This window comes from Nakamurella multipartita DSM 44233 (assembly GCF_000024365.1).
Taxonomy (GTDB): domain Bacteria; phylum Actinomycetota; class Actinomycetes; order Mycobacteriales; family Nakamurellaceae; genus Nakamurella; species Nakamurella multipartita.
Window position 1 is genome coordinate 456,244 of record NC_013235.1, and the last position, 57,671, is coordinate 513,914.

General features: G+C 68.2%; 43 protein-coding genes and 3 pseudogenes (2 of these 46 only partly in view). 20 read left to right on the plus strand and 26 right to left on the minus strand.

The features are described 5' to 3' along the window. The 6 genes and pseudogenes from NAMU_RS26905 to istA form a co-directional block, all read right to left on the minus strand. Positions 1-154, minus strand: partial view of a hypothetical protein gene (locus NAMU_RS26905; protein WP_015745761.1) — the 5' end (the start) only. It extends 185 nt beyond the left edge of the window; the window shows 154 of its 339 coding nt (coding positions 1-154); it begins with the start codon at positions 152-154; its stop codon lies off the left edge, out of view. Between the two features lie 219 nt (positions 155-373). Next, on the minus strand, positions 374-3,397 hold the full coding sequence (locus tag NAMU_RS02105; protein WP_052307753.1) for a LuxR C-terminal-related transcriptional regulator: 3,024 nt from the start codon (positions 3,395-3,397) through the stop codon (positions 374-376). Positions 3,398-3,658: 261 nt separating this feature from the next. After that, positions 3,659-4,450: an IS21-like element helper ATPase IstB gene (istB, locus tag NAMU_RS02110; protein ID WP_015745763.1), complete on the minus strand. Its 792-nt coding sequence runs from the start codon at positions 4,448-4,450 to the stop codon at positions 3,659-3,661. Further along, a pseudogene (locus tag NAMU_RS02115) lies at positions 4,447-4,911 on the minus strand (IS21 family transposase); the annotation flags it as partial. The pseudogene NAMU_RS02115 and the gene istB, both read right to left, overlap by 4 nt. 53 nt (positions 4,912-4,964) lie before the next feature. Then, positions 4,965-6,347, minus strand: a complete 1,383-nt coding sequence (locus NAMU_RS02120; protein ID WP_407669224.1) for an IS256 family transposase — start codon at positions 6,345-6,347, stop codon at positions 4,965-4,967. Between the two features lie 77 nt (positions 6,348-6,424). Next, positions 6,425-7,636, minus strand: a pseudogene (gene istA / locus NAMU_RS02125) (IS21 family transposase); the annotation flags it as partial. Between the two features lie 277 nt (positions 7,637-7,913). Between istA and NAMU_RS02130 the strand changes: the two are divergent. Then, entirely contained in the window at positions 7,914-9,086 is a 1,173-nt protein-coding gene (locus NAMU_RS02130) for an MFS transporter (protein WP_217180723.1), read from the plus strand. Between the two features lie 167 nt (positions 9,087-9,253). On the opposite strand, the gene NAMU_RS02135 is transcribed toward NAMU_RS02130, so the two are convergent. After that, positions 9,254-9,847 (minus strand): helix-turn-helix domain-containing protein, encoded by a 594-nt coding sequence (locus NAMU_RS02135; RefSeq protein WP_015745766.1) that lies wholly within the window; start codon positions 9,845-9,847, stop codon positions 9,254-9,256. Positions 9,848-9,927: 80 nt separating this feature from the next. Between NAMU_RS02135 and NAMU_RS02140 the strand changes: the two genes are divergently transcribed. From NAMU_RS02140 to NAMU_RS02150, 3 genes are read left to right on the plus strand one after another with little or no spacing between them, the layout of a single operon-like run. Then, the gene (locus NAMU_RS02140) at positions 9,928-10,863 is read left to right on the plus strand and encodes an NAD(P)/FAD-dependent oxidoreductase (RefSeq protein WP_015745767.1); all 936 of its coding nucleotides are present in this window, start codon (positions 9,928-9,930) and stop codon (positions 10,861-10,863) included. A gap of 46 nt (positions 10,864-10,909) precedes the next feature. Beyond that, the gene (locus NAMU_RS02145; protein WP_015745768.1) at positions 10,910-11,173 is read left to right on the plus strand and encodes a hypothetical protein; all 264 of its coding nucleotides are present in this window, start codon (positions 10,910-10,912) and stop codon (positions 11,171-11,173) included. A gap of 23 nt (positions 11,174-11,196) precedes the next feature. Next, positions 11,197-11,415, plus strand: a complete 219-nt coding sequence (locus tag NAMU_RS02150) for a hypothetical protein (protein WP_015745769.1) — start codon at positions 11,197-11,199, stop codon at positions 11,413-11,415. Between the two features lie 443 nt (positions 11,416-11,858). On the opposite strand, the gene NAMU_RS02155 is transcribed toward NAMU_RS02150, so the two are convergent. Further along, positions 11,859-13,037 carry a tyrosine-type recombinase/integrase gene (locus NAMU_RS02155; protein ID WP_015745770.1) on the minus strand — a complete coding sequence of 393 codons (1,179 nt, stop codon included), beginning with the start codon at positions 13,035-13,037 and terminating at the stop codon, positions 11,859-11,861. Positions 13,038-13,437: 400 nt separating this feature from the next. Between NAMU_RS02155 and NAMU_RS02160 the strand changes: the two genes are divergently transcribed. Next, positions 13,438-14,250, plus strand: a complete 813-nt coding sequence (locus NAMU_RS02160; RefSeq protein WP_015745771.1) for a hypothetical protein — start codon at positions 13,438-13,440, stop codon at positions 14,248-14,250. Continuing rightward, the gene (locus NAMU_RS02165) at positions 14,250-15,176 is read left to right on the plus strand and encodes a helix-turn-helix domain-containing protein (RefSeq protein ID WP_015745772.1); all 927 of its coding nucleotides are present in this window, start codon (positions 14,250-14,252) and stop codon (positions 15,174-15,176) included. The genes NAMU_RS02160 and NAMU_RS02165 overlap by 1 nt, the downstream gene beginning before the upstream one ends. 431 nt (positions 15,177-15,607) lie before the next feature. Here NAMU_RS02165 and NAMU_RS28020 read toward each other — a convergent pair whose 3' ends face one another. Together NAMU_RS28020 and NAMU_RS28025 are read right to left on the minus strand one after the other, a co-directional pair. Continuing rightward, the gene (locus NAMU_RS28020) at positions 15,608-17,128 is read right to left on the minus strand and encodes an SIR2 family NAD-dependent protein deacylase (RefSeq protein WP_015745773.1); all 1,521 of its coding nucleotides are present in this window, start codon (positions 17,126-17,128) and stop codon (positions 15,608-15,610) included. Between the two features lie 602 nt (positions 17,129-17,730). Then, entirely contained in the window at positions 17,731-18,528 is a 798-nt protein-coding gene (locus NAMU_RS28025; RefSeq protein ID WP_015745774.1) for an FRG domain-containing protein, read from the minus strand. Positions 18,529-19,071: 543 nt separating this feature from the next. Here NAMU_RS28025 and NAMU_RS02170 point away from each other — a divergent pair. The 9 genes from NAMU_RS02170 to NAMU_RS26920 all read left to right on the plus strand — a co-directional run bounded on the left by NAMU_RS02170 (position 19,072) and on the right by NAMU_RS26920 (position 28,906). Further along, positions 19,072-19,392 carry a DUF6112 family protein gene (locus NAMU_RS02170; RefSeq protein ID WP_245544853.1) on the plus strand — a complete coding sequence of 107 codons (321 nt, stop codon included), beginning with the start codon at positions 19,072-19,074 and terminating at the stop codon, positions 19,390-19,392. A gap of 120 nt (positions 19,393-19,512) precedes the next feature. Then, the gene (locus NAMU_RS02175; RefSeq protein WP_015745776.1) at positions 19,513-20,883 is read left to right on the plus strand and encodes an IS1380-like element ISNml1 family transposase; all 1,371 of its coding nucleotides are present in this window, start codon (positions 19,513-19,515) and stop codon (positions 20,881-20,883) included. Positions 20,884-21,237: 354 nt separating this feature from the next. Then, positions 21,238-21,750, plus strand: coding sequence for a hypothetical protein (locus NAMU_RS02180; RefSeq protein WP_245544854.1), 513 nt, complete (start codon positions 21,238-21,240; stop codon positions 21,748-21,750). A gap of 17 nt (positions 21,751-21,767) precedes the next feature. After that, entirely contained in the window at positions 21,768-22,925 is a 1,158-nt protein-coding gene (locus NAMU_RS26910) for a M15 family metallopeptidase (RefSeq protein WP_052307754.1), read from the plus strand. Next, positions 22,922-23,665 carry a DUF6112 family protein gene (locus tag NAMU_RS26915; RefSeq protein WP_015745779.1) on the plus strand — a complete coding sequence of 248 codons (744 nt, stop codon included), beginning with the start codon at positions 22,922-22,924 and terminating at the stop codon, positions 23,663-23,665. Before NAMU_RS26910 ends, NAMU_RS26915 begins: the two co-directional genes overlap by 4 nt. 34 nt (positions 23,666-23,699) lie before the next feature. Next, positions 23,700-25,157, plus strand: coding sequence for a hypothetical protein (locus NAMU_RS02195; RefSeq protein WP_015745780.1), 1,458 nt, complete (start codon positions 23,700-23,702; stop codon positions 25,155-25,157). Beyond that, positions 25,154-26,617: an SCO6880 family protein gene (locus tag NAMU_RS02200; RefSeq protein ID WP_015745781.1), complete on the plus strand. Its 1,464-nt coding sequence runs from the start codon at positions 25,154-25,156 to the stop codon at positions 26,615-26,617. The genes NAMU_RS02195 and NAMU_RS02200 overlap by 4 nt, the downstream gene beginning before the upstream one ends. A gap of 2 nt (positions 26,618-26,619) precedes the next feature. Continuing rightward, positions 26,620-28,149 (plus strand): hypothetical protein, encoded by a 1,530-nt coding sequence (locus tag NAMU_RS02205; RefSeq protein ID WP_015745782.1) that lies wholly within the window; start codon positions 26,620-26,622, stop codon positions 28,147-28,149. Positions 28,150-28,156: 7 nt separating this feature from the next. Continuing rightward, positions 28,157-28,906 carry an LbetaH domain-containing protein gene (locus NAMU_RS26920; RefSeq protein WP_015745783.1) on the plus strand — a complete coding sequence of 250 codons (750 nt, stop codon included), beginning with the start codon at positions 28,157-28,159 and terminating at the stop codon, positions 28,904-28,906. An 8-nt stretch (positions 28,907-28,914) separates the two neighbouring features. Here the strand turns inward: NAMU_RS26920 and NAMU_RS02215 are convergent, their stop codons facing one another. From NAMU_RS02215 to NAMU_RS02240, 6 genes are all read right to left on the minus strand, one after another. Beyond that, the gene (locus NAMU_RS02215; RefSeq protein ID WP_015745784.1) at positions 28,915-29,115 is read right to left on the minus strand and encodes a hypothetical protein; all 201 of its coding nucleotides are present in this window, start codon (positions 29,113-29,115) and stop codon (positions 28,915-28,917) included. Continuing rightward, positions 29,099-29,383, minus strand: coding sequence for a hypothetical protein (locus NAMU_RS02220; protein ID WP_015745785.1), 285 nt, complete (start codon positions 29,381-29,383; stop codon positions 29,099-29,101). Before NAMU_RS02220 ends, NAMU_RS02215 begins: the two co-directional genes overlap by 17 nt. A gap of 109 nt (positions 29,384-29,492) precedes the next feature. After that, positions 29,493-30,089, minus strand: coding sequence for a hypothetical protein (locus NAMU_RS02225; protein ID WP_015745786.1), 597 nt, complete (start codon positions 30,087-30,089; stop codon positions 29,493-29,495). Further along, the gene (locus NAMU_RS02230; protein WP_015745787.1) at positions 30,086-30,556 is read right to left on the minus strand and encodes a hypothetical protein; all 471 of its coding nucleotides are present in this window, start codon (positions 30,554-30,556) and stop codon (positions 30,086-30,088) included. Before NAMU_RS02230 ends, NAMU_RS02225 begins: the two co-directional genes overlap by 4 nt. Then, positions 30,556-30,792, minus strand: coding sequence for a hypothetical protein (locus tag NAMU_RS02235; RefSeq protein ID WP_015745788.1), 237 nt, complete (start codon positions 30,790-30,792; stop codon positions 30,556-30,558). The genes NAMU_RS02230 and NAMU_RS02235 overlap by 1 nt, the downstream gene beginning before the upstream one ends. Positions 30,793-30,880: 88 nt before the next feature. After that, positions 30,881-31,132 (minus strand): hypothetical protein, encoded by a 252-nt coding sequence (locus NAMU_RS02240; protein WP_015745789.1) that lies wholly within the window; start codon positions 31,130-31,132, stop codon positions 30,881-30,883. 402 nt (positions 31,133-31,534) lie between these two features. On the opposite strand from NAMU_RS02240, the gene NAMU_RS02245 reads away from it, so the two are divergent. Next, positions 31,535-33,400, plus strand: coding sequence for a type IV secretory system conjugative DNA transfer family protein (locus tag NAMU_RS02245; RefSeq protein ID WP_015745790.1), 1,866 nt, complete (start codon positions 31,535-31,537; stop codon positions 33,398-33,400). A 498-nt stretch (positions 33,401-33,898) separates the two neighbouring features. On the opposite strand, the gene NAMU_RS02250 is transcribed toward NAMU_RS02245, so the two are convergent. The 6 genes from NAMU_RS02250 to mobF form a co-directional block, all read right to left on the minus strand. Continuing rightward, positions 33,899-34,366: a VOC family protein gene (locus NAMU_RS02250; RefSeq protein WP_015745792.1), complete on the minus strand. Its 468-nt coding sequence runs from the start codon at positions 34,364-34,366 to the stop codon at positions 33,899-33,901. A gap of 161 nt (positions 34,367-34,527) precedes the next feature. Beyond that, positions 34,528-35,475 (minus strand): hypothetical protein, encoded by a 948-nt coding sequence (locus NAMU_RS26925; protein WP_138179900.1) that lies wholly within the window; start codon positions 35,473-35,475, stop codon positions 34,528-34,530. Beyond that, entirely contained in the window at positions 35,472-36,419 is a 948-nt protein-coding gene (locus tag NAMU_RS26930; RefSeq protein ID WP_015745794.1) for a hypothetical protein, read from the minus strand. The genes NAMU_RS26925 and NAMU_RS26930 overlap by 4 nt, the downstream gene beginning before the upstream one ends. Next, entirely contained in the window at positions 36,416-37,108 is a 693-nt protein-coding gene (locus NAMU_RS26935; protein ID WP_015745795.1) for a single-stranded DNA-binding protein, read from the minus strand. The genes NAMU_RS26930 and NAMU_RS26935 overlap by 4 nt, the downstream gene beginning before the upstream one ends. 178 nt (positions 37,109-37,286) lie before the next feature. Beyond that, complete coding sequence (locus tag NAMU_RS02265) at positions 37,287-39,737, minus strand: ATP-dependent DNA helicase (protein WP_052307757.1); 2,451 nt, start codon at positions 39,735-39,737, stop codon at positions 37,287-37,289. 11 nt (positions 39,738-39,748) lie between these two features. Further along, positions 39,749-40,981, minus strand: coding sequence for a MobF family relaxase (mobF, locus tag NAMU_RS26940; RefSeq protein ID WP_169312463.1), 1,233 nt, complete (start codon positions 40,979-40,981; stop codon positions 39,749-39,751). 579 nt (positions 40,982-41,560) lie between these two features. Between mobF and NAMU_RS02270 the strand changes: the two genes are divergently transcribed. Further along, the gene (locus NAMU_RS02270) at positions 41,561-42,076 is read left to right on the plus strand and encodes a hypothetical protein (RefSeq protein ID WP_015745796.1); all 516 of its coding nucleotides are present in this window, start codon (positions 41,561-41,563) and stop codon (positions 42,074-42,076) included. A gap of 579 nt (positions 42,077-42,655) precedes the next feature. Here the strand turns inward: NAMU_RS02270 and NAMU_RS02275 are convergent. The 4 genes and pseudogenes from NAMU_RS02275 to NAMU_RS02290 form a co-directional block, all read right to left on the minus strand. Further along, a complete protein-coding gene (locus NAMU_RS02275) occupies positions 42,656-43,249 on the minus strand; it encodes a hypothetical protein (RefSeq protein ID WP_015745797.1) in 594 nt (197 codons plus the stop codon). Between the two features lie 437 nt (positions 43,250-43,686). Next, positions 43,687-45,068 (minus strand): annotated as a pseudogene (locus NAMU_RS02280) (ISL3 family transposase). Between the two features lies 1 nt (position 45,069). Next, positions 45,070-46,872 carry a hypothetical protein gene (locus NAMU_RS26945; RefSeq protein ID WP_138179904.1) on the minus strand — a complete coding sequence of 601 codons (1,803 nt, stop codon included), beginning with the start codon at positions 46,870-46,872 and terminating at the stop codon, positions 45,070-45,072. Continuing rightward, entirely contained in the window at positions 46,856-48,109 is a 1,254-nt protein-coding gene (locus tag NAMU_RS02290) for a hypothetical protein (RefSeq protein WP_138179906.1), read from the minus strand. Before NAMU_RS02290 ends, NAMU_RS26945 begins: the two co-directional genes overlap by 17 nt. Before the next feature lie 1,101 nt (positions 48,110-49,210). Between NAMU_RS02290 and drmD the strand changes: the two genes are divergently transcribed. The 3 genes in view from drmD to drmA are tightly spaced (each overlapping or abutting the next) and all read left to right on the plus strand, a layout consistent with a single transcriptional unit that may run on beyond the window. Then, on the plus strand, positions 49,211-52,345 hold the full coding sequence (drmD, locus tag NAMU_RS02295; protein ID WP_015745801.1) for a DISARM system SNF2-like helicase DrmD: 3,135 nt from the start codon (positions 49,211-49,213) through the stop codon (positions 52,343-52,345). Further along, positions 52,342-56,385, plus strand: coding sequence for an Eco57I restriction-modification methylase domain-containing protein (locus NAMU_RS02300; RefSeq protein ID WP_015745802.1), 4,044 nt, complete (start codon positions 52,342-52,344; stop codon positions 56,383-56,385). The genes drmD and NAMU_RS02300 overlap by 4 nt, the downstream gene beginning before the upstream one ends. Then, positions 56,382-57,671: the start of a DISARM system helicase DrmA gene (gene drmA, locus NAMU_RS02305; RefSeq protein ID WP_015745803.1), read on the plus strand. Its footprint extends 2,391 nt past the window's final position; the window shows 1,290 of its 3,681 coding nt (coding positions 1-1,290); its start codon is at positions 56,382-56,384; the stop codon falls past the right edge of the window. The genes NAMU_RS02300 and drmA overlap by 4 nt, the downstream gene beginning before the upstream one ends.

Here is a 57,671-nt window from a genome sequence, read left to right on the forward strand (position 1 = left end):
CGATGAGCGGGCCGCGCAGGGTGCTGCTGCCATCCTGGTTGGCGGTGAGGTTCATGCCGTCGAACCAGGCGGCCCACCGTTGCTCCAGCACCCCGTGGAGGCGGATCTCGTACCAGTTGCCTTCGGGCGGCCGGGTGGCGGGCGGGGTGTTCACCGGAGGCTCCTTGGACGACGGCTTGGTGACCATGGAGGGCGCTTGGTTGGCCCTGACGGTCGTTTGTTGATGCCGTGAACCTAGAAGCGGATGTGATGAGCTGACTTCACATCATGTGGTGAATTCGGTGGTGAACCGCCGGCCGGAACGGCGCCGCTTCGACCCACCACGCGGATTCGCGGGACCGAGCGGGAGCCACTGCGGCTCAACGGGACTCGGTCAGGCTCGGCGGGGTACCGTTCCCTGCAGCAGGTGGAGTTCTTCCGCGCGGCGGACTGCGGCGCGCCGGTTGGTGACGCCAAGCTTGGCGTAGAGATTCTTGGTGTGGGTCCTGATCGTGTTGAGGGACACGACGAGGTGGCGAGCGATGTCGGGACCGCTCAGGTCCGTGGCGAGCAGTCGTAGGACGTCGAGCTCCCGCTGACTGAGTCGTTCGACGACCACCTCCATTCGCCTATCAGTCTGCGGACCGGCGTCGGTGGGGGCGACGGTGCCGGTGAGGTCGGGCGTTGTGCTGTGTGGTTGCTGGTTCAGGAGCGCGGTGACGTACTCGCTGTTCAGACCGGCCCGCAGCGCGTCACGCAGCAGGTCCGTGACGACCGAGCCCTCGTCCAGGAACGTTCGGGCGTACCCCTGCGGCTCGGCCAGGTCGAGGGCACGGTGGAAGGTTCGCAGGGACTCGTCGGTGCCCTGACCGGGACGGTTGCCGCGGCTACCTGCGGCGAGCCGCAGCGCGATGGCTCGCTGGATGAGGGCGTCGATGACGGTGCCTGTTCGTCCCCCAGCTTCGGCATGGGTCAGTAGCCGGTCGAGGAAGCCGAGTACCTGATCGACGCCGGGTGCGCGGTTCGGGTCTCCGGCGGGATGGCCATCGGCTGCGTGGTGGTGACGGAGGTGGGCACTGAGGTCGGCGCTGAGGTGAGCAAGGTGGGCGCGGACGAGGGTGAGGTGTTCATACTCCGTGGTGAAGGCCGGTTCGTCGCTCAGGGCCAATGCGCGGCCTCTGGCCCACGCGAAGACGCCGTCGAGTCTGCCCTGGGCCACCCAGAGGCGAGCGCGTGTCGCGGCGACGGGGATGACGTCGGGGTGGAAGTCGGCGACGTAGAGCCGTTGGGCGTTCTGGAGCAGCTGGTCGGCGGTTTCCAGGTCGCCGTCGGCGCGTGCGATCTGTGCCTGGACGACGTGTCGCCGGTACTGGGCTTGGGGCAGGCCGGCGGACTCGCCTGCGCTCTCGGCCAGTCTGAGCAGCCGTGTCGCTTCGGTCGGGTTTCCACGTTCGCGGTGGATGTCGGCGATGCCGATGTAGGTGTCGACGATGCCCCGCAGCCCGGTCAGCTCCGCTGCGCCGGTGTCGGCTGGTCCTTGCCTGGGCGGCGTCTGCGTGGGCTCGGCAGCATGCAGCTTGGTGGTGACGTATTGAAGAGCCTCCAGGTGCGTGTCGAGGGCGGATTGCAGGCGGCCTTGGGTCTTGCGGATGTCGGCCAGAACGACTGCGCAGCCCAGGACGTCGGTGAGGTAACCGGTCGCTTTGAACGCGCTCTGGGCGGCGGTATAGGCCTCGTGGGCGCCCTGCAGGTTGCCGGTGGCCCAGGAGGCGAGCCCGACCAGTGCGGAGGCGGCGGCCCGACCGGTGCTGTCCCCGGCGTCGAGTCGTTGCAGTGCCAGGCGGGCGTGGGTGAGGGTGCCGCGGGTGTCATGCTGGGCTTGCGCCAGGCCGGAGCGGTAGACCTCGACCCAGCCGGGTAGCCGTCCGGTGGTGTCTGCGTGGGCGTCGCCGGGTGCGTTCAGTCGCTGTTCGGCCTGGTTGAGCAGCTGCGCCACGCCGGCGGTCTCACCGGTGGCCAGTGTTGCCCCGGCCAGGGCGATGCCCAGGGCTGGGCGCGCGGCAACCACGTCCGGGGGCAGCTGCTTGAGCCAGCCGCGCATGGTGGCCTCGGTCCGTTCCCGCAGCGATTGCTCGATGGCCTGTTCGATGAGGTCTGCGGCGAGGTCCATGTGGCTGCCGGCGAGGGCATGCCGGATGGCGTCCTCGGGCTGCTGATCATCGGCGTACCAGCGGCTGGCGGCCAGGTGCAGCTGGGGGATGAGGGTCGGTTGCTGGTCCAGCAGGCGAGCACGGAGAACGTCGGCGAACAGATGGTGGTAGCGGTACCAGCGCCGCTGGTTGTCCAGGGCGACGAGGAACATGTTGGCGCGTTCGAGCTGCTCGAGGGTGCGTCGGCCGTCGTCGCGGCCGGTGAGTGCGTCACACAGCGCACCGGTGAGCCGGTCCAGGACGGCGGTGTGCAGCAGGAACCGTCGAGTCTGCTCGGGCTGGCGGGCGAGGACCTCTTCGGCGAGGTAGTCGACGATGTAACGGTCGTCGCCGGTGAAGTCAGCGATGAAGGCGGCGACGTCGTCGCGGCCTTGCATCGACAGGGCGGCGAGCTGCAGGGCGGCAATCCATCCTTCGGCGCGCGAGCCGAGCGCGGTGACCTGTGGTTGGGTCAGGCCAAGCTGCATGAGGCCGTTGAGGTAGGTGTCGGCTTCGGCTGCGGTGAAACGCAGGTCGGCGGCGCGGATCTCGGTCAGCTCACCGCGGACCCGCATACGTGCCAGCGGCAGCGGCGGGTCGACGCGCGTGCTGACGGCGACATGGAGCTGCGGCGGGGCATGCTCGAGCAGGTAGGCGAGCTGGTCGTGCACGTCGGGGGACTCGACGAGGTGGTAGTCCTCCAGGACCAGCACGACGTCGTGGGGCAGGTCCGCGATGTCGTTGAGCAGCTCGGCGATCATGGGTGTCGCGTCGGCCGCGGTGGTCGCGGGGGCCTGCTGTTCCAGTCGGTGCAGTTGGTCGGCACCCAAGCCGGGGGACGCGTGCTGGAACGCGGTGAGCACGTAGGCGCAGAACCTGCCCGGCTCGTTGTCCGCGGGGTCAAGCGAGAGCCACGCGACGACCGCGGGCGGGTTGGTGGTCTGGGCGACGGCCGGGTCACCCGGCCCACGGCTGCCGGTGTCTTGGCCGGGCGCGGGTCCGGTGCCAGTCCTGTCGCCGGTGGCGGCGTCGGCCGAGAGCGTCTGGACCCACTGCGCCAGGGTCGTGGTCTTTCCGAACCCGGCGGGGGCGGAGATGAGGAGTAGCCGGCCGCCGCTCAGAAAGTCCGTCAGGTGCTCGGTGAGCCGGGGGCGCGGCACGGTCCGGCCGCGTACCCGGGCCGCGTACAGCTTCGTGTGCAGTATCGGGCTGCGCATCGCCGACTCCACCTGACGCCGAGCTGGCGAACCAACCCCTGGAAGGCCGCCCGGCGCGGACTTGTCCCGTCCGGGTCGGCGTCAGAGTCCCACACTTCCGCTGGCTGGTGTAGAGGCATCACGTCAAGCGACGATTCACCTGACCGGTCCTTGTGGGGGTTGCGGATGGGTTTGTCAACGTTGGTTGGCCCCACCATGTCAGGTTTGGTTGGCTCCACCCGTGGGCGAGGTTGGTTTAGCGGATCCCCGCCTGGAGCTTGACGTTGATGGGTCTTAGCTGGCGGCTTGTTGGGCCTTGGTCCGGGCCAGCCGGTAGGAGTCGGTTCCGGTCTCGATGATGTTCCCGCCGAAGGTGAGCCGGTCGACGATCGCGGCGCAGAGGCGGGCGTCGGTGAACGTTTTTGTCCAGCCGGAGAAGGAATCGTTGGAGGCGATGGCCACGGAGTTCTTCTCTTCCCGTTCGGTGAGAACCTGGAAAAGTAGCTCCGCGCCGCGTTTGTCGAGTTCCATATAGCCGAGTTCATCGATGCAGAGAAGATCAACCCGTCCGTATCGGGCAATGGTCTTGGCCAGGATCTTGTCGTCGGCGGCCTCCACGAGTTCGTTCACCAGCTTGGTGGCCAGGGTGTATTTCACCCGGAACCCGTTCTCCGCGGCGGCGGTGCCCAACCCGATCAGCAGATGCGACTTGCCGGTGCCGGAGTCTCCGATCAGGCATAACGGTTGCCCGGCGCGGATCCAGCCGCATCCGGCCAGGGTGTGGATGGTCGCCGAGTTGATGTTCGGGTTCGCGTCGAAGTCGAAATCGGCCAGCCACTTCTCTCGTGGAAAGCCGGCCGCCTTGACCCGGCGGACAGAGCGGCGACGGGCCCGGTCGTCGCATTCGGCCAGGAGTAGCTCGGCGAGGAATCCCTGGTAGGTGAGTTGTTCCTTCTCCGCGACGGTGACCATGTCGGTGACCAGCCCGCGGACGGTCGGCAGGCGTAGTTGCCGGCAGGCCGTGTCGATCGCCGCGGACGCGGCCTGCTCGGTCAGGCCGCGGCGGCGGCGAATCGGTGCGGTCATGACACGTTGCCTTTCGACAGGTCCGCCGCCGGCGGCGCGGTCTTGCGGCGGGTGAGCAGCTCGTCGTAACGGTCGACCGACGGCAACGGCCGGGAATCCGGCGGCAGCCCGGCGATCACCGCGGTCGGGTCGGACAGCCGCCGCTCGGTCAGACTGACCACCCGCTGCCCGGCACTGTCGTCCTGACCGACGGGATGCTCGGGTTGCGTGGCCCCACGCTGCTGTTTGCGGGCTTCCACGGCCACCACATCGGCCTGGGTCGCGCCGACTCGCAGGGCGGCGGTCAACCCGGCGACGACGTCGACCGCCGGCATGTGCCGATGCAGCAGCAGCACGTCGATCAGTTCCCGGGTGCCGGCGGCGTCGCCGTGAGCCTTGCGGGCCGCCGCCCAGAACGCCTCGTGCGCACTGGTGAACGCCCCGCAGGCGCGAGCCTGGACCAGGGCGGTCGCCCCGGGCAGAGGCTGTCAAGTTTTCTGTGTAAGTCGCGATGTTGATCTTGGGTTGGGGTTGGTCAGCTGATCCTGGGGGTGATGCGGTCGGGGTATTGGATGGCCAGTGCACCGAGCGCGGGTTTCCAACCGGTGGTGACCTGGCCCTCGACGAGCCGGCCCTCGGCGGTGCGTCCGACTCGTTTGCCCTTCTCCGCGGCCCGGTCCCGGGCGCGTTTGTCCTCGATATCGCGGATGGCCAGCCACAGCAGCTTGACCACTGCGTCGTCGTTGGGGAAGTGCCCGCGGTTCTTGATGATCTTGCGGAGCTGGTAGTTCAACGACTCGATCGCGTTCGTGGTGTAGATGATCTTGCGGACCGGCCATGGGAACGCCAGGAACGGGATGAACCGGTCCCAGGCGTCCTGCCAGGTCCGCAGGCAGGCCGGGTAGCGGCGGGCCAGATCGGTCTCGGCGAACGTCAACAGCGCCGTCTCGGCGGCGTCCACGGTCGGGGCGGTGTAGATCGTCTTGAGCTGGGCCACGACAGCCCGCCGGTCGGTGTAGGACACGAACCGCATCGAGGCCCGGATCAGGTGGACCACACACGTTTGGACGGTCGTCCGCGGCCAGGTCGCCTCGATCGCCTCGGGTAGCCCGGTCAGCCCGTCGCAACACACGATCAGCACGTCCTTGACGCCCCGGTTGGCCAGCTCGGCGCAGACCCCGGCCCAGAACTTGGCGCCCTCGGTGGACTGCACCCAGATCCCCAGCACGTGCTTGATCCCGGCCATATCGACGCCGACGGCGATGTACGCGCTCTTGTTCCGAACCTGGTGCCCGTCGCGGACCTTCACCACGATCGCGTCCAGGTACATGATCGGGTAGAGCTCTTCCAACGGCCGGGACTGCCAGGCCTTGACCTCTTCCAGGACCGCGTCGGTGATCTTGCTGATCGTGTCGTGGGACAGCTCGGTGCCCAGTGTCCGGGCCAGATGGGCCTGGATATCGCGGACGGTCATGCCGCCGGCGTAGAGGCTGATGATCTGCTCGTCCAACCCGCCCAGGCGGCGTTGGCCCTTGGGCACCAGCCGCGGCTCGAACGTCGACTTGCGGTCCCGCGGCACGCTCAACGGAACCGGACCGACCTCGGTCGAGAGCGTTTTCGGGGTGTGCCCGTTCCGACTGTTCGGCGAGCCCCGACCAGCCGGGTCGCCCGCTTCGTAGCCCAGGTGCCCGGTCAATTCCGCGGCCAGGCCTCGTTCGAGCACAGCCTTGATCATCTCCGGCAAGAACCCGCCCTCGCCGGTCAACCTGACCCCGCCGGCCTCGGCGCGGTCGATCAACTCATCCAGCCACACGTCGTCGGCCAGCAACTCCCGCAGCTGCCGACCAGTCGACCGGGCCGGACCCGGCACCTCATCATCGACCGGCGACGACGGCACCGATGAGGACTGCTCGGTCATGGTCATGATCTGCTCCTTCGCGAGGCACCCGCCTCAGCATCCGATCGCGGTTCCTACACAGACCATCTGACACGCCCCCCGGGCAGGGCGCCGGGTTTGTACTTGAGCACCTCCAGGTAGTGATCCAGGTCCAACACCTGGGCGCCCTTACGGCCCGACCGCTCGTGGGTGGCGATGACGGTCCGGCCATCCAACACGATCACCTCACCCGCCCGGAGGTGGACCCGGACCCGGCGTCCGATGAACTTGGCTGGCACCGAATACTGACAGTTACGCACCATGATCCGGGCGTGCCGGTCGACCCGCGGGTTCAACGACAGGCCCGGTTCGAACACCTCGGTCGGCAACGGCCGGAGCAGGGGCTGCTCGATGGCGAACATCTCGCCCACGGTGCGCACCCGGCCGTTGATCCGCCGGTGGTCATCGGCCCGGTCCGCCTTGGCCAGCCGAACATTCAGCTCGGCCAACGATTTCACCTTCGGCACCGGGACCAGATGGTTGCGCCGGAACCGGCCGCCTTCGCCCTCCACACCGCCCTTTTCGTGGGCTCCGTGGACGCCGGGCAGGCAATAGAACCCATCGAATTGGTAGTGCGAACGGAACAGCACCCACCGCTCGTTCTCGGTCCGCCGCCGGTCGGTGCCGAACAGCACGGCCGAGACCGCGGACTTGAGGTTGTCGTACTTCACGTGCACCGTTGGAACACCACCCAGCTCGGTGAACGCGGCGATATGACCCTCGAGGAACGCCTCCTGCGACTGAGTCGGGAACACCCGATGCACCGACCGACCCGAGAAGCACAACCACATCGTGAACAGGTAGCACTTCGTCCGACCGGCGGGCAGATCCACCCACAGTTCGGCGAAGTCGACCTCACCCTCGGCGGCCGGCTGATGCGTCTGCGGGACGAACACCTCCGCCAACGGCCGGCCCGCCTCAGCCCAGATCTCCCGCCGCCGCTGGGCGACATAGGCCCGCAGCGTCGAATACGACAACCCGGTCGCCTGATGCTCCTCGACCAACCGGTCCAGGATCCGCACCGTGGTGTGTCGCTGCTTGCGCGGGGCCGTCAGATCCGACCGCAACATTGCGTCGATCGCGGTCACGAACGGGTCGATCTTGCGGGACTGCCACCTGCGCCGGGCCGGCTCCGGCGGCGCCGCCGACGCCAACGCTTGCCGCACCGTTCGACGGTGCACATGGTGGCGCTTGGCCAACGCCCGCACCGACAAGCCCTCCACCCGGGAATCCCGCCGGATCTGTTCGAACAGCATGACCTTGGACCTCACGTCTCCTCCTGACGTCGTCGCCTCCGACGACGATCAGGTGGGGCCACCCAAACCTGACAGAACCTGCCCGGAGAGTCGCAGGTGGGGCCACTCAAACCTGCGATTCCCTGCTCCGGCGGGGCCACTCAAACCTGACACAACCATGCGGAGGCGGGCGGACGCTCAGGTCATGCGACGCGGCCCCGCGGAACCCCGTCTTCCTGCCGAGACCAACACGTCAGGGCAGGCGTCAGGGCGAGTCGGTGCCGGAGTCATCGCGCTGTACGCGCTGGCGTTCATGGCCAGCTGCTTGATGCTCATTGCCCCGTTGCTGGTCACGTTGGCGTTGAAGGTCGGGGATCTGGTCGGCGCGGAGGCGGCGCCGGGCCGGCTGGCGTTGACGTTGGCGGCCGGCTCGTTCCTGGCCCTGTTCGCCAACCCGTTGTTCGGCAAGCTCAGCGACCGGACCACGTCGCGGTTCGGGATGCGACGACCCTGGATGCTGCTGGGCCTGGCTGGAGGGACCGTGGGTATCGCCACCATCGCGTACGCCCAGACGCTCATCGTGGTGGTGGTCGGGTGGTGTGTGGCGCAGGTGTTCTTCAACGCGCTGCTGGCGGTGCAGGTGGCGGTGTTGCCGGACCAGGTGCCGGCGGAGCAGCGGGGCATGGTCTCCGGCGTGCTCGGAGTCTGCGTACCGGTGGCGTCCGTGTGCGGCACCTATCTCGTCAACGTCTTCTCGCCGAACACCGCGGCGATGTTCCTGGGCCCGGTCGCGGTGGGTGCCGTGTTCATCGTGCTGTTCGCAGCGGTGCTGCCGGATCGCCGGCTCACGGCCGGAACACTTCCGCGGTGGTCGTGGCGGGAGTTCGCCGGGACCTTCTACGTCTCCCCGCGCCGCCACCGCGACTTCTCCTGGGTGTTCCTGAGCCGGTTCCTGTTCGTGATGGCGTTCGCGTTCCTCACCAGCTACCAGGTGTACTACCTGCTCGCCCACCTTGGCAGCAGCCAGGAGCGCGTCCCTCATCAGGTGTTCGTCGGGACCCTGGTCTCCTCGGCCGGTGTCGTGGTCGCGTCGCTGCTCGGCGGGAAGCTGTCGGATCGGTGCGGCCGGCGCCGGGTGTTCGTCCTGGCTGCCGCCGTGGTGTACGGCGTCGCGATGTTCATCGTGGGCCTGGCCGGCGACTTCTCAGCATTCCTCGTCGGGGTGGCTGTCAGTGGTGTCGGGCTCGGTGTGTACGTGGCCGTCGACCTGGCGCTGGTGACCCAGGTGCTGCCCAGTGCCGCGGAAACGGCCAAGGACATGGGCGTGTTCAACATCGCCAACGCGCTGCCGTACTCCGTTGCCCCCATGGTTGCCCCGGCCATCCTCGCCGTGAGCGGCGGCCAGTACTCGGCGCTGTTCGCGTTCGCGGGTGCGTGCGCGCTGGCGTCGGCGTTGGCAGTGAGCCGGGTACGTGCGGTGCGCTGACTCGCCCCGCCCATCGTGGCCGGCCTCGGTCACGGTGGGCCCGGGTGCCTCACAGATCGGCGGCCGCGACACCCACTGCGCCGGATCTGCCGGCGAAACGGCAATAGCTGGGAACTACCGACAGGTGGACCGGAGGTGCTGTGGGTGGGGCTGGGTGGCGGTTCCGGTCAGGGCGGGTTGCTGTCACCGGTCACTCGGGTGTGCATTTCCTCGCCGTGACGGCCGAACAGGCTGAGCACCTCGGCCGGCTCGTGCCCGGTGCTGCCGAACCAGTGCGGGATGTTGGTATCGAACTCGACGACCTCACCCGGTTGCAGGACCAGGTCGCGGTCGCCCAAGACCAGTCGCATCCGTCCGGAAAGCACGTACAGCCATTCGTGCCCCTCGTGGCTGCGGGGTTCCGGGGTCGACTTCGTCGTGGGGATGACGATCTTCCAGGCCTGGGTGCTGCCCGGCTGTTGGGTCAGCGGAATGACGGTGCGGCCCTTCACCCGCCTCGGCTTGAGCCGCACCCGGGGGTCACCGATATCGGGTCCGCCGACCAGGTCGTCCAGCGGCACGTTGTAGGCCATGGCCAGCGGGAGCAGCAGTTCCAGACTGGCCTTACGTTGCCCGGTCTCCAGCCGGGACAGCGTGCTCTTGGAGATCCCGGTGGCCGCGGCGAGGGCGGTCAGGGTGACCTGCCGCTGCGTGCGGAGCCGCTTCAACCGCGGCCCGACCTGCTCGAGCGCTGCCGCGATCATCGCCGCACGGTCGTCCATGCTCCTCATCCCACCCCGTCGATCCCGGAAACAGCAACGATCATTGTGGATTCGGGGATGCTCGGACCACGCTGAACGGCATGGACGAATTCGATGTGGTGGTCATCGGCGGTGGGGCGGCGGGGTTGTCGGCCGCCTTGGTGTTGTCCCGGGCGCGGCGGACGGTCCTGGTGGTTGATTCCGGGGCGCCGCGCAACGCACCGGCCAGCCACATGCACGGGTTCTTGTCCCGGGACGGGCTGCCCCCCGCCGACCTCCTGGCTGCCGGCCGACGGGAGGTCACCGGTTACGGGGGCCGGGTGGTGGCCGGCACCGTCACCGACGTGACCGCCTGCGGATCGGACCGATTCCATCTTCTGCTGGCCGACGGCTCCCGGGTCTCCGCCCGGCGGCTGCTGCTGGCCACCGGCCTGCGCGACGAACTCCCGGACATCCCGGGGCTCGCCGACCGGTGGGGCCGCGACGTCCTGCACTGCCCCTACTGCCACGGCTACGAGGTCCGTGACCAACGGCTGGCCGTCCTCGGCTGGATCCCGGGCGCGGTCCGCTACGCGCAGATCGTCCGGCAATGGAGCGGCGACGTCGCCTACGTCACTGCCGGTGAGCCGCTCACCGCAGCCGACCGGGGGCAGCTGGTCGCCCGGAATATCGAGGTGGTCGACGATTCCGTCAGCCGGCTGTTGGTCGATGGCGACCGGCTCACCGGCCTCCTCACCGATGGCGGCCGCACCGTGCCGTGTGACGCCCTGTTCGTGCCGCCCAGGTTCCGACCGCACGATGCCCTGCTCGGCCGGCTCGCCGCCCACACCGACCAGGACGGCTGGGTCACCACCGGGCCCACCGGCCGCACCAACATCCCCGGGTTGTGGGTGGCCGGCAACGTCACCAACCCCCGCGCTCAGGTGATCACCGCGGCCGGCGAGGGATCCGCCGCCGCGATCGACATCAACGCCGACCTCGTTGACGACGACGTCAGACAAGCGGTCCGGGAAACCAACCACGGCCTGCTCGCCTGACGGCCACTCCGACACCACAGAACCCCTACCTTCCAAGGAGAAACCGATGAATGCCACTTCGGCCACTGCGGCCTCGACCCGGCCGGCGCCGCCGACCAAGCATCAGCTGGCGCTGATGATCTGGTTGGCGGTCTTCCCGACGCTGACCGTCCTGAACCTCGCCCTCGGCAGCTGGCTCAGTCAACTGTCGCCGGTGCTGCGGACCTTCGTCCTGGCCACGGTCGCCGTCCCCATCGTCATCTACGGCCTCATGCCGCAGCTCCACCGGCTGCGGATGATGTTGATTGCCCGCGCCGGGGGACGCGGGTAACCGGCCGGGGCGCCCAGACGTGGATGGGGTCGGCGGCGACCCAGGGTCTGATCGGCGCGGTCCGTCGCGCCGACGTATTCGCGGTGAGCGCGCTCGACGAGGACTCGCAGATGGTCGACGCTGATGCGTCGGGGCGGTCGGCGGCGCCGGCCTGGATGCGGGCGCTGGCGGCCGTGCTGGCGATGGAGGGCTGGGCCTGGCTGGCTGCGGGTCGTGGTCCGGCGAGCGCATTCGCTAGTTGATCAAGGACCTGCGGCACAGGCCGCGCAGATGGCATCCCTGGTCAATCGACTCGAACGAATCGCTCCGCTTACATGATCTGGCCCCGGAGTGTCCCCAGGCCGTGGCTGGTCGCCCGAGCAGCCGTTGAATGGCGGATGGTCCGCACCCGCTAGTCAGCCTGAAGGTGTTTCCGCCGGCAATCCGTTTCCCTGGCGGTGAACAGGCGATTTCAGGAACCGACAAGGGTCGGGTCGTAGCCGTCCGTCGGCTTCAGGGCGCGCGTTGATCAGGGCCGAACGCTCGAAGCGTGAAGGCGTCTCATGGAGACTCCCTTCGGATTCGTCATTGCAGGATCGGCGTTTCGAGTTCCTCTTTGGTGATGCCGATCTCGCGCTATAGCTCGTCGGGATCACGATGGTGCCGGGCGGCGGCGGCCTTGAGGTATCCCCAGGCGTCGGTGCCCTCACCCACCGGCCGCCAACATGTTCTCGATGGTGGCGGCGGCCTGCGCGTCGGCGGCCGGCAGGGCGTGGCTGTAGATGCGCAGGGTGGTCGAGGCGTCACGGTGGCCGAGTCGGTACTGGGCCTGGAGGACCTGGCCTTGGCCGACGAGGGCGGTGGCCACGGTGTGCCGCAGCCGGTGCAGGGTGATGTCGGGGTGCCCGGCGCGGTCGCAGGCGTCGGAGAACCAGTGGCCGAGGGTGGAGGTTGTCAGCCGGGTGGTGTGCGCGGGATCCCGGGAGAACACCCACGGGCCGAACTCTGCGCCGGCGGGGCAGCGACTCCGCCACCGGTTGGTCAGGTCGGTCCAGAGGTCGACGGTGGTCGGGCCGAGGGTGATCCGCCGGGTGCGGCGGCCCTTCGTGGTGCCGAGGATCTCGTTGGAGGTGGCTCGGGCGATGGTCAGGACGCGGCCGTCCAGGTCGTCGAAACGGAGGGCGGCGAGTTCGGCGCGGCGGGCGCCGGAGTCGGCGACCAGTCGGCTGAGCAGCTGTAGTTGCTCGGCGCGGTGCCGCCGGGCGGTATCGCGGCCGCTGCGCACCAGTCTGGTGCTCAGCTGGTCGGCCTGCTCCTTGGTGCAGGCCAGGAGGTCGCGGACCTGGTCGATGGGGACGTCCTTGCGGCTGTCGCACTGGGGTGGTCCATGGACGCCGTCGAGGGGATGGCGATCGAGGATCCGCATGGTGTAGGCCCAGCCCATCGCGGAGCGCAGGACCCGGAATCGGTTGGACACGGTGGGCTGGTGCCAGCCGGTGTCGCGCCAGTGGTGGCAGATCGCGGTCAGGACGGTCGGGGTGAGGTCGATCGCGCGGCGGGACCCTATGGGGTCGCGGCACAGGAAGCTCACATTCGACCGGTACCCGCTGACCGTCGAGGGCTTCCAGTCGTGGTCGGCGGCCAGCCAACTGCGCAGCAGTTGCGCCACGGTGATCGCGGGCCGGGGCCGGCCCGCGTCGCGGAGCAGTTCGGCGGTGGCCGCCCATTGCTGCCGGGCCTCTTGCGCCGCGGCCCTTTCACCGCGGACGGTGATCGACCGGACCCGGCTGCGGCCGGTCACCGGGTCGGGGCCGAGCGCGACCCTGATCTCCCACACCCCCGGGCGGCGTTGGCGCAGTGACCCGGCACCTCGGATTGTTCCCATTGCGGATATGTACCCAGGTTTTGACAGCTTCGATTCGAACGTTCGTCCGTAGCCGCTGACCTGCGTTGTTGGGACAGTTGTTGGGATGAGATCTTGAAGCAAGATCAACTGCGTCAGCGAGAACTGTTGTGAATGAGTGGATGTGGTGTGTGCGCCCGGAGGGATTCGAACCCCCAACCTTCTGATCCGTATCCCGGCGGGCGTCAGTCAGCTTGTGAGACAGTGTCTCTGACGTGCGGCGACGTGTCTGCCGGTGTTGGGCAGGATGTGTCGAAATCGGCTCCTATTGCTGTCAACTGCTGCTATCAAGGTGGCTTCCGGATCACGTCGATCGCAACTACTTCGGGATCGGTTCGGGAGACCCTCACGGCCCCTTCGAGTATGCCACCGGGCGACCCTGATGTGCGCGGCTGACCGGGCACAGACGGCCGTGGACGAACGCGGCGAGGCTCGCTCGGGTGACGACCTGAGTGGGCTGTTGGCGGCGGTCGCCGCTGAAGGATGGGGCGGCGACGCGGGCCGACGGGCGGTCGGCATCATGCGGTCCGCGTGCCGGCGGGAGGCCACGCACTGGACCCGCAGGGCCGGCTGGCTGACCGACGAGGGATTGTCCGATGTGTGGGAGCAGATGGATCGGCTAGTGCGGGCGGGCCGTTTCGCCGACGCACCCGGGCTGCTGCGGATCGCGGTCCGCAGGGCGTACGCGGCGGAGGCGGCGGCCGCGCAGACGTGCATGGGATCGTCGTCGACCCGGGGTCTGATCGGCGCGGTCCGTCGCGCCGACGTGCATGCCGTCACTGGCCTCGACGAGGAATCGCAGGTGGTCGACACCGGTGGGTCGAGTCGGCCGGCGGCGCCGGCCTGGATGCGGACGCTGGCGGCTGTGCTGGCGATCGAAGGGTGGTCGTGGCCGGTCCCCCCGCTTGATGCGGTGATGGCGTCCGCGGCAGGCGCGGCGAGCACGTCCCGTCGGTGCCGGTCGACGATGGCCGCCCACCGGACGGGCGTGCCGGCGGCGACCTGGTCGGCGCTGGAGCTGTTGACTCTCGGGTCGGGGCCGGGGTGTCGTCCGGAGGCTCGGGCGACCGGGGCCGCCATGCAGATTGATGCCCTCGGCGCCGCCGGCGTCCGCGCCAACCGGGAGCTGGTGCGGGTGGTCCGGGCAGCCGTCGAAGGCCGGGTGGTCCGCACCGGTCGGAAGCGGGCGGCGTGATGGCGCTGCACTCGGTGCGTGGGTCGGACGGCTTCGGCGCCGATGAGGGCGTCGATGTCGATGCGGATGCGGGCTTCTTCGAGATGTCGCCGGCCGGCGCGGAGCAGGTCACGCTGCAGATCCGGTCGATGATGGAACGGGCCTGGGAGTACATCGCCATCGCCTATCAGGGCCGGGCGCACATCGCGCTGGGCTACGAGACGTGGGATGAGTACGTCGACGACCGCCTGGGCGATCTGCGGCTGACCGTTCCCCGGCAGGAGCGGGGTGCGGTGGTCCAGTCGTTGTCGCGTGCGCAGATGTCGTTGCGAGCGATCGCGAAGGTACTGGGTGTTGACGTGGCCACGGTGCATCGGGCGTTGGGTGCGGACGACCCAGCTGGCGCCGCGGGGCGGGAGGGCGTCGATGATGCCTCTCCAATCCGTGGCCGTGATGGGAAGCAGTACCCGCGCCGGTGCCGACCAACGGCCATGGCAGTGACTTGTTCGATCTGCGGCGAGGTCCATGAGGGGGATCCCGACGAGTGCCCGTGGGACCTGTTCGCCCAGGGGCTTGGCCCGCGGCCGGTGCGTCAGGATTGCCGATCTGGTGCGTCGGTGGATTGCCGGGAACGCGAGGAAGTGGTGGAGGTCGCGGTGACGTCGGATCACCCTGAGGAAGCCGGCGCGACTTCGTCTCCGGATTCAACCATCGACGAAGAGGTGCAGGCTGCGACCATCGTCGATTCTGTGACCCGGGCGGTCTTCCTCGTCGGCGAGCTGGCCACGCTGCCCGAACTGATCGAGGAGATCGAGCTCGTCGGTGTGTCAGCGGAGCCGGCTGAGCTTGCGGCCGGCATCCGCGAACTGATCGAGCATCTGCGGGTCCAGGCCGCCGCGATCGTGACATTGGCTGATCGGCTCGAACGGATCGCTCCGCAGCGGTGAGGCTGTCCTGACGACCGCAGAGGCGGGCATCCCCGACGCCGCCGCGCCAGCAACACCTGGCACCAGCGTCGAGGCGGGCAGGGTAGGTGCCATCGAGCACGAGGAGGTGTCAACTTTTGTCGGTGCGGCCATAGCGCCAGAGCCGGCTTTCTTGGGTCCGAGACCTGGCCGATCGGGATGATGGTGCCCGGCACATTCATCTCCCTCTACGTTCCTGGTGGCCTACTTCAAGAGGGGGGAAGACTCCCGAGTCGATTCAGGACGCCTACCCGACCGTGTCCCTGGCCGACGTGTATGCGATCCTCTTGTACTACCTGCGGCCATCGCGCCGACGTGGAGTTGTACCTGGCGAGCAGGAACGCAAGCGGGCCGAGATTCGGTTCAGGATCGAGGCGGACGATCCGCCGCAAGGGTTTCGACGCCAGGCTGCCCTAGTCGCCGAAGATCCTCTCCGCCATCTTGTACAGAGACGCTGCAAAGCCCTCGAGCTCGCGTTGAGTAAGAACAGACAATGCAGATAACTGATTCGGGTTGGGAGAATCGAGACTGGAAGCGTCGACAAAGTGATCGCTATTTACTGCCAATGCCCCGATAGTAAGCCTGTCAAGCGACCAGCCTCTGACCGTTGCAGTGGATCGATAGTCATATATTGATAATGGGATAGCGAACGCCCCTTTCCAGGCTCCGGAGTGGGAATCAGGGTCGATATTGACACCTTGGGCGTGATTAAAGAAGACTGCCTGAACGGCTGCGTGACGCGAGTCGCTGCGAATCGGCTCAACCCTAAATGACGACCAGGACTTCCAGTGAGCGTACGCTGAACTAGCAATCAGGCGCAGCCCATATATGGATTCCGGACGATTGGGGAGGTCCCGGAGCCAGAGGAAGACCCCGAGGTTCTCCGAAACATCGCATTTCCCTCGGTGATGCAGCCGGATCTTGTCAAGGAACTTTACGGGCCCCCCGCGAGAATTCGCGAGTTCATGCATGAAATTGCTCAAGCCAACCGCGTCCCAATCCCGCATGTTGCCGGAGCGAGCGCTAGCCCCCACCGAAGTGTAGGCGTCCTTTAGGGCGGCAGTGAACCTAGTCCCGTACATTAGTGATTGCGAAACTCGAAGACTACCGCTAGGCCGTCGATATAATGCTGGCTCACGAGCCGCCAACCCAAGGTCACTAATCAGCTGAGCGACTTGCCCAAAGCTTTTCAAGATGATGGGCCTGACGTTAAGATACTTGGCTAAGGATTCAGAATGGGCGACTGCGTACTCGGCGCACTCGAGCTGCGTCAGGTTATTATGGCATAGTGGAGGGACTATAACAACGTATCTCTCTCCGTCGGCCCCGTTCAATTGATGGAGAGGCGCCAGCAAGTTGCTGTCGGTTAGGCTCACACCGAGCATGACGACAAGCTTTCCACGCAGCGAATCTAGCAGGCGAGTCCGAATCTCGGGCCCGTGCATCAGGAAGTCGTTTTCTGAAAGAACCAGCGGCTCCCGTTTTCCTACTGATGGCCGCGACAGCATGCCGTGAACGTGCATAACGTTCGACCGGTGGTCGGCGTCATTGAGATGCTCCCATTCATCCCACGAATCAAAGGAATGTGAATCGGATGCCTTGATTCCGAGTCCTTCGATTGCAAGTTCAAGAATCCAGTCGTAATTGGTTGTCAGGATACTTGTCCGCCGTGGGTAAGCTTGAGAGAGCCGCGCTATCCCCTCGGCGAGCTCGCCAGGCGCGAGTTCGTCGGGGTCCTTCAGTAGTGAGTCACGGATCAGCTCGTCGAACTGCTTGGCTGGGCGCGCCTTCTTTGACAGATGCAAGATCGTCTCGGCGCGCCGTTCGAGGCCATCATAGTTCAGGGTCAGAAACACGCGGCGTTCGTTGTCGCCAAGGTTCTCGCTCGCCAGATTGAGAATCAATTGATCCCAAGACGGCAGGCTAGCATCCATCGATACGCCCGCGCCTGCGACGATGACTAGGTCGTATTTTGCAGATCGAACAGAATCAACTAGGTCCCGAAGGTGTGGCTGATTCTGAAAAGAGAAGGCATGATGCTCGACGAGACTAGCCGGCGTGATGCAATGCTCATCGGTACCACTTCGTGACGCCACGAATCACTGCGCAATCACGCAGGAGGCCTCAACCTTGACGCATCTTCTCGATGGCGCGACGACGCTGCGCTCCCTTGCCCATCTTGATGGCTTTGACGCCCAGCCGTGGTGCGACAACGACCGACCCCCCAATCGCACGTCGAGTCGCCTTAGACATCGCTGGCGTTGGCGCCTTCGACGGAACCGCTGCCGTGGTCATGCCTAGCTCCTCGAACCTATGTGCAGTGGTGGACCGCACCCAACGAGCGGTCCCCCCACCGTCTCATGCGGCAAACATACCAGTCCGTCCTTGAAGCGCGATAGGAGATTCTGGTGTGATCAGGGCAGCGTGTCCGGCTGACCACGGCGAGTAAAGGCCAGGCCCCTCACCTGGCGGGGACGACGGGTGCTTAGTGAACATGGTTAATTTCTGGACGGGTGTGCCGCATGACTGTCCAAGGTCAAATCCAGGTTCGTGCCGGTGTCGAATAATAGCGTGTCAGCCATGTTGCTAAACCGTCGAGGCCGGGGTAGATCACTCTTTCATTGATGTTTGCCTTATCAAGCTTCTCACGAATCTCGGCCTTCAGGTGTGGAAGTACTTCGATCTTGAGCGCCACTGGTTCGGAGAAGGTCGCGAGCCAATCTTCTATTGCAACCTTTGTGGAGGAGAATGCCGAAAGTCCCGCATATTGGTTGACAATACGGTCGTCTATCGAAGGTGGTTCAAGTATAACCATATATGCATCAGTCAGTTCCTGCCAATCCTTAGGCCAAACGGGAATCGACGCACGGTCGAGCATGTCGGTCGTGAAGGCAGCCGCATCGCCGCGAATTGCGGATCGCACCATTGTCGGGAGCCTGGAATGCACGCGCACGTAATCTAGGCTCCAGACCACGCTTGATCGGGGGTAGGCAGGATTTGCGATAGCAAAATGCAGCGCGACTAGTGGGCTGTAAGTCCAGTCCATCAGGCGCGTCGGTAGGCCGTGATGCTGGGCAACTGCAAGCCATTCCCAGGTTCGATCAGGGGAAAAGTTGGCGAGCCTGGCGTACTTCTGAAAGTTTCGAAGAAGGTGCTGCTCCATTGTGAAAAGCTTGAGGCGGTCAAGGGACGACATAAGCGGCCAGGAATAGTCTGTCATTCCGCGATGGATCAGTCCCGAATGGAATTCGCCAGCATGAACTGGCCAGGGCTCGTCGAAAAGGACATCGTGTAGCTCGGACCATGAGGCGGGCGTAATCGTGGGAATCGTCACTGGTCTAGCATATGGCCCGGTTCGACTGGGGGGCCCGCCGACTTCTAGCGTGTCGTGGACGATCAGCCTGGACGCTACTCACCGTCGCAGTCACGGTCGCCGGCCTGACGCGAATAGGGCCTAACCAGGCGCGTCGAGTAGTCCCCCGGAAACTGGCCGGCAATCTATTCGCGACTGAGTCGCAGATGGACGAGCCGCGCGGTGAGATTCAACTCTTTGATGGGCGGCGACCCGCTGAAGAGCTTGTAGACATCGCGTCGTGGGTCTGCGCGCTTCTTCGGTTGAAGAGCGATCAACGAGGCCGTGTGAGTTGGTTGGGTTGGCATCGGTCGACATCGAGATGGCGGGGTTGACCTCCGAATGATCGGATCGCGGCGTCGTGCTCACTTACGTCTGTATACGGGTCCGCATGGGTTGGTGACGCATCCGTCGCCCGGGATCACCCGGCCTACCTGTGGGAGTTCGTCCATGTTCCGATTCCTGTCTGCCCCTGACGAGACCACCGCACCGGCTTCGCCGGCCCCGGCAGGCGGGGGCAATCCGTTGACCGGCGCGACCGAGACGACGTTGCCGGGGTTGGCGACGTTCAAGGGCCTGGTGCTGGGGCTGATCCCGTACGCCCTGGTCGCGTGTGTGGCGGCGTTCCTGATCGGCGCGATCCTGTGGGCGGTGGGCGCGTTCGGTCACAATCCGCAGCATTCGTCGCGGGGGAAGACGACGTTGATCGTGGCCCTGGTGGCGGCGCTGCTGGTCGGCGGCGCGGCGTACCTGGTGGGGTGGTTCAACAACGTCGGCAAGTCGGTCTCGGCGCCTGCTCCGGTGACGCAGCTGGTCGAGCCGGCCGCGCCATTCCTGTCGGCCTGAGCCTGGATTCACCGGTGGGGTGGAGCCGGCGCGGCGCGTTTAACGCAAGAGGGTGCTCCTGACCTGCACGATCACGGTTACCACACCAAAGATCACGCAAGCCCAGGGAGCACCCTCTTGGTGACGAAGTCTTGCACACTGGACCGCTTGTCCGTACGCGCTGACGAGGACAGTGTCGTGTCCGATGCCGGGTTGCTGGTCGCGGCAACTTTGGCCCAACGGCTGGATCTGGCCGGTTTGTTGCGTGAGCACGTCACGGTGCCCGGGAGCGTGGGCGCCCACCCGGACCGCAAGTGCCTGACCGTCGTCCATTCGCTGCTGGCCGGCGGTGACTGCATCGATGACGTGAACGCTTTGCGGGCGGGCTCGACCAGCGCAGTGCTGGGACACCGGGTCGCGGCGCCGTCCACGGTCGGCACGTTCCTCCGCGCTTTCGGCTTCGGACACGCCCGCCAACTGGACGTGGTGACCCGCCGCCTGCTGACCCGAGCTGTGACCGCCGGCGCACATCCACAGTTCGGTCGGTCGGTCACCGTCGATATCGACTCGACCCTGTGTGAGACGTTCGGGCTGGCCAAGGACGGTGCCCGGGAAGTCATGCGGACCGGGCGCCGCGGCTACCACCCGCTGCTGGCAGTGATCTCCGGGACCGGCGATATCGCGCATGCCCGGCTCCGGCGGGGCCGTTCCAACGACGCCACCGCGGCACCGCTGTTCATCAACGAAACGATCTCCCGGCTGCGTCAGGCCGGCGCCACCGGGCAGATCGTGCTGCGCGCCGACTCCGGCTTCTATCTGCACGACGTCGTCGCGGCCTGCCGGGCCGCCGATGTGCGGTTCTCGATCGGCGCCCGGATGATCGGGCACCTACGAGGACAGATCGAGGCGATCCCGGACGAGCAATGGCAGCCGATCGAGTACTTCCTGCCCGGCGCCGGGGTCGCCGAGATCCCGTACACCCCGTTCGCCCAGGACACCCACGGCCGCGACCGGACCGACACCGTCCCGCTACGACTGATGGTGCGGCGCACCCCACCCACCCAGGCCCAGGTCCGCAACCGCGGCCAGGACACCGACCAGGCAGCGTTGTTCCCGGTCTACGACTACCACCCGATCATCACCGACCGGGACGGCGACCTGCGCGACCTGGAGGCCGACCATCGCCGGCACGCCGAGGTCGAGCTCACCATCCGGGACCTCAAACACGGCATGGGTCTGGCGCACTTGCCGACCAAAAGCTTCGGCGGGAACGCCGCCTGGCTGATCTTGAACACCATCGCCCACAACCTCACCCGCTGGATCACCCGCCTCGGCTTTGACCAAGGCCACCGGATGACCAAGAACATCCGCCGCCGCGTGTTCAACCTCGCCGGCCGGCTGGTCCGCACCGGCCGACGCACCACCCTGCGGCTACCCAGTCGCTGGCCCTGGGCCCACGCCATCATCACCGCCATCAAACGGCTCCGCGACCTACCCGCGGCGACCGGATAACCCAGCCAGGACCACGACCCCACACTCAGGAACCAGGAGAAGCCGGACCGACCGGCAACTCAACCCTGCCCAACCTCGAAATCGGACACCCCGCCCCAAGATCCACCCGAGCCGACCGACCCACCAACGCAATCGGTGGATTCAGGCTGAGGCCCGGCGATGTTGACCCCTGCACGTTCGGGTGGCCGCCGCCGCTGGGTGCTGGTCGCAGGCGGGCTCGGTCTGGCCGGCCTGATCGTCGTGACCGCGGTGGTGGCGTGGTCCTCGAAGGACCCGGCGGCGAGTCACGCCCTGACCACCCCAGCATCCGGCGCTCCCAGCGCGACGGCAGGTGTTTCGAGGCAGTCAGTGTCGGTGAGCTCGTCGGCACTGTTGCCGGGTGGCCGGCCGGACTCGACGCTGGTCGGTGGTCAGACTGATCATTTGGTGTTCGCCCGGCTGGTGGCGCAGGCGTTGTTGGCGTATGACCCGTCGACGGACTTCACCGCCCGGAACCAGGATCTGCTCAACGCGGCGGCGCCGGCCCCGTACGGGGACGAAGCCCGGTTGGCGCAGGATCTCACGGCGCTGACGCCGTCCGGGCCGGCGCTGGACTCGATGCGCAAGAACCGAACCACGGTGACCCTGGACCTGACCGACGTCGAGGTGTCGGTGTGGGCGGCGAACCGCCTGGCGGGGATCGGCGCGTCGCCCGGGGTGTACGGGATCGATGTCACCGGGCAGCAGACCATCACCACCAAGGGCGGCCCGCCGACGGCGGTGCCGGTGGCGTTGGGGATCACGGTGGCGTGCCCGCCGGCCACGACGTTCTGCACGTTGGACGGGGTGCTGCCGGCGCACCTGCAGGACGCGTTGGGGTCGAAATGATCTCGACGGTTCGCAGGGTGCAGTTGATCGCGCCGGCCACCGTCACCCTGCTGGTGGCGATGGCCGCCGTCGTGACCGTCGCAGCAGTTGCCCAACCGAACCCATCTGTGGCCGTGCCGGGTGGGTCGGGGTGTGTGCCGGTGACGGGCAGCACCGGCGGCGTCCTGGCCGCGGCGCAGGAACGCAACGCGAAGGTCGTCATCGGTGTCGCGTTGGCCCGTGGTTTGGGGTCGACGGGGGCGGCGATCGGGGTGTCTGTCGCGCTGGCGGAGTCGACGCTGTTCAACTACGCCAACGACGGCACCTCGACGCTGGTCGGGTCGGCGGAGGGCCGCCAGCTCACCGACGCTGAGCGGGCGGTGGCCCGGCAATCGTTGGCGTTTCCGCATGATCGGGTCGGGAACAACCTGGACTCGATCGGGCTGTTTCAGCAGCGGCCGATGACCGGCTGGGGTACTCCGGCGGAGTTGATCGACCCGGCCATCGCGGCCGGGAAGTTCTATGACCGGCTCGTCCAGGTCCCGGGGTGGCAGGGCATGCCGCCGTGGAACGCGGCCCAGACGGTGCAGGGGTCGCCGTCTTCGGACGGCGGCATCTACCGCGACATGTACACCCAGGCCACCGGAATCGTCGCCAACCTCACCACCGATACCGGCGGAACATCCGCGACCGTTGCACCGGTCGCGGCGGCGGTGGGTCCGGGATGTGGGTCTGCGGAAGTCGCCCATGTCGCGGTCACCGGCGGTGGTGGGTCGGCGGCGTGGGGCGGGTATCAGAACGGGCGGATCCCGGCGGCGGCGTTGTGCCCGGTGCCGTCCGCCCCCGGATTGTTGTTGGAGTGCCGGGCGGCGGCGGCGTTCGACGAGTTGAATGCGGCGTTCCGGGCGGTGTTCGGGCAGGACATCGGGATCACCGACGGCTACCGCTCCTACCAGGAGCAGGTCGCCTGCCGGGCGGAGAAGGGCAGCCTGTGCGCCGATCCGGGCACGAGCAACCACGGGTGGGCCAAGGCGGTGGACATCGGCGCCTGCTGCGGCGTCAACACCGGCAGCGGGGCGGCGTTCGACTGGCTCACCGCCAACGCGGGCGCGTTCGGCTGGGTCCATCCGCCGTGGGCGCAACCCGGCGGGTCGAAACCGGAACCGTGGCATTGGGAATACGGGGCGATCTCATGAACTGGCAACCACAATCGGGCACCGAGGCGATCACCGGCTGGATCAACCAGGGCGTGCTGTTCGCCCTGGTCCTGGCGGTCGCCGCGGTGGTCGTGTGTGCAGCGACGTGGGCGGTCGGGTCGCTGGCTGCGAACGGCGCGGTCGTGGCGAGGGCGCGGACCGGTGTGGCGGTGAGCCTGGCCGCGGCGCTGCTGCTCGGCGGCGGCGTCACCTGGGTGCACTGGACTGACACCCAAGCGGCCGCGTTCGCCGGCGACCCCAAGGACTACGGCATCGAGGATGCCCCGCAGACACCGGCGCAGTGGGAGGTCCTTGACCTGTCGGAGTGGTGGACCGGGAACATCAACACGATCCGGGCCAGGGATGGCCTGCCGCCGCTGGCGACGGATGGTGGGTTGGCGGAGCGGGCGCGGTCGTGCGCGAGCAGCCGCGCCGGGCAGGGCGGTGATTGCCCCCGCAACTACTTCTCCTGCCGCCAGGACACCGGGATGGTGTACGCGGCGTGGGACTACGGCCCGGGGGATCTGGACAAGCTGAACCAGGACCTGGCCGAGGCGTTCATCCGCAGCCCGAACCCGTGGGGCGGCGACGACACCCACCGCACGTTGGATCCATCGACGGACATGCGGTCGGCGTGGGTGGCGTTGCGGGACAACGCCAACAAGAAGGCCGTGGTCGTCGCCCTGCTGGAAAACAGGGCCGGGCTCGCGGAGTGGAACGAATGCGGCACCTTCCAATGACCCACCCGACACCAACCACGACGAGGAAACGGATATGACGACGATGCTGGCGGTGGATGGGGTGCAGGACTGGTTGTCCGACGCCTCGGACGACGTGCTCAAGCGGATCGCCGCCGGCGCGGTGAACGCGAATCAGTGGATGATGCTCAAGGCGATCGACCAGATCAACTCGGGCCTGCGGATCAATCTGGGCGCGGACTGGTTGCAGGACGTGCTGGGCATGATGCGGTACCTGGTGCTGCCGGTCGTCGGGCTGCTGTTCGTGTTCCAGGTGGTGACCGCGATGCTGGCCCGGTCCCCGTCCGGGTTGTGGCGGGCGGTGTGGGGCAGCGCCCTGGGATTGTTCCTGGGGTCGGCGTGTGCGGTGCTGACCGCCGGCCTGTTGCTGATCGTGGACCAGTTCAGCAACTACCTGCTCGGTGGGGCGCAGGCGGCGGCGCAGGACGGCATCAAGAAGGCGTTCGCGATGCAGGGCGCGATCGAGGGCTCCGGGTGGCTGGTGGTGACCCTGTTGGCCGGGTTCGGGATCCTGGCCTGGGCCACGATCATCATCATCCTGTTCCTGCGGAAAGCGATGATCATCGCGACCCTGGTGTTCGCGCCGTTCGCGATGGCCGGTCTGGCCTACGGGAAGACGAAGTCATGGGCGGTCAAATGGGTCGAGCTGGTCTTCGCATTGGCGCTGTCGAAATTCGTCGTCTGCGTCATCCTGACCCTGGCCTACAGTGCGGTCGCGTCGTCGGTCACCGGGGACATCTCCGATGCCCTGTTGGGGTCGGTGTGGGTGCTGCTGGCCGCGTTCAGCCCGTTGGCGGTGCTGCAGTTCGTGCACTTCGCCTCGGAGCAGATCACCGCGGCGAACACCACCGGCACCGCCGCCGCGCTGCGCAACGCCGGACGCGGCCTGGGCATGACCCGGCACGGCACCGCCGCCCTGGCCGGTGGCGCGGGTGCGGTCGGTGGCTGGCTCGCCGGCAAAGCCGCCAGCGGCGGGAAGGCCAACCAGCCGACCAGTCCCGCATCGGCCGTCGGCGGACGGCCGGCTGTAGCTGCCGGCGCTGGTGCGGGCAAGGCGAACGTGGGCGGAACCGTCTCCGGGACAGGCGGATCCGGATCCGGCACCGGCTCGCCGTTGGCCGGGGGTGATGTGTCGTCGCCGGCCGCTCCGAGTGATGTCGAGCCGGTGGGTTCGTCGCCGGCGGCGGCGACCGGGTCGCCGGTGGGGGAGTCGCCGGACGCGGTGCAGTGGCCCCGGCTGCAGGAGCACTTCAACCAGGTGGCGCAGCAGGGCGGGCACCACCCGTCGGTACACCCGGCCGGCGCGGCGCAGACCTTGGGGATCCCGCGGTCGCAGGCGGAGCGGATGTTCCTGGTCGCCGAAACCCAGGGCCTGCTTGGCCCGCAGCAGGTCGACGGATCCCGCCGGCTGCTGACCACCACCCCTGCGTCGACGCCGATCCTGACCCCGACCCCCGGAGGTTCCCGAGCATGACCATCACCGAAAAGCCCACGAGCACGCCGCGGACCGCCCGGTTGGCGCGGCGGTCCCGCCGCGGCCTGATCCTGAACCTGACCGCGCCGCAGGCGATCACCCTGTTCGCCGCCGTCGTCCTGGTGGCGGCCGCGGTGCCGACGTTCGGGATCGGCGCGGCGTTCTGGGTGGCGTTGTTGGTCGGCGGGCCACTGGCCGCGGTGGCCCTGGTGCGGTGGGACGGGTTCCCGCTGGTCGAGTGGTCGCCGATCCTGTGGCACTTCTGGCGGCGCAAGCGGACCCGGCAGAACGGGTTCCGCGCCACGGCCACCCCCCGCTCGGCGGGGCGGCTCGCCTTGCCCGGGCAGGAGGCCCGGCTGGTCACCCTGACCGCGTCGGATGGGTCGGTGACCGTGCATGACCCGTGGACCGGCGGGTACACCGCGGTGCTGCGGTTGCGGGCGCCGGCGTTCCTGCTGCTGGACCCGGAAACCCAGGACGCCCAGGTCAACGGGTGGGGGCGGGTGCTGGCCGGGATCTGCCAGTCCAACCTGATCAGCCGCATCCAGGTCCTGGAGCAGTGCGTACCGGACTCCGGCGACGGCCTGCGCGACTACCACGCCCAGCATGCTGACGGGCAGGACCTGTCCGTGTGGGCGGCGGAGAACTACCGGGACCTGATGGACATCGCCGGCCCCGCCTCGTCCCGCAGCGACGTCCTCCTCGCCCTCACACTCGACGCCAAGAGATGCCGCGGCCTGATCCGCAAGTCCGGCGGCGGGCACACGGGCGCCGTGAAGGTGCTGGCCGGGCAGCGGCGGGTCGTCGAGGCCGCGCTGGCCGCCTCCAGCCTGGCCGTCGAAGGCTGGCTCACTCCGGCGGAGTTGGCGTATGAGTTGCGGTGCGCGTACGACCCGGCGATCCGCCCGATGCTGGATTACACGCCGACGGTCGGCCGGGACCTGACCGCGGCGGGACCTTTGGCGGTGCAGGAGCATTGGGACTACCTGCGCACCGACACCGCGTACCACTGCGTGTTGTGGTTGATCGAATGGCCGCGGAGCCTGGTGTATCCGACGTTCCTGGCACCGCTGGTGCTGACGCCGGGGATCGACCGGCGGTTGAGTCTGATCTACGAACCGGTCCCGACCGGGAAGGCGATGAAGCAGGTCCAGCACGACAAGACCGAGCTGATCTCCAACGCGCACGACCGGCACCGCCTGGGCCAGGTGGAGAACCTCGCCGACACCGACGAACTGTCCGACACCCTGCAGCGGGAGGCCGAGATCAACGCCGGCCACGGCGACATCGGCTACGCCGGCCTCCTCGTGGTCAGCGCACCCACCCTGGATCAGCTCACCCTCGCGGTGGGGGCGGTGCGGCAGGCCGCGATCCAGGCCGGCTGCGAGGCCCGAGTCCTGGCCGGGCAACAACTGCAGGCCTTCGCCGCCGCTGCCCTCCCATTGACTCGAGGATTCTGACCATGCGCGAAAACAACACCGCCACCGCGCATTCCGGCGGCTACCTGCCCGACGAAGCGAAGCGCAAGGACCGGCGCACCGCCAGACGGGACTGGCGCGCCGCCGCGGACCAGCTTGTCCGGGAGCAGCAGGACCTGGCCGCCGCCGCGAAGGCCGCGGAGGTGTCGATGCGGAGGGCGGAGTACCGGTCCCGGACCCCGAAGGCCGGGGAGAAGCGATCCTGGGCCGGCCGCACCGCCCACGGCCTGAAGTTGCGGAAGCATCGGGCGACGACGGCGAACCTGTCGCACGTGTACCCGTTCCTGGCCGACGGCGGCCTCGGCTCCACCGGTGTGTATGTGGGTCGGGACTCGTATTCGGGGGCGTCGTTCTGCTACTGCGGGTTCGACCTGTACAACCGGCGACCCCGCCTGGTGTCCAACACGAACATCATGATGGTCGGAAACATCGGCTGGGGAAAGACCAACACGGCAATGGCCCTGGCCGTGCGGAACCTGCCGTTCGGCCGACGCATCGTCGTCCCCGGCGACCCCAAGGACGACTGGCTCCGCCTGGCCATCGCCCTGGGCGGCCAGGGCATCCGACTGGGCCGCGGCCTCCCCGCCCGGCTCAATCCCCTGGACGGCGGTGTCAAGCCGGCGGGGAAGGACCCGGCGATGTGGGAGCGCGAGGTGTGGTCCCGCCGGCAGAAGCTCCTCGTCGCCCTGGTCGCCACCGCCGCACCCGCGATCGCACCCCTGGAACCGCTCGCCGTCGCCGCCCTCGACCTCGCGCTGGCCGCCGCCGTCCAGCATTCGGGCACCCCGACCCTGCCGGACGTCGCCCACCACCTCGCCGCGCCCGACCCGGACCGGGCGAAGCTGGCGGGGTATGACGCGGAGTTGCTGCGGCACCGCGGGCAACCGGTCTATGCGGTGTTGTCGTCGCTGATCAACGGTCATCTCGGTGGCCTGTTCGAAGGGCCGTCGACGGTGCGGTTCGACCCGTTGGCGCCGATGATCGCGCTCGGCTCCGCCGCGTTGGGGGATGACGATCTGCTGCAGTCGCTGGTGATGCTGTGCTGCTCGGCGTGGGTCGGGTCGACGATGTCGGATCCGGCGTTCGGGCAACGCCTGTTCGTGTACGACGAGGCGTGGCGGATCATCAGCGGCGAGGCCCAGCTGGACCGGATGAACGCCGACCTGCGGCTGTCCCGGCACTACGGCATCGCGAACATCCTGGCCATGCACGCCCTGTCCGACCCGGACAAGGTCGGCCACGCCGACTCCGCCGCCGTCAAGAAGGCCCAAGGGCTCCTGTCGTTGTGCGACACCAGGGTGGTATTCCGGCAGGCCCCCGGCGAACTCGACCGCGCCACCGCCGATCTCGCGCTGACCCAGGCCGAACGGGAAGTCGTCGCCGGTGCCGGCGTCGGCGAAGCCCTCTGGAAACTCCCCACCAAGTCGTTCCGGGTGCAGACCATCCTGTCCGACCGCGAAAAGCAGATGTTCAATACCGATCAGCGCATGACCAACATCTCGAAAGCCCTGTGAGGGAAACATGTTCAAGACAATCGCGCTGCTCACCCACCGTACTCCGGACCGGGCCGGGACGTCCATCGATGACCGGACTTCTATTGCCGCGACGGCCCGGGTGGCCGCCGGCGCCCTCGTTCAGGGTGAGGCCGTGGTTGGGGGCAGCGCGGTCGCCCTCGGCACGGTCACTGTCACCGACCGGGCGCAGCTGGTCGAGCACGGCATGCTCGGCGGCACAGCCCGTCTGCAGGGCCGCGGGGTGCTGTCCGGGTGGGCCGCCGCCATCGAACAGGCTGTCATCGACGGGGATGCGTGGGTGTTCGGGCGGGCCGTCGTCTCCGGCCGGGCGAGCGTCGCCGGCCACGCCCAGGTCTTCGGCGACGCCACCGTCACAGCGGGTGCGGTCGTCGATGGCCACGCCTGGATCCATGGCCACGCCACGATCACCGGGCAGGCCTGGGTTTCGGGGCGGGCGCAGGTCGGCGGTCACGCCCTGGTCTGCGGGACCGCCAGCATCAGCGGGGCGTTGCGGATCGGCGGGCATACTGTGATCGGCGACGGCGCCGACATCACCCGACCCGCGGACGTCGAGACGCACCGGCTCAGCTGGGGCGAATACGTGACGCTGTACCGGTGCGACGACGGCACCGTCGGCCTCGGTCGCAGCGAGAACAACCATGGCCCGGTGACTCTTGGGCGGACGCACCTGCCGGACGGCCGGCTCACCGCCCTGATCGAGGAACTCACCGAACTCTGGGCGCTGGCCCGGGCATGACCGAAGGGTCAGTACATGCCGGACATCATCCGGGCAGCCACCCGCGCCAGCCACAGGCCCAGGACCAAGCCCAGGATGAGCGATCCGATGACCACCAGGAAGTACAGGACGACCGCCGCGGCGGCGGTGCCCAGCACGATCAGGACGCCGTTCCCGACGTAGCGGGCGATCGTCCACCCGCGGGTGGTGGTGTCAGATGCGTGCGGCATCGGTGGCCTCCTCGGTCAGGACCTGCCGGACGGTCTGCAAGTGCCGGTCCACGTCCCGCACGGTGTTGGCCCCGTCGTAGACGGTGATCTGCCCCGCCGTGACTCGGCCGCTGGGGCAACGGATCTCCCACCGCACCTTGCGTCCCGGTTCGACCCACTGGTCCAGGCCGTCGCGCAGGACCTCAATGGTGGACTGGACGTCTTCCCGGAGGGATGTCTCGGCGTCGGTGCCCAGCACCGTGATGGTGATCGTGTACATGGGGTTCACTGTCGGCTCCTTCGAGCGGTGTGCGGTGAAGGGCGGGAAAGTTGTGGATGGATCTGGGGCGATGTGGACAACTCACGCCGGGTGCCAGGAACTCGAACGGGGCTGGAGGTCACAGGGTGGGTCGGGGTCCGCGGATCTCGGCCCAGGCGGGTCGCTGTTCGTGGTCCTTGGTGGGCCGGGGTTTCGCCGCCTGGTAGCGGTTGACGGGCAGGACCAACGGAGCGAGCGCGGACACTTCCCGCCACTTGCGTTCGGTGGTGGCCCAGGCCGCCTGGTCGTGGATCCGCCAGGTCAGGCCGCCGATGCGGATGATGGCCAGATTCTGGGTGGCGTCGAAGACGTGGTCGACGGTGTCGGTGCCGTGGGCGCGGACCATCATGACCGGTCCGTGATCCGATGGCCCAGTGGTGACGGTCTTGGGCAGCCGGGAGGCGTTGTACCAGGCGTCGATCCAGGCTACGGCGTACTGGCGGGCGGCGAGTTGGTCGTGCAGGTAGATCAGCAGGTTGTCGGTGGAGACGGCGATGTGACCGCCCCAGTCCTTGCGGTTGCCGGATCCGTGGGTGTCCACGCGGAGGTCCTGTTCGCCGGCGATGTCGACGGTGGCCATGATCTGCTGCCCGGCGCTGGGCGGCTTCTCGGCCCGCGTCTGGGTGGCCCGGCGGACCGCCGCGGCGATCGGGTCTCGTCCGTGGTGGACGCTCATCGGCCGATCCCGCCTGGATGGCAGGCAGTCTCGGCTGGTTCGGTCTGGTCCCGCCGGTAGATCGCGCCGGGCCGGGCGAACGCGACCGTGCCGTCGGCCCGCACGGTCAGCTCCTGCTGCTCGTGCGTGCCGGAGGCGTGCGCGACCCCGGCCAGCACCAGATGCAGATGAGTGCGGTCCAGACCGGCCAGCGCGCCGCCCAGGTTGACCTCGGTGTCGTTGCCGGACAGGGAGGCGGCGATCTGCAGGAACCGTTGCTCACCACCGGACAGCGCACCCATCAGGGCCGGGATGGCGTCGAAGTCGATCCAGTGCCCGGACCCGGTGGGGTGCACCCACGGGCATCCCGGGTCGGCGAACCGGCCGTCGAAGCCGCGGATGAGCAGCTCGGTGGCGGCCTCCAGGCCGTAGATCCCCTTGGCCCAGGCGCGCAGCTGGGCGTGATGCCGTTCGACGTCGCCGGTCATCACATGCTCCGCCCGACCGGCAGCGACGTGGTGGCGTCGGGGATCTCGATGAGCAGGGGCATGGTCGGCGGGTAGTAGCTGGTCGCGCCGGGGATCTCGGCGAACTGCACCGCCACGACAGGATGCGCACCCTGCAGCCGGTGCAGGGTGACGTGCCGACGGGGACCCGTGTCGGGGATGACGACGTCCCCCAACTGCAGCTGCATGGCCGTGATGGTGCGGACGAGGTAACCCATGACGCTTCCTCCTGCTCGACGGTTGTCGCTGTGTGGTGCGGGGAATCGGCGGGAGCTGTTGCCCCCGGCCGCCGTTGCGGCGCGCGTTTCAGGGGCCGGCCTCGGCGCGGACGTCGGCGTAGAAATCGACGTGGCCGCACGGGTTGGTCCAGCCGTCAAACGCCAGCCGGCGGGAGCCGTCGTACGAAATCGCCGGCCGCAATTGCCCGCGGGGTCCGCCGCAAGTCGGACACACCCACCGCAGCGTGACGGTGATCAGGTACTGCCCGGCGTGGTCGGTGCTGCCCGGGATCCGGACGGTGCGGTACTCGGTCGGGTCGTGGTGCTGGCTGGTGGCCATGTCTCGTCCCGTCTCGTGGAGTGTTTGTGGCAAGGCTTTTCGGGGCCAGCCGTTCTTCCGGCGGGCCGATCACGGCTGTGATCGGGGGTCGAGGCAAGGGGCCGAAGGCGCGGCGACGGGCGCGACTGGTCCGGCCGGTGTGGATGCGCGGAGGAGCGAAGCGGGGGAGCGGATTCACCCGGGCGGATCAGTGGTGAACGACGCCGCCGAAGCCCTTGACCCGGCCCCGTACGATCGACCGCCAGGTCGGCCCGCCGGAAGGGCGGGGAGCCCCACTGGGCGACCCCAACTGTCAGGCCGCTCCCGCGGCCTGTCCATCAGGCAGTCCGGTCCCCTGCGCCACCACTGGCCGATGGACATCGCAGGTCGGTTGCTCGCCGACGCTCGACGTCACTACCAGGTGTGCTGACCTCGAAGACCAAGACCCCGCACCGCTCCGCCGACATCGACCGGCTGCTCGTCGGAGTCGTCCTGCTGGTCGGCGTCGGTGGCCTGCTGCTCTGGGTGGGTGGGCAGGCCGCGAGCCTGCTCACCGGCAACGGCTTCGCCGCCGGCCCGGTGACCGCCGGCGCCCGGGCGCTGCTCGCGGACCGCGACAACCCTTCTGCGGCCTGGGACTCGCCGATGCCGGACCCGGCGGCCTACTGGTGGATCACCGCCACCGTCACCGGTCTGCTCCTCGCCCTCGGCGCCCTCGGCGCCGTCGGGTTCGCCAAGGTTCGCGGACGGGTGCGGTTGCGGGGCCGGCTCTCGGAGATGGCCACCCGCCCGGGCATGGCGACCTCCCGCGACATCAAGGCTACGGTCGGTCCGAAGCGGTTGCGGCGCAGCGCCCCCGAACTCCGACCCACCCTGGCCGGCCGCATCGGCCCGCGGGAATTGGGGTGGTGCTGGGGCACCGCCCGCGGCGTCGGGGTGTGGACCAGCGTCCGCGACTCCGTCGTCCTCCTCGGCCCATCCGGCGCCGGCAAGGGCGTGTATGTGGTGAACAACCGCATCCTGGACGCGCCCGGCGCGGTCGTCGCCACCTCGACCCGCCCCGATGTCCTGTCCGTCACCATCACCCACCGCCGAAACGCCGGTCCGGTGGCGGTGATCGCGACCGACGGATCGATGGATGGCCTGCCGGAGATCGTGCGCTGGTCCCCGATCCAGGAGTGCCGCGACGGCCGGGTCGCCGCCGCCCGCGCCCAGGTCCTGGCCGCCGGCTCCTCAAGCGGGGTGGAGGACGCCTCGTTCTGGCAGGGCTGGACCGAGAAGGTCATCAAGACCCTGCTGCATGCCGCCGCCTGGTCGGGCACCGGCATCGACGACCTGTGGCGGTGGTCCCAGTCCGCGGTCGCGGCGCGCTCCGCCCTGGCGGTGTTGCAGGACCTGGACGGCCGCGACACCGGCACCGGGCAGCGGGTCGAGCCGGGGTGGGCGGACACCCTGGCGCAGGTCGTTGAGGGCGACGACAAGTTCCGCGGCAACTTGTGGGCCGGCGTCGGCAAGGCTCTGGCCGGGCTCGACCTGTATTCGGTGCGGCGTCGGTTCGACCCCCGACCCGGCGAGAACTTCGACCCCACCGCGTTCCTCGCCGACCGGGGCACCCTGTATCTGCTGGCCGAGGCCGACGACCCCGCGTCCCGGCTGCTGCAGTGCCTGGTCGCCGACATCACCCGCACCGCCAAGGACCTGGCCGACCATTCACCGAAGTCTCGGTTGGATCCGCCGCTGACCCTGGTGTTGGACGAGATCGCCAACTGGGCGCCGCTGCCGGCGTTGCCGACCTACGTGTCGGCGTACGGCGGGTCCGGGGTGGTGACGATCGCGGTGATCCAGTCGCGGGCGCAGATGGCCCGCTCGTGGGGCAGCGATGCGGCGAAGGCGATCTGGGATTCGGCGACCATCACCGGCATCCTCGGCGGCGTCACCGACGCGGAGAACCTGCGCGACTTCGCCGCCATCGCCGGCGACCGGGACGAAACGTCCTGGCAGGCGTCCACCGGCAAAGACGGTGGCCTGCTCGGCCTCGGCTCCGGCCGGTCCTACTCCGAGCAGACCCGCACCCGGGCGGTGCTGACCACCGGGGAGATCCGCGGACTGCCCGAGGGCACGATGCTGATGTTCTACAAGGGCCTGGACCCGATGCTCGTCCGGATGACCGCCTACTACCGCCGCAAGGAACGCAAGACGCTGCTGGCCGGCAGGGCCGCGATCGAAGCCAGGATCAGCGAAACCGCCGCCGCCGGGCCGGTGGTCGCGGAACCGGCCGAGGAGACCTGACATGCGCCCGCCCCGTCCCGGGTCGGCGTGGAGGCCCAGCCGGTGGGCCCGCCGCGGCTGGTACGCCGACTACATGAACAGCCCGGCCTGGGTCGCCCGCAAACGCCAATGGTTCCGGGAACACTGGGAACAGACTCACCAGCCCGCCGCTTGTGTCATCTGCGGCAGACGGCCGGTCGATCTGCACCACATGGACTATGGCCGCCTTGGCAACGAAAAGAACAGTGACATCATCTGTTTGTGTAGAGCACATCATGATCGCATGCACGCGGCTTGGGATGCGACGCCTCACCTGCGGCGGCTCGGTCGGCGCGCCGCCACAGTCATCCTGGTTCAGGCGATGCGACGAGGTCCGGACCGATGACGAAGCCGGCGCCTGAACCATGTGTGTTCCCCCTCGGGTAGCACGGGCGGCGAGGTCGGACGGCGATCCGCCGACCTGGGGACCGACCCCAGGTATGTCAAGGCGCACTTGGACGGATTGCCCGTTGCCGGTGGTCAGTAGTCAAGTCGTGGTTCGCTGTAGAGGGTCGGTCCAGAATCTCCCACGTCCACGCCGACAAAGCCTTTCGGCGCTGTCGGATGGTCGAACGCAAACCGCAAGACCGTGTCGTCAGGGTCGTACAGATCCAACGTGCTGACAAAGGGTGGTAAGTCCTGAATGTCGGCGTGGCGGACATCCAGTCGGTCGCAGCGTGATGCAAGCTCGACCAGGGTGTCTCGCGAGGTCGCCCGGAACGATACGACATCGAAGCCGGCCAAGCGCGGCTGATCCGCGCAGTATCGCCTGTCGCGGAGGGCGATCGTCACGCCACCGGTCGCGTCGACCAGTTGCACGCCTCGCACCTGGCCGTGCTCGGCGAATTCGAACTGTCGGCGCAGGCCCAGCACGTCTCGGTACCAGGCGGCGCTCCGCACGAGATCGGTCACCGGGAGTTTGACGAATCGGAATCTGAAGTCGGACATTCGTATGAGGTTGCCAGGGCCGACGCACCCATTCAACGCCCCCTGATGAGATCTTCCGCGATCGGACGTGACATGCGCGGCCCCTTGTCCGTCCGCGCGCCTGCGGGTGAAGCGTCAGGTGTTGCAGAATGCAACACCTGAACTGGAACCGGTGGACGCGGCTACGGCAGCAGGTCGTCGATGTCGGAGCGGCGACGCCGGGCGACGCGTTGATCGACCGCGGCGGTGCGGGCGTTTGCCGCTGCCGCGGCCCGGTCCGCCGCAATCACGGCGGGCAGAAGCTTCTCGAGGGCGTCGAGCCACCGCTGAGCGAGTTCGTCGGATCCGGCAGGTGCCTGGTCGGTTGGAGTCGCCGTGGCGAACAGGTGGGCCAGGTCATCGCGGGCCTCGGCGACAAGGCCTTCGCGGGCGGAGTGCTGATGCGCGTCGAGCACGGTCCGGACGGCGTCCAGGGCGGACTGGGCGGCGCGCTCGACGGCGTCGTCGGCGAGCTGGCGCAGGCGTTCGGCGACCCGGGCGCGGTCGTCGTCGCCGGCGTTGGCGGGATCGTCAGCGACCGCGGCGAGGACGGCCGGCGCCAGCTCGTGGCGCAGCTCGGCGGCCTGCAGGATCGCGACGGCCTGATCGACGGCGGCCTGCCGGGCGACCGCGTGGACGCGTTGCCGGGTCTGGGTGTCGAGGTGGTTCTGCCACAGTTGCTCGGCGGACGCCGACATCGCGGGTGGGGGTTCTGGTTCGGCCTGGTGGCGGGTGGCGGTGCAGCCGGTGATGGCGGTGGCCTCGCGGAGCCGGCTGATGGCGGCCTCCCGGCGTTGGTCCCAGTCGAGGCCGATCATGCCGACGCCGGCGTCGGGGTGTCGGGTGAGCAGCCACCCGGTCCACAGGTGGCCGATATCTTCGCGGAGGCCGGGGTGGGTGAACCAGCAGGGCGGGAGGACGGTGGCCGGGATCCGGTAGGTGGCGCGGAGCCAGCTGATCCAGTCGGTCAGTTCGGTCAGCTGGTGGGCGTAGGTGCTGGGGTCGAGGTCGTCCCAGCACACCACCATCGGGACGGGTGGTGTGCCGGGCTGACCCCCGAACATGCTCGGGTCGAGCGCAGGTTGGCTCACCGGCTGGTCCCGCGGGCCGGCTGCGGGCGCTGGTAGGCGGCTTCGGCGACGCCGCCGAGGCCGGTCTGGGCGGCGTGCAGCCGCCGACCTTCTTGTTCCTGGCCCTGTTCGCGGGCTTCGGCGACGGCGTCGACCAAGCCGATGAGGTGCCGGCGAACCTGCTGGCCGAGATCGTCGTACTCGGCGGAGCGGGCGGGGTCGGGTTCCCCGTCGCCGGCCGCGATCATGCCGAGCGTGCCGGTGTCGGCGCCCTGCTTGGTGAAGCGGGTGCCTGGGGTGTCGGCAAGGAAGACGTAGCTGAACGGGCCGATCTGCCCGGGCGGCCGCAGGACGGTGACGGTTCGGCCGGCGAACGAGGCGTCCAGGGCGATGATGTCGTCCCAGTCGTCGCCGGGCCGCACGGTCTCCGGCCGCAGGGCCGGTTCGAGGCCGGCCGGGTCGGGTTGGTCGTCCGGGGTGATCGTGTCCCACACGGCCGACTCGTCCAGGACCTGTTTGACGTGGCCGGCGAGTTCGACGTGTTCGCCGGTGAATCCGCGTCGTTGGCCCTGACCCCTGATCAGGGACAGTGCCGCCTCCGCGGCCGCCAGGTCGGTCTCGACGGCATCGGCGCGGGTGACGTCGGCGTCGTCACCGACCGGGACGGATTCCACCGGTCCCGGCTCGGCGCGGTCGGGGACCTGGTCGCCGGCGCTCTGGGCGTGGGCGCGTTGCTCGGCCTCCCGGGCCAGGACCACGGATGGTTCGACGGTGGGCGTCCACCACCGGTACGCGTCGTAGGCGGCCTCGTCCGGGGTGGCCCTTCGGGTCTGCCGTTGCAGGTATCGGTCGAACGCCAGCCGGGCCTCGTCGGCGCGGAGCCGAAAGTCCTCGCGGAGCGACTGCAGGACGTGGGCGGTGAAGTGCTCGTTGTGGTCGACGTCGTCGACGGGTGCGGCGTTCACAGGGACCTCCCGTTCGCCGGCGCCGGATCCAGAACAGGGGAGGGCGCGACCCCGGCCGTCGGAACCGCCATCGCCGGCGCGGCAGCTGGGGCGGGGTCGTTGACGACGGGGATGTCGCGGCCGTTCTCCCGGACGACGGAGACGACGTCGCTGACCCGGGCGGTGCGGGTGTGCACGTCCATGTCGGTGGGCAGGTTCCAGCTCGTGGTCGCCGCGGTCCAGCGGAAGCCGTGGTCCTTCAGGGTGCGGTGCAACGCGGTGGCGGTCCGCCCCACACCGACAACCATCGTCGCCTCGCTGGTGTGGTGGATCGTCGGCGTCGTGTCCGCGGCGACATCCCGTCCGCTGCCGACCGCGGGCGACTCGTCGTTGATGGTGAGGGTGACGGTGCGGGCGTAGACCTTGACGATGGCGCCGGTGGAGCCGTCGCGGCGGTCGAACAGTTCCAGTTCCGGGCGTCCTTCGACGGTGACCCGGTCGCCCTTGTGCAGGGTGTCGCCGGCGTCCTCGGCGGCCCGACCGAACAGGCTGACGTTGAAGAACTCGGGGTCGGTGGAGGTCCATACGCCGTTGCGCTTGACCCGGTCGTGGCTGGCGACCCGCAGGCGGGCCCAGCTGGTGCCGGCGTTGCTGACCCCGAAATCGGGATCGGCGGTGAGGTTGCCCTCGATGGTGATCCGTGCGGACATGACATTCTCCCAACTCTGCCGGGATGGGCGGGTGCGGGGCCGGCGCCGTTGGCCATTCGGCGTCCCGGCCCGCCGGCGTGCATTGACACGCCACCGATGAATGCCGCCCGACCGGATGAGCTATCCCGGCCTACCGCCCGGCCGGGCCGTGTTCTCTGCCGGGCATACTGGCTTGCTTTTACAGCGTCCGGCCCGGCGTCCTGGGGGATTGTTCGAACTCGGCCGGCGCTTGCCGTCGGGAATCAATGGCCAGCCGGCGAAGCATTTCGGTCAAACGTCGGTGGTCCGCATGGTGCGACGGATTCGCTGATTGGCCGGGCTGACGGCCCAATGGTTCGGGACCGAAAATGCCCCAGCGTTCCCGATACGCCGCGAGAATGCGAACCACGGCATATCGCCGATCGTCGGGAATTGACTCCGGAATGGCTCGGGTCCATTGTTCGCCGGAATTGATCGCGTCGCCGGCGAGTTGGTCGGCGCGTTGTTCGATCAATTCGTACCGTTTGCGGATGCCATCGACCAGTTCCGGATCCGACAATCCGGCGGTGGCATCGACAACAATGCCCGCCACTAATACCGGACCGCGGCCACCGGGGCGGGTGCGCAGCTGGGTGCGAATGGCGGTGGTGAGGGTCTGCGCGGTGAGCGTGTCCGGCCGGCGGGCACCGACGATGACCGGCAATTGCCGGTGCAGGTCCATCCCGGTGGAATGGGCGTGGCGGATTGCCAGGACCAGGTCGGGGAAATGGTCGTCGTCGAGGATGCGGCGGACTGCGGGGGTGTCACCCAGGACCGTCAGGAGCAGTTCGGCGGCGGCCTGGTCGTGGGCGTAACCGGCGATGGCGTCGGCCTCGTCGGCGAGCTGCCCGATGGACACGGCCCGCTCCTGCACGGCCTGGATCGTCTCGTGCGCGGACGTCGCGGCGCCCGTGTGCGCGGTGATGGCGTCGGCGACCTGCGCGGTGGTGTAGGCGTCCTGGTCGGCGGGGCCGCCGACGGGATGGCCCAGCCGGTCCCGCAGCGTGGTGGCCGGGTCCAGGACCAGGTAGGCGTGGTTGGCCAGGCGGCCGCGGGTCATCGCGACGTAGAACGGTTCGCGCTGGGTCAGCGCGTCGGCCAGCACGTGGGCGGTGTCGACGGTCAGGCCCTGGGCCCGGTGCGCGGTGGTCGCGTAGCCCAGGTCGACGTGCTCACGGACGTAGCCGGCGGTCAGAGTGACGGGTACCGGGCCGGGATGGTCGCTGCCGAGGAGGCGGACGGTCAGCGACCCGTCCAGGTGGGCGCGGTGTACCTGCCACCGTTGACCGTTGCGAACGAACCCTTCACCCAGCCGGCCGCCGTCACCCGTGGGGGTGGTGGGAGTGGTGCCGTCGGGTTGGGTGCGGTCGATCCGGCGGGTGACGATGACGTCGCCGCGCCCGGCGGACAGGCCGTTGCGGACCGGGACGGTCGCGCTGTCGACGAGGCCGGCGCTGATCAGGTCGGATTGGGCGCGACGGTTCAGCTCGGCGACGGTGTCGTTATCGGCCGCGATGAGGACGCTGCTGCGGCCGGCCCGGACGTCGGCGGACCAGGCGGAGTAGGCGGCGTCGGTCATCTGGTCCTGCTCGCCGGAGTGGATCCGGTCGTGGTCGGCGTAGTCGGCCAGGGCGGTGGGGTCGCCGACGCGGAGCCGGTCGGCCGCGTCTTCTTCCCAGACGCGGCGGGTGCCATCCGGGTCCACGAACCGGCGGACCTGGGTCAGCGTCGGCGGGTCCGGATGCCGGCAGGTGAGCAGGCCGAACGCGCCGCCGGTCTCGACCGCGGACAGTTGGCTGGGGTCGCCGACGAGCAGCAGTTTCGCGTCGGCGTCGGCGGCCTGCTGCGCGAGTCGGGCCAGGGTGAAGGTTCCGGTCATGCCGGCCTCATCGACGATGAGCAGCTGCCCGGGGTGCAGCCGCCACCGGTCGTACTCGGCCCGCACCCGGTCCAGGGCGGCCCGCAGACCGTGGATCCGTGCCGGGTTCTCGGCCCGGGTGATCGCCTCGGTGAGCAGGCGGATCCGGTGTTCCCGCCGGGTCTGCTGGTCCTGCTGGGCGATCCACTGGGCGGTGTTGTCGGTGAGAACGGCCAGGTCGGCGGCCAAGACCTGGGCGGCCATCGCGGACGGGGCCAGCCCCACGACGCTGCGCGGGCCGTGCTGCGCCTCCCAAATGGCGCGGACGCCGGCCATGGTGGTCGTCTTGCCGGTGCCGGCCGACCCGACCAGCACATCCACCACCCGGCCCGAGGTCACGATCTGCAGCGCGGCTGGTCGCTGATCCTCCGCGGCCAGCGGGTGGTCCCGGCCGGGGAGGTCCTGGTCGGCGACCCGGGCGGCGCGGTCGGGGTGGACGGCCGGCCCGGACCGGTCCTGGGCGAGCCTCAGCAGCCGGTCCTCCGCGGCCAGCACCGCAGTCGAGGTGAACACCTCGGGCGGGGTGAACGGGCCGGTGCCGTCGGCTTCACGCAGGACCGACGGGGTTGGGGCGAGTTCGGGTGGGGTCAGCGCGACGGACAGCCGCTGCGCGGCGGCCACCACCCGATCCCGCACCTGGATCGCGTCGCCGGGGGTGGCGAACTGCAGGCCTCGGCCGGCGAGGTGCCGCATCGTCTCCGCGGTCAGGTTCCACCGGGTCCACGTCGGCCGGGACGCTGCGACGGCGTCGACGACGCACAGCGCGACCGCCTCGGTCTCGACGTCGTCCAGGTCGGCCGGGCCAAGCAGCGGGCCCGCCTGACCGGTGGCCGTGGCGGCGGCGGCCCAATCGGTGGGGTCCGGTCAAGGACGTGCTCGGCGGTGGCCCGCCACTGCTGCACCGACTCGGCCAGGTTCGGGGCCTGCTTGCGGTCCCGGGTGGCCAGGGTCAGGTGTTGCCGGATCCGGTTGATCGCGTTGACGTCGGGTCGGCGGCCGGTGCGCAGCACGACCCGGCCGATCGCGGTGTCGACCGCGGCCTCGATGTCCGCGGACCGCTGCGAGTAGGCGGCGATCAACGCGTCCGGCACCGGGGACAGCTCCCGGCCGATCCGGCGGTTGCTGCCCGCCTGCCGTTCCCGGCGGTCCCAGGTCAGCCCGGTGCGGCGGGTGATTTCGTCGGCCAGCAGCAGGTCGTAGGTCTCGGAGTAGGCGACGGTCGCCTGGTGCAGGGTGGCCGAGTCCAGGGTCCGCCACCGGCCGTCCGGGCCCTGGACCCGGTTGGCGACCGTGACGTGGGTGTGCAGCTGCGGGTCGCCCTTGCGGGAGTCCCAGTGATCGAACGCGGCCGCGACCAGACCGGTGGTGCGGACCCGGCGGACGCCGTTGTGGCCGAGGCGGGTGAACACTGCCTCGCCCTCGATCAACTCCAGGGTGGCGGCGAGCGCGGCCCGGTGGGCCAGGTACAGCTGCTCCTGCACCGGGGCGGGTGCGAGCGCCCACAACGCGGACACCGACTTCGGCACGCTGAACGTCAGGTCGAACCCGGCGACCGCGGTCCGGGTCTTGGTCTCCTTCTCCTCCGCGGCGATCTTCTCGACCAGCGCCGTCCGCGCCTCCGCGGTGAGGGTGTCGGGGAGCTTGCCGACGCGGAGGTCGATCCGCTCCTGCCGGGTCGGGTACCTCACGGGTGGCCGGCCCAGCCGCTCACCGGTGAACGGGTTGCGGGCGCCCTCGAACAACTCGCGGAGCTGCGCCTCGCTGACCTCGGAACCCGCCCGGTCGGCCACGCCGAGCGCGGCTATCCCGGACCCCAACCAGGTGCCCGGTGGGTAGCCCTGGGCCGTGTAGTACCGCGTCAACGGCGACGCGGTAGGGTCATCTCCGCGGCCGTCGCCGGCGGCGACGTGATCGATCAAGTAATCGACCGACGCCATCCGCGACAGGCTCATCACCACGCCCGTCCATGCGGTCCGGGCCCGCGAGCTAACGATCTTGGCTCAAGCCGTCAGGCCTGGGATGCCAGAGGTGTGTCTGTGATCTTGATCTTGTTGGGCTCGCTGTGACCGGGCGGCCCTCGTCGTCGGGCGGCCTGGAGCCGCGTGGTGGAGATGGCCGTCGGACGCCGTGCGGGCCTGAGTCAGTGTCTGGCCGTGGTCGATCTGGTGGCTCGGGTTCGCTGGCTCGGCGTGTTGCGTGCGACGGGTTGGATTGTGGTCGCTCATCTGGCCGTGACGAATGCGGGTGCCGACTGGGTTCGCGGATCCGGGGGTCCGACCAGCGCTAGGACGGCATGGTGGGTCGGCCGGTGATTTCAGCAATTTGTCGTCGACTCCCGCGCACCAAGCCGGTGGACGGGGCGGTCGCACTCCCCGGTCACCATCCCGTTGCGCGCAGAATTGGGTCGTGCGGGCTCCCGAATTCCGATCCGAGTTGCAGGGGGCGGTGTACCGCGGCGCCGGTCCCGCGGTCGTCGCCCTGATCGGCGGTGGGCTTCTGCCGGGGATGCTCTCCAGTTGATCGGTGACGGTCTGGTCGTTGCCCTTGCCCTGCAGACCCAGGGTGCGGCCGATCTGGCCGGTGGCTGCGCGCAGGCATTGAGGCAGCGTGGCTGGGACGGCGACGAGGAGCTGGCTGATCAGCTTGGTGCCCTGCTCGGAACCGGCCCGACGCCGCTGCTGCGGCCGTTGCCGGTGGATCTGGAGGAGCTGGCCGGAGTGCTCGAGGGCGACCCGACGTTCGGTGGCGGCCGGGTGGATCGGCTGACGGGTCAGGTGTGGCCGCAGGCGGCGATCGACTACGCCCGGGAGACCGGCGAAGAGGACGAGGACGGGTCCGACGACGCTGAACGGTGGCTGTGGGTGCATTGCGAGGGTTCCCGCGCCGGGTATCACGACATGGTGCAGTTCATCGGCACGATCGACGACACCGGCCGCGCCGATCGGTTGGGCATCGCGATCGAAGGTCGTGGGGCGTTCCGCCGGTTCAAGGACGTGCTGGCCCGTTGGCCGGGCGAACTCGACAGGTGGTAAGGGTACGCCGACGACCGGCAGCGTGGACGGGCCCGGGCGTGGCTCGCGGAGGCGGGCTACCGCCCAGCACGGCCTACCGATCCACCAGCTGGATGACATTCGAAAGCCGGGGGGGCGACACCCAAGCGCGGTCCTCGAGTTTCTCGAATACCGGCGAACCCGCCCGCCCGGACCGCACGGTGCTCGCAGAAGGTCCCGAATCGTCCAATCATCACGGCAGTAGCGGGGTGGTTGCCCCGCCGATGCGTGGCGCAAGAAGAGTCGTCGCAATCTCGCAATCTGGTGGCCCGGCCGCGGTGCGACAAGAAGAGTCGTCGCAATCTCGCAATCTGGTGGCCCGGCCGCGGTGCGACGCCGACCGGTCCGTCCCGCATTCACGTGGTCGCTGTCGAATCAATTGACAACAGCAACCCGACCATTGAACACCAAGCGCTTTCGTCCCGAACATTGGTCTGGACTCCAGGCGATCATCGGAGGATGCTGTTTCGAAAACGATCTGCTCGCCTGGGATCAGTTCGTCACGGCTGCATTGAGCGTGAAGGTGCTCTCTGTTCATTCAGATCATACCGCGGCGGCTCGTTAATAGCGTGCTCCTTTATCGGCAAACTGCCAGTCGCGAAACTCCTGTTCGTCCAGTCGCAATGCGTGAAGAACAGACCGGGCACTCTGAGGAACGACGGTCCAAGGCGGCTCGCTCAGCCGGGCCGCGCGCGCGGTTTCATTGTCGTTCACGATGCCGAGGGCGTTACGCATGCCGGTAAGCCGGTAGGTGCGGTACCAGACGTTGTGGTTGGGCCTGAGCTCGATCCAGAGCAGCACATTTTGGTGCCGGGCGAGTGCGGCAACTCGGTTCTCCCTACCACGCGCCACCACGCAGATCGAGGGGAAGGCCTCGAGCCGTACGAGGGCATCCGCGGCGGCTCGGCTGGGGTTGGAGAATCGACCGCTGAGGTCAAACCGTGTGGGTCCGGCATTGAGCACGTCGATATCAGGAAACGTACGCTCGAGCATAAGGATTGCGTCCCTGACGGGGTCGGGGACAATCAAGCGTGCGGCGTGATCCCAGACTTCGTCGCCGGTGACGGACAGTCGCGGGTCGGTGTTGAGCGCCTCGGTGTTGTCCGTGACGAGCGTGGGATCGGCCGCGCGCAGGAACTCTCGCAACGCGGCCACGGTTCTGGCGTACGTCCTGCCATCTGCCCCTCTGCCGTCGGGAGGTGCGGCGTCTGCGAGTCGAAACAGGCACACTTGCGCCAAGGATGCGAGTTGGGGGACCAGTTTGAGCGGGGCGGCGTCACCTGGCAACGCGACCGCGGCCCGAGCCAATAGGTCGAACCAGCCCTTGGGACCCGTAGCTCCTTCCCACAGGTCGAGCTTGGTGGACAACAGCAGCAGTCCGACACGTGCGGACCTGTCTATAGCGGGCGCCTCGTCGATGTCGCTGACGAGACATGCGAGCCAGGTCCGGTATCGGGTCTTCTCGTGAGCTTCTCGCTTTCGCCTCGCGGCAGACCAGTCGTTGGGGGCGTCCTCTATTTCGGCGATCTCTTCAGCCGAGTGTTCGTCGTCGAAGTCCTCGTCGTCCGCCTCGCTAATCCGGCTCTTCAGAGTTAGCAGGGCTTCGCGTGGCTGGTTGACGCCCGGGATTTCCGGGTGCAGGCGTAGCGTACCCGGCGCTTCTGGTTGTCCTGGTTGCGGAAGCCGAAGGCGATCCGGCCGATGTGTTTGACGATCCGGTTGTAGCCCTCGGTGCGGCCGTTGCTGATCCCGGTGTGCAGCCCGGCGATGATCGAGTTCTGCCAGGCGTGCACCGTCCACGCCAGCCGCCGCAGCTGCGCGACCCCGGAGTCGGCGCAATGCAGATAGAACGCGGTCAGCGCGTTGAAGATCCGTCCGCGGTCCGGGTTCGTGCCAGCCAGCTTGAGCAGCTTGCGGAGCAGTTCCTTGCCCTGCCAGCACTTCTCAAGGCCGCCGGACGGGTCCGCCCGACGCATCGCATCCTGCACCTTGGCCAGCTCGTCGTCGGTCAGGGACTCCGCGGCCCGCAGCAGCCGGTTCCGTTGCGCCCACTCCGGGTCGCTCTTGCGGCCCCGCCGGCCACGCAGCGCCCAGGCCAACTCCCGCCGGTAGTCGGTGACCGCCTTGTTGGCCAGGGCGGACAGATGGAACCGGTCCACGACCACGACAGCATCGGGCAGGGCCAGCCGGGCGGCCCGGGCGTAGGTCGCGCTGGTGTCCATCGAGATGTGGGTGATGTTGGCGAGCCAGTCCGGGTCCTGCGCCTGCAGCCACTCGATGAGGACCTTGCTGGTGCGGCCGTTGACCTGCGCGAACAGCCCGCCGTTGCCGCTCAGATCGACCAGGCCGGTGTCGAAGCGGTCCACCCAGGTCTTCGCCCCGGTGGTGGGGTCGGTCTCGTAGTGGGCCTTGCCGCGGCGGGTCTCGTCGACGCCCAGCACGGTCACCGGCGGCGGCTGCTCGGGCAACACCTGCGCGGCGTGCGCGACGAACGCGTCGTGCGCAACGCGCCAGTCCATGCCGAATTCGGCCGCCACACCGGACACCGGCCGGGTGTGGTCGCCGATCGCCTCGGCCGCCAGTCGGCGGGCCCGGGTGGTGATCCGGGCCCGGGCGGGGATCTGCTCGGGCAGGCACTCGGTGAACACCTTCCGCTCGCAGCCGTCGACCTGGCAGCGCCATTTGCGTTTGCGCCACAACAGGATCGGCCGATCCTCGCCCAGCCGGACGTCCCGCGGGCGGGTCGTCACCCACGCCTTCGGCGACCTCGACTGCTCACCGCACTCCGGGCACCAGCCGGCCAGCTGCGGGTCGGTCGAGCAGTGCACGACCCGTCGGCCGACGTCGTCGCGGACGACCTGGTCGACGACCAGCCCGTCGATGTCCAACAGCAGCGAACTACTCTGGTCCATGCTCGTGGTCCTTCGGCAGGTTGCGTAGAGAACAACCAGTTTCGAAGGCCACGAGCCCTCATCTCACCCGACACGCCGCCGCAGGTCGGAGGCCCGGAGCCCTATCAAGTCCGAAGACCCGCTAATCCGATCATCCCAGATTGGGCGGCCGCCGGGCAGCTCAGCGGTGTCTGCTTTCGCCTTCAGGCGCGGCAGTCCTCCGAGTCCGAGCCGGTACAACGGTTCACCGAGTCGGATAGCGGCGTTTTCTGAGTACCGAGCCCACTCGTCTGGGTCGTCCCACGTTCTCCAACCGGTTGTGGCGGGAATCCTGACCTCAGACTGGTTGACCGACTTCGTGGAGGCTCCCCTCGGGCGGGAGGTCTGGGTGATGCGCTGGCTGGCAAGCAGCTTGTACATGCCGGCCATCCAGCGTTCGGCCTGGCCCGGATCCGCAAAGATGTCGAACGGCTGGAGCGCGGTGTTGGATTGACTGCTTCCGGGTTGCACCCGACGCAACGCCAAAGCGGGGTCGAGCAGGAATACGTCGCGGGGTGACCCGCCGGGCGATCTACCTAGCCGGATCCGGGATCCCGCGGTGAGCCATTCGGGGCGCGCCACGCGCACCTGCTGCTGGTCGGCCGGGATAACGGCCCACCCGCGGTAGTTGTGCGGGAGGTCTTCGTAGGCACTTGCCTCCACCACGAGCGGTTCACGCGCAGCGCGGCTCAATGACAGCCGGACCTGTGCTCCCTCCACGGCCGCCTCGAGCAAGTGGGACGCGCTCGACGACGCGGGTGGTGCTCCCTCGATCGAAGCCGGGCCGATAGTGCGCGGTTCAATCTCGTGGTGGCCCAGCTCGCCCACAGCGGGCGGGTAGAGGGCGGCACTCCTCTCGGTCACCAGGCCGAGTTCGCAGTTCCCGCCCTGACCCACAGCGCCTAGCAACGCGGCCGCGGACAGGTTCGCGCTGCCCGTCAGGGACCAGGCGATGCCATCTTGGTCGGAAGCCTGGATGAGTTTCCCATGGCGGTACGGGACATCCTCGAGCTGATGGAATGTGAGCTTGACGCCGGCGGCTGCCGCAACATCAACGAGTGCAGCAGGGTGGATCACCGTGCTCTTCGGTTGCACGCCGATTCGGACTTCATCAGGGGCGTAGCGTGCGAGAAGGGCGGCCAGCGCCTGACCGCGTGGGTCATGGAATGGGGCGTACAACGCCAGCGTGGAGACCTTTCCCGCGGGTAGCTGATCGATGAGTGGTCGGTCGAGGGTCGATACCAGCCGGGGCCCCGTCGACAGTGGGCGGCCTCGAGATGCCAGCGTGGCCAACTCTGCGCTGGTTCGTCGGGTCGCGATGGCCGCTGACGGCGCCATGTCCACGACTTCGGGGAGTCTGTCCAGGAACCCGGCCAGGGCACCCACAGCCGCCGGAACACCGTCTACGACGCTTGCTCGCAGTACACAGAAAATCTCGTCGTTGCCGTGCCAACCCCCGACGGTCACATTGCCGGACCCGATTCCGATCACTGCCCGCTCCGGGCCAACGAGGATCGCAAGTTTGGGATGGAACGCCCCGCGCATCGACGCCAAGCCGACGATATAGGAGGTGCCCGCACCGTGCACCGCGCGCACGTCCGGAGCGTAGATCGAGGCGTCGGCAACCACGGTGACCGCGGCACCCGCACCCCGGCACAGCCCCAACACTCGCTGCTCGAAGAAACCCAGATCGACATTGAATGTTAGGAACAGGGCCTCACGTGCCTGTCGGTCGTCTTGAATCGACTCAGCGTAAAGAGCTGCGTACAGGTTGGCCCCACCCACATGGGCGCCGACCGCCGCATGCGTCGGGCCGTCAGGCACCAGCCTGTCAGGCAACCAGCTCACCGCGGTCCCCAAGCTGCCATCGCCCATCATTGTCGCGGGCGAACAGGCCGACTTGCTCGCCCATGAACATCAGGCGCTCGATCCGCAACACCGGTGGGCGGGCGCGCTCCGGGAAGACGCTGAAGGCGATGCCGTCGCGTATGTGGATGCGGGCTGGGAAGACGAACCGCCCGGTCTTGGTGTCGAACGTGGATTTGCGCATTGCGACCCGCTGGGAGCGATTCAGCAGCACGTCGAGCAGGTGGCCGTAGAACTCCGTCATGGGCCGGTCGGCCCATGAGTTGAGACTGGCAGCCATCCAGTGCGGTGACAGCTCTTCAACCGCGGCGGCCGCATGTGGTTCGCCTTGGAAGCCGAGGAGTTCGAGACCGTCAAGCTCGCGGAGTCGCCGCGCGCCAAGCGCCAGCACCGACAGGCATTGGATGACAATGTCTTGCGAAACGTTGGTGGCATGACTCTCGGCCGGGAGTGGCTGTCCGTTCGTATTGCTCGTCGCTGGCAGGGAGGCGACGAACGAGTCGACCGATGCATCAGGCGCGGCGTCCATGAACCAGTGCCGCAGTTCGTCCAAGAAGATCGCGCCCTTTGCCTCGATGTGGCCACAGATTTGCTCCCATAGGTATCGCCAGGCCCTCACGGACTGGTGGCGCAGCGTGATGCCTCGCCACCGGCGGGTCGCGTCGTGGCCGACGAGTCGGGGGTGCGTAAGTAGTCGATGGTCGTATCGAATGAAATCGGCGACATCGTCTTCTGAGTTGATGGCGGTAGTCGTGATCGCGCTGGCGATGATGCGCATGGTCTGGCCCAGGACGCCTGCCACACCACCCGCAACGATGTCACCGGCGAACCGGTGCGACAGCCACGCAGCGTCCTGCCCCAAGTTCGTCTGACAAAGGCACAAGTGCTCCAGACCGACAAAGTCTGACCTCGCCAGGGCGGTCGCACTGGCTGCGATCTCGAGTATCGGGCCGAGCACGGCCCTGGTTTCCGCATCGCGATAGGCCGGCCCGGGGGTCAATGAATCCGTGCTCAACACCTGCAGGGTCATCTCGGACCCGCGGTACGGCCCCCAGAACCCCCACTTGGCCCGAGCGTAGGAGGACCCATCGTCACCGGCGGCCGCGGTCAGCTCGACCGGGCCGGTTCTCACGACCCGGCGCAGGTAGTCGCCACCATGCGCATCCGGCGACCACCGCCGATCATGGTCGTCGGCATCTTGATGGGCAATCGTGGCCATTCCAAGGACTACTTCGCACCTTCTGAGCAGGTGCTGTGCCTCAGAATTCGAGAGACCCCGAGTGACCGCCTCGGAGGCGACCAGTCCGTGCAGAGCGTAGTAGCGCGCAGCGTTGGTCACGGTCGTAACCCCTGGGGCGTGGATGGCGACCGCACGGTTGAGGTAGCGCTCCACAGCGAGCGGGAACAAACCCATATTGTCGACCATGGTTCGGTCGACCCACCCGGGTCCTTCCTCCTGAGTTGCATGCACCTTGACCGTCGATTCCCCAGCTTGAGCCCGCCAGGCCCCCAAACGCATATGCGACGACGCGACGCCAACGCGGACATGACAGCGACGGGCCCCAGAGCCACTATAGTGCTTGCTCGCACAGCAGCGCAGATACCTGTCGCCCGAGGACGAGTCCCTGATCAGAACAACTTTGTCTCCACATCTCCAGGGCAGGGAGTTGACCTGTCGGTATGAACGCTGAAGAGCCGATCCCGCCTGGTGACCTAGCAGTCGAAAGCCCAGGTCAAGCCTCTCCCAGCATCAGTTGATAATGCCGGGCACCTTTGCCGGCGATGCCCCGCGATGCCATTGCGGACGAGTCCATTTGCATCGAGGCGCACTGCGCTTGTTGCTGCTGAGCACGTCGTCCAACCCGCCGCTGCCCCAACAAAATCGAGCGGGGGGTGTATGGGGGCGTCGCATCCTCAATGCCCGACCGCCGGTTACCGGTCCGCCATCGACAACAGGTGCGCCGGTTCTGCAGCAACGCAGTACCCCTGGACGCATCACGGTACTGTCAAGAGTAGAGGTCAGCGCTTCCTCGACGCGTTGCGTCGACAGCGGGTTTGTTAACTGGACAATTGGCCGGGACATTTGCGGTGCCTCTGGAACTCCCACCCTCTCTATACTAATTGCAGAGTCGTCAACAGCTGCGATTCCCTACGGCAGGCAGCGAGTGTTCGATTCGGAGACTCCAATGTGACTCGCTTCGAGATCGGATCTTGTCCCGCATTCGCATCTGGAGTGCAATGAATAGCCGGGCCCCGGATGCAGCACCAACGGTCCTGTGATCTGATCAAGCTTGGACGGTGGGAGGCCAATGGGGGTGCGATGACGACGACGACCGACGTCAAGAACGAGCTCGCTTCGGGACGTGTGGTCCAGGTGCGGGGCCTGCGGTGGGTGATCAGCGACGTTGTGCCGTTCTCGTCCGCCGGCAGCGGTGGCCGCCCCACGTCGACCCTGGTGGAGCTGCAGTCCGTCGAGGACGACCGGTTCAACGAGGCGCTCTCGGTGATCTGGGAGGTCGAACCGGACGCCCGGGTGCTGCCGACCAGCTCTCTCCCCGACCCGAACGAGGGATTCGACCAGCCGCAGCGGCTGGCCGCGTTCTTGGACGCTGTCCGCTGGGGCGCAGTGGCCAGCGCCGACGTCAACGCGCTGCAGGCCCCGTTCCGGTCGGGGGTCCGGGTGGAGGACTACCAATTGGAGCCGGTGGCCCGGGCGCTCACCGCCCCCAGGGTGAACCTGCTGCTGGCCGATGACGTCGGCCTCGGCAAGACGATCGAGGCGGGCCTGGTCGCCGTCGAGCTGCTGCTGCGGCAACGGGCCAGGCGCATCATGGTGATCTGCCCGGCCGGCCTGACCGTCAAATGGCGTCAGGAGATGGCCGAGAAGTTCGGCCGTGAGTTCACCGTGGTCAACTCGGAGCAGTGTGCGGTCCTCCGACGCACCCACGGCTCGGCGGCCAACCCGTTCCGGGTCTACCCGTTGACGATCGTCTCTCTTCCGTGGCTGCGGTCGCCGCGCGGACAGCGGTTGCTCGACGAGGTGCTGCCGGTCGAGGGTCCGGCGGACACCCGCGAGTTCGACCTGCTGATCCTCGACGAGGCCCATCACGTCGCGCCGGCCGCACCGAAGCAGCGGTACGCGGTCGACTCCCAGCAGACCAAGCTGATCCGTCGGCTGGCACCCCACTTCGAACACCGGCTGTTCCTGACGGCGACCCCGCACAACGGCTACCCAGAGTCGTTCGAGGCTCTGCTGGAGCTGGTGGACAACCAGCGGTTCGCCCGTGGCGTGCCCCCGGACCGGCAGGCGCAGCGGGAGGTCGTGATCCGCCGCCTGAAGACGGAGATTCTCGAGCCCGACGGTTCCAAACGGTTCCGGCAACGCCGGACCGAGCCGCTCCCAGTGCAGTACCCGGAGGACGAGCGGCAGGGTCACGCGCTGCTCACCGAGTTCGCGGCGGCCCGGGGCATCCGGCTGAAGACCAACCGGCGCGGCCGGCGGGCGGCCGACCTGGTCACCCTGCTGTTCAAGAAGCGGCTGTTCTCCTCCCCGGCGGCCTTCGGCCGCACCGTCGCCGTGTACCGGGAGAACCAACTCGCCGGATCACCGTCCGCCAGCAGCGATGCCGAGCCCGCCTGGATGGACGACTTCCTCGGCGACATCGCCGATCTCGACGACGAGGACATGGCCGACGAGGAGGACGACGCCGTCCGCCGGGCCACCGTCCTGCAGGGCGGACCATCTGACACCGAACTGGAGCTGCTCGAACGGTTGCGACTCTGGGCTGAGGCGCACACGCCGAACCCGGACGCAAAGGCCAGCGAGCTGCTCACGTACCTGCGAGCGGTGTGCCACCCGGACCGGGACTGGACGAACGAGCGCGTCGTCGTCTTCACCGAGTACCGGGACACCCAGGACTGGTTGGTCCGCCTGCTCCAGCAGGACGGGCTCGGCGCCGGCGTGCGCGTCCTGCACGGCGGCATGAACCCCGTCGAGCGGGAGAACCTGCGCCAGGCGTTCCAGGCGGATCCCACCGAGGACCCGGTGCGCATCCTGATCGCCACGGACGCGGCGAGCGAGGGCATCGACCTGCACTGGCAGTGCCACCGGCTGATCAACTATGACATCCCGTTCAACCCGAACAAGCTGGAACAGCGCATCGGACGCATCGACCGGTACGGGCAGAGGTTCGACCCCGAGGTCTTCCACTTCGTCGGCACCGGGTTCGGCCGGGCGGTCGACACCTACGAGGCCGACCTGGAGTTCCTGGCCCGGGTCGCTGAGAAGGTCGCCCGCATGGAGGAGGACCTGGGCGCAGTGAACGCGGTTCTGGCCGACGCCGTCCAGCGCCGGATGCTCGGCCAGCACGTCGACTTGGACCACGCGGTCGAGGAACCGCGCCGCACCCGGAAGGGACGCGTCGCGTCCGACGCCGACATCGCCGGCCAGGTGCAGCGACTGCACGACCAGCTGACCGACAGCGTCGCGGCGCTCAACCTGAACCCGCAGTCGTTGAAACGGGTCGTCGACACCGCCCTCGCACTGTCCCACCAGCAATCGCTGACCCGCGCGAACGACCCGGACCCGGTGTGGGACGTGCCCGCGCTGACCGGCACCTGGGAGATCACCACCCGCGACCTACCCCATCCGCTGCGACCCGACCAGCGCCGACCCGTCACCTTCGACCCCGAGATCGCCGCCCGACGGCGCGAGGACGTCGTGTTCGCCCACCTCGGCCACCCGCTGGTCACCCGGGCCACCCGATTGTTGCGCGCCGCCGTCACCAGCACCGACATCGACCTGCACCGGGTTGCCGCGGTGCTCAGCGACGACCCCGGCCTGGAGGACACCCTGGCCGTTTCCTACGCCCGCTTCCTCGTGGTCGGCGGCGACGGCGCCCGGCTGCACGAGGAGGTGCTGCACGCCGGCGGCTGGGTCCGGCCTGACGGCCGGTTCGCCCGGGTGGAGAGCTTCGCCCGGCTCGACGCCCAGCTCACCGCCGCGCTCGCGCAGGGGCGCTCCGCCCCTCGCCAGTGGACCAACCGGCTCGCCGCCGGGTGGTCCGCCACCCAACGGGGACTGTTCCTGGCTCTCGAACGGCGCGCCGCCAACCGGCGAACCACCGTCGGCAACCTGCTGGACCGGCGTAGCCAGGCCGAGGAGGACCGCATCACCACCAACCTGGACAGCTTCGCCAAGTCCCTGCGTCAGCGACTCTCCGAGGCCGACGACGAGGGGACCGAGGTCGGGCTGTTCGCCCGTCATCTCGCCGACCCGAACGAGGCCGCCCAGTTCCGACGCGATCGGCAGTCCTGGGAGGAGCGGCTGGACCGGCTGCCCGCCGAACGAGACGCCGAGATCAGCCGGATCGCCGCCCGTTACGCGCAGCCGGCCGACCACCTGTTCCCGGTCGCGGTCATCTTCGTCGTGCCCACCCGGCTGGTGACCCGATGACCGGCCGACCGCGCCGCCCCGCCGGCGTTTCGGTCTCCCGCGACGAACATCTGGCCTGGCTCGCGCTCACCGAAATCTCCGGCCCGTTCCTCACCGTCCCCGTGCTCAGTCGCGTCTGGCCCACCCTGGAAGCGCTGGACAAGCCCACCCGGCACGCGCTGAGCCTCGCCCATATAAGCGGCGAGGACGATCCAGCGGTCTGGATCGACTGGGTCCTGACCGGACTGCTGCAGTGGGGTGACGCGCTCGACCGCGCACTGGACATCAGGGTGGCCGTCGCCGAGCACGACGCCGAGGTCGTTGCGAGCTTCGCCCTCCGCGATCCGGCGACCAGCACCGCGGTCCTGCTGGGCATGGTGACCCCACCCGGCCGGTTGCCGACCGCGCGGGTGCCCGACGACAACTGGCCCGCAACTCCTGCCGACCGGCTGGCCCTCCTCTGCCGATCACAGGACGTGCCGCTCGGACTCGTCACCGACGGCCGCTGGTGGGCCCTGGTCTGGGCCCCGCGCGGCGGCGTCACCACCACCGCCGTGTTCGACAGCATCACCTGGCGGGAGGCCGCAGACCGGATCGTCGTCCGCGCATTCAAGTCGATGCTTGAACGCCGACGCTTCTTCGGGGTGCCCGACGACCAGCGGCTGCCCGCCCTGCTGGTCGAGAGCGGGGACAACCAAGAAGAGGTCACCGAACAACTCGGCGTCCAGGTACGGCAGGCCGTCGAACTCCTCGTACAGGCCATCGGCCGCGACGAGCAACGAACGGTCGACGCAGGCGGCACCGGGCTGGAGGCCACCGCTTCCGAGGTCTACACCGGCGCGGTCACGGTGATGATGCGCATCGTCTTCCTGCTCTACGCGGAGGAACGTCGACTCCTTCCGTCCGACAGCCCGGTCTACCAGACCGCTTACTCGGCGGCGCGTCTCGGTGAACAGTTGCAGAAGCGGGCCGACGAGGCGGGGGAGGAGAGCCTGCAGTCCTCGCACACCGGCTGGTACCGGCTGCTGGCCCTGTTCAACGCCGTCTACGCCGGCATCGACCACCCGCAGCTGACCCTGCACGCCTACGACGGGTCGATCTTCGACCCCGCCGCGCACCCCTGGCTCTCCGAGGTGCGGGTCGACGACCAGGCCGTCCTGCACATGCTCGCCGCCGTCCAGCGGGTCACCATCAACCGGGAGACCCGCACCCTGTCCTTCCGGGCCCTGGACGTCGAACAGATCGGCTACGTCTACGAGGGCCTGCTGTCGTTCGACGCCTACCGCGCCGACGACGTCGTGGTCGGACTCGTCGGCAAGGTCGGCCTGGAGGAGGAGGTCCGACTGACCGACCTGGAGGCCATGTGGGACGACAGCGCCGACGACGACGCCTTCGCCGCCGAACTCGCCGCCACCTACAAGTCCAGCGGCATCGGCACCGCCCGGGCGATTGCCAAACGAATTCTCCCACCGAAACCGGCCGAGGAGTCCGCCGGGCGGGGCCGGCTCGCCGCGGTGACCGCCGGCGATACCGACCTCGTCGACCGCCTGCTGGACTTCCAGGGCCTGCTCCGCGACGACCTGCGCGGCCTACCGGTGGTGATCCTCCCGGGTGCGCTGTACGTGACCGCATCCGGCTTACGTGCGTCTACCGGAACTCATTACACACCGAGGTTCCTCGCCGAGCAGGTTGTCCAGGGCGCGCTCGAACCGCTGATCTACTCGCCCGGTCCGCTGCAGACCGCCGACAAGAAGGAGTGGAAACCCCGGTCGAGCACCGAGATCCTCGCGCTCGACGTCGCCGACATAGCCATGGGCTCCGGCGCCTTCCTCGTCGCCGCCTGCCGCTACCTGGCCAACGCGCTGGTCGAGGCGTGGGCCCGGGAGGGCGACACCCGGGCGATCGCCGCCACCGCAAAGGTCAAGGAGCCAGCGACCATCGACACCGAGGTCGACCCGGTCGTCACCGAGGCACGACGCCAGGTCATCGAACACTGCCTGTACGGCGTCGACATCAACCCGATGGCCGTCGAGATGGCCAAACTCTCGCTCTGGCTCGTCTCGATGGACCCGCAGCGACCCTTCACCTTCCTCGACGACCGGCTCCTCACCGGCGACTCCCTCCTCGGGATCACTTCACTGGAACAGGTCGAGACCATGCACCTCGACCCCAAGCGGGGGCGGGAAATCCATCAGGATGGCCTCCTCGACCTCACCTCCGACATCCGCGGCCTTGTGCAGGAGGCCGCCAAGGAACGTCAACGCCTGGCCGAGATGGCTGGCGGTACCCTCGGCGAACTCGGTGCGAAACGTGAACTCCTGAAGGAACTGTCCAAGAGTCTCTGGAACATCTCGACCAACGCCGATCTTCTGGTGGCCGCGACCTTGGCCAACGCTTCGAAGGGGCGTGTCGGACTCGATCTGGCCTCGAAGCTCGCCGTCTCCGCATCGCGGGAATACGCCTCGGGTCGGGAAGCGGCGCAAGACCGCGTCGAACGCGAGCGCGGCGATTGGCTGGATACGGGCCTTCCGTCGGGTGGAATGCCTCGGGAACCCTTTCACTGGCCTATCGCATTCCCAGAGGTCTTCATCGACGGCGGCTTCAGTGCAATTGTCGGAAACCCGCCGTTCCTCGGTGGTCAAAAAATCACTGGGACCCTCGGTGCGGCATATCGCGACCACCTCGTCGAGGTGTTAGCCGACGGGATTCGTGGTAGTGCTGACTTGGTTGCCTATTTCCTTCTCCGAGTTCATCAGCTTGTTTCATCCTCAGGGATCGCTGGCATGATCGCCACGGACACGCTTGCTCAGGGGGCCACGCGAAGAGCGGGACTTGATCAATTAGCTGCGCTTGGTTACGAAATCTTCCGCGCCGTGTCTGGGGAACCTTGGCCGTCAAAATCTGCTGCCCTTCATTACTGTGTCGTAGGCACGACCCGTGTAGAGAACATGTCGGAATCGTCCACTCGATTTCTGGACACTCGTTCCGTAGGGAGGATTTCTTCCAAGCTTGAACAGCAATCGCGGGTGTCTGGACTGCCGAACAGGCTCCGTGAGAATGCTGACCTGATGTTCCAGGGAAGTATAGTGCTTGGCATGGGGTTCGTCCTCGATCCCGACGAGGCCGATCGCTTGATCCGAACTTCGGATCGCAATCGAGAAGTATTGTTCCCGTATTTGAATGGCCAAGACCTAAATCAACGGGTTGACGGGGGGCCAAGCAGATGGGTCATAAATTTCCACGACTGGGACGAGAGTCGCGCGAGGACATTCGAAGCCGTTTGGGAGATACTCGAGAGAGATGTCAAGCCCGAAAGACAACGGCTAAACGATGAGGGCCAATTCGTACTCAGAAGGCCTCTGCCGCAGCGATTCTGGCAATATGCTGAAAAGCGTCCCGGACTCGTACGGGCGATGCACGGCCTGCGCCGTGTCCTCGTCTGCAGCGAGGTAACGAAGCATCTGACGTTCTCGTGGTCGGATGCTCGGAGGGTCTTCTCTGCAAATTTGGATGTCTTTCCTTCAGCGAGACCGTCTGACTTCGCAGTCCTGTCCTCCGGAATCCATGACGCCTGGGCTCGGAAGTATTGTTCGCATCTCGAAACCAGGTTAAAGTACTCGATAGGAAATGGATTCGAGAACTTCCCGAGACCTAGTCAATCCGAGATGCTGACGCGCCTTGGTGCCCATCTCGTGTCCGAGCGCGACAAGATTCAGCAGGGTCGCCTTATAGGGCTCACATCCCTTTACAATCTTCTGCACGATGGCGACTGCTCCGATCCGGACATATCGAATTTGCGCGACGTCCATAGGAAAATCGATGAAGCTGTTGCGGCTGCATACGGGTGGAATGATCTTGTGGACCGCGGCTTGAAACACGGGTTTCATGAGAGCCGCGATGGTGTACGCTACACATTCGCGGCTCCGATTCGGCAGGAGATGCTGGATCGACTTCTGGAGTTGAACCACGTGCGGTACGCAGCAGAACAGGCGGCGGGGAAGCCAGGGAAGGGAAGGGCGAAGGCCACTCGCGGACCGCAGCAAGAAGAGTTGTTCGGGTGACGTCGCCGGTGGGGTGGCAGCTGCCGCAGGAGTTCGAGGCCGCGACCGGGTCGACGGTCCGGGACGGGATGGTCGAGCTTGTCAGCCGCGATCTGCTCGGTCCCTGGGGCGGCGAAGTTGAGGAGTTCGCACCGCGGGCGGCCGGTCCGCGGGACCGGTACCTGATCGGAATGCTGGGCCCCCGAACGATTCCCGGCCGCCCCGCCGAGGTCGAGCCCGGGCAGGCAGACACCGAGACCGGCGGCGACACCGACGGCGAAGCGGACCTGCCGGATGTGCTGTCCCCCCAGGCGCTTGGCCGCATCTGGGCGTCGTCGATGGGGCTATCCTTCGCGATCGATTCGTCCGTAACGTCGGTGGCCGTCGAGGCGACCTGGGGCGCCTACGAGAAGGTCGAATTCACCCAGGAGGAAGGCCGGAAGGTCCGGATTTGGCGGCGGCAACCTGTCCGACACGTCAGGTCGATCGCCACCCACACCGTTGGCGATGACCGGGTCTGGTTGTCGGACCCCAAGTCCGAGCCGTTCGGTATCTGGTTGAGCGTGCAGGTGCGCGATCACGACGACGGCAGCGGCCGTCCGCATCGGATCGTGCGGGTGAGTCTGGTGAACGGGCAGGCCGAGGACGTGACCCCCAAGGATCTGGCCTGGTTGTTCCAGGCCGGGCTGGTCGTCACCGCCGGGGTCGGCGGAAGTTCGATCTTCGAACCGATCGGGGATGTCGAGGCCGGAGCCCCCGTCTCCGATGACCCCGAGGAACAGCATCTGGCCCTGCTCTTCCGCAATCAACTGCGGCACGCGTCGGGCCACAACGTGGCCGTGCACGTCGATCGGCGCCCGGGAGAGCGAACCGCGCACCGACTGTCGACGACCTGGCTACCGAGCCACGACGTCCCGCAGGTCTCGGCCACCGCCGATCCCGAGCGACTCCGCGGCCTCGAACTGTCCATGGACGCCCTCGCCGAGCTGTCGGACGGCCCGTCCGCGGATCTGGTTCTCGCCCTGCAACCGCTGGTTACCGGATACTCGACATGGTTGGACGAACAATCGGACGTCGACATCCCGGATCGGGTCGTCAAGGCCGGCGCCGACGCGCTCGGCCGGGCCGACGTCGCGCTCAACAGGTTGCGGGCCGGGATCGATCACCTGCGTGATAATTCTCAGGCCCGGGCGGCGTTCGGGTTCGCCAACCGGGCGATGGCGCTGCAGCGCCGGAACACCCAGGCATCCCAGCTGCGGGAACGCGACCCGGACCTTTCCCACCGGCAGGCGTTGGCGGACAGGAGG

Bases quoted from the DNA above. Each gene is read 5' to 3' on its own strand.
- NAMU_RS02265 (WP_052307757.1), bottom strand. From the start codon at position 39,737: ATGCGGCACCTCGCCGGCCGAGGCCTGCAGTTCGCCACCCCCGGCGAC.
- NAMU_RS02145 (WP_015745768.1), top strand. From the start codon at position 10,910: ATGAATGCCACTTCGGCCACTGCGGCCTCGACCCGGCCGGCGCCGCCG.
- NAMU_RS28020 (WP_015745773.1), bottom strand. From the start codon at position 17,128: ATGGATGCTAGCCTGCCGTCTTGGGATCAATTGATTCTCAATCTGGCG.
- istB (WP_015745763.1), bottom strand. From the start codon at position 4,450: ATGACCGCACCGATTCGCCGCCGCCGCGGCCTGACCGAGCAGGCCGCG.
- NAMU_RS02130 (WP_217180723.1), top strand. From the start codon at position 7,914: ATGGCCAGCTGCTTGATGCTCATTGCCCCGTTGCTGGTCACGTTGGCG.
- NAMU_RS02200 (WP_015745781.1), top strand. From the start codon at position 25,154: ATGACCATCACCGAAAAGCCCACGAGCACGCCGCGGACCGCCCGGTTG.
- NAMU_RS02140 (WP_015745767.1), top strand. From the start codon at position 9,928: ATGGACGAATTCGATGTGGTGGTCATCGGCGGTGGGGCGGCGGGGTTG.
- NAMU_RS02120 (WP_407669224.1), bottom strand. From the start codon at position 6,347: ATGACCGAGCAGTCCTCATCGGTGCCGTCGTCGCCGGTCGATGATGAG.
- NAMU_RS02150 (WP_015745769.1), top strand. From the start codon at position 11,197: ATGGGGTCGGCGGCGACCCAGGGTCTGATCGGCGCGGTCCGTCGCGCC.
- NAMU_RS02165 (WP_015745772.1), top strand. From the start codon at position 14,250: ATGGCGCTGCACTCGGTGCGTGGGTCGGACGGCTTCGGCGCCGATGAG.
- NAMU_RS02250 (WP_015745792.1), bottom strand. From the start codon at position 34,366: ATGTCCGACTTCAGATTCCGATTCGTCAAACTCCCGGTGACCGATCTC.
- NAMU_RS02195 (WP_015745780.1), top strand. From the start codon at position 23,700: ATGACGACGATGCTGGCGGTGGATGGGGTGCAGGACTGGTTGTCCGAC.
- NAMU_RS02205 (WP_015745782.1), top strand. From the start codon at position 26,620: ATGCGCGAAAACAACACCGCCACCGCGCATTCCGGCGGCTACCTGCCC.
- drmD (WP_015745801.1), top strand. From the start codon at position 49,211: ATGACGACGACGACCGACGTCAAGAACGAGCTCGCTTCGGGACGTGTG.
- NAMU_RS26920 (WP_015745783.1), top strand. From the start codon at position 28,157: ATGTTCAAGACAATCGCGCTGCTCACCCACCGTACTCCGGACCGGGCC.
- NAMU_RS02290 (WP_138179906.1), bottom strand. From the start codon at position 48,109: ATGGCCACGATTGCCCATCAAGATGCCGACGACCATGATCGGCGGTGG.
- NAMU_RS02225 (WP_015745786.1), bottom strand. From the start codon at position 30,089: ATGAGCGTCCACCACGGACGAGACCCGATCGCCGCGGCGGTCCGCCGG.
- NAMU_RS02135 (WP_015745766.1), bottom strand. From the start codon at position 9,847: ATGGACGACCGTGCGGCGATGATCGCGGCAGCGCTCGAGCAGGTCGGG.
- NAMU_RS02240 (WP_015745789.1), bottom strand. From the start codon at position 31,132: ATGGCCACCAGCCAGCACCACGACCCGACCGAGTACCGCACCGTCCGG.
- NAMU_RS02300 (WP_015745802.1), top strand. From the start codon at position 52,342: ATGACCGGCCGACCGCGCCGCCCCGCCGGCGTTTCGGTCTCCCGCGAC.
- NAMU_RS02230 (WP_015745787.1), bottom strand. From the start codon at position 30,556: ATGACCGGCGACGTCGAACGGCATCACGCCCAGCTGCGCGCCTGGGCC.
- NAMU_RS26915 (WP_015745779.1), top strand. From the start codon at position 22,922: ATGAACTGGCAACCACAATCGGGCACCGAGGCGATCACCGGCTGGATC.
- mobF (WP_169312463.1), bottom strand. From the start codon at position 40,981: ATGGCGTCGGTCGATTACTTGATCGATCACGTCGCCGCCGGCGACGGC.
- NAMU_RS02235 (WP_015745788.1), bottom strand. From the start codon at position 30,792: ATGGGTTACCTCGTCCGCACCATCACGGCCATGCAGCTGCAGTTGGGG.
- NAMU_RS02155 (WP_015745770.1), bottom strand. From the start codon at position 13,037: ATGGGAACAATCCGAGGTGCCGGGTCACTGCGCCAACGCCGCCCGGGG.
- NAMU_RS26935 (WP_015745795.1), bottom strand. From the start codon at position 37,108: ATGTCCGCACGGATCACCATCGAGGGCAACCTCACCGCCGATCCCGAT.
- NAMU_RS02215 (WP_015745784.1), bottom strand. From the start codon at position 29,115: ATGCCGCACGCATCTGACACCACCACCCGCGGGTGGACGATCGCCCGC.
- NAMU_RS02160 (WP_015745771.1), top strand. From the start codon at position 13,438: ATGTGCGCGGCTGACCGGGCACAGACGGCCGTGGACGAACGCGGCGAG.